At 38.4% G+C, this 57,671-nt stretch carries 69 protein-coding genes and 1 other annotated feature; of the genes, 1 reads left to right on the top strand and 68 read right to left on the bottom strand.

Features of this window, described 5'->3' with window-relative positions:
* Positions 1–164 precede the first annotated feature (164 nt).
* Positions 165–620, top strand: coding sequence for a hypothetical protein (locus CWO92_RS20910; protein WP_101356145.1), 456 nt, complete (start codon positions 165–167; stop codon positions 618–620).
* Positions 621–782: 162 nt separating this feature from the next.
* Here CWO92_RS20910 and CWO92_RS20905 read toward each other — a convergent pair whose 3' ends face one another.
* From CWO92_RS20905 to CWO92_RS20565, 68 genes are all read right to left on the bottom strand, one after another.
* Complete coding sequence (locus CWO92_RS20905; protein ID WP_101356144.1) at positions 783–1,241, bottom strand: hypothetical protein; 459 nt, start codon at positions 1,239–1,241, stop codon at positions 783–785.
* A 108-nt stretch (positions 1,242–1,349) separates the two neighbouring features.
* Positions 1,350–3,287, bottom strand: a complete 1,938-nt coding sequence (locus tag CWO92_RS20900) for an outer membrane protein assembly factor BamB family protein (protein ID WP_101356143.1) — start codon at positions 3,285–3,287, stop codon at positions 1,350–1,352.
* Between the two features lie 339 nt (positions 3,288–3,626).
* Positions 3,627–4,019: a 30S ribosomal protein S9 gene (rpsI, locus tag CWO92_RS20895; protein ID WP_101356142.1), complete on the bottom strand. Its 393-nt coding sequence runs from the start codon at positions 4,017–4,019 to the stop codon at positions 3,627–3,629.
* Between the two features lie 21 nt (positions 4,020–4,040).
* On the bottom strand, positions 4,041–4,478 hold the full coding sequence (rplM, locus tag CWO92_RS20890; protein ID WP_101356141.1) for a 50S ribosomal protein L13: 438 nt from the start codon (positions 4,476–4,478) through the stop codon (positions 4,041–4,043).
* Between the two features lie 508 nt (positions 4,479–4,986).
* On the bottom strand, positions 4,987–5,727 hold the full coding sequence (gene truA, locus CWO92_RS20885; protein WP_101356140.1) for a tRNA pseudouridine(38-40) synthase TruA: 741 nt from the start codon (positions 5,725–5,727) through the stop codon (positions 4,987–4,989).
* Between the two features lie 11 nt (positions 5,728–5,738).
* Complete coding sequence (locus CWO92_RS20880; protein WP_101356139.1) at positions 5,739–6,536, bottom strand: energy-coupling factor transporter transmembrane component T family protein; 798 nt, start codon at positions 6,534–6,536, stop codon at positions 5,739–5,741.
* Entirely contained in the window at positions 6,533–7,402 is an 870-nt protein-coding gene (locus tag CWO92_RS20875) for an energy-coupling factor ABC transporter ATP-binding protein (protein WP_101356138.1), read from the bottom strand. The genes CWO92_RS20880 and CWO92_RS20875 overlap by 4 nt, the downstream gene beginning before the upstream one ends.
* Positions 7,378–8,217 (bottom strand): energy-coupling factor ABC transporter ATP-binding protein, encoded by an 840-nt coding sequence (locus CWO92_RS20870; RefSeq protein WP_101356137.1) that lies wholly within the window; start codon positions 8,215–8,217, stop codon positions 7,378–7,380. Before CWO92_RS20870 ends, CWO92_RS20875 begins: the two co-directional genes overlap by 25 nt.
* A 303-nt stretch (positions 8,218–8,520) precedes the next feature.
* On the bottom strand, positions 8,521–8,883 hold the full coding sequence (gene rplQ, locus CWO92_RS20865; protein WP_101356136.1) for a 50S ribosomal protein L17: 363 nt from the start codon (positions 8,881–8,883) through the stop codon (positions 8,521–8,523).
* A 37-nt stretch (positions 8,884–8,920) separates the two neighbouring features.
* Positions 8,921–9,865 carry a DNA-directed RNA polymerase subunit alpha gene (locus CWO92_RS20860; RefSeq protein WP_101356135.1) on the bottom strand — a complete coding sequence of 315 codons (945 nt, stop codon included), beginning with the start codon at positions 9,863–9,865 and terminating at the stop codon, positions 8,921–8,923.
* Positions 9,866–10,039: 174 nt separating this feature from the next.
* Entirely contained in the window at positions 10,040–10,429 is a 390-nt protein-coding gene (gene rpsK, locus CWO92_RS20855) for a 30S ribosomal protein S11 (protein ID WP_055737822.1), read from the bottom strand.
* Between the two features lie 25 nt (positions 10,430–10,454).
* A complete protein-coding gene (gene rpsM, locus CWO92_RS20850) occupies positions 10,455–10,820 on the bottom strand; it encodes a 30S ribosomal protein S13 (protein ID WP_055737821.1) in 366 nt (121 codons plus the stop codon).
* A 23-nt stretch (positions 10,821–10,843) separates the two neighbouring features.
* Positions 10,844–10,957, bottom strand: coding sequence for a 50S ribosomal protein L36 (rpmJ, locus tag CWO92_RS20845; RefSeq protein WP_000868344.1), 114 nt, complete (start codon positions 10,955–10,957; stop codon positions 10,844–10,846).
* Between the two features lie 39 nt (positions 10,958–10,996).
* Positions 10,997–11,215, bottom strand: coding sequence for a translation initiation factor IF-1 (gene infA, locus CWO92_RS20840; protein WP_055741079.1), 219 nt, complete (start codon positions 11,213–11,215; stop codon positions 10,997–10,999).
* 533 nt (positions 11,216–11,748) lie between these two features.
* Positions 11,749–12,402: an adenylate kinase gene (locus CWO92_RS20835; protein ID WP_101356134.1), complete on the bottom strand. Its 654-nt coding sequence runs from the start codon at positions 12,400–12,402 to the stop codon at positions 11,749–11,751.
* Positions 12,403–12,467: 65 nt separating this feature from the next.
* Positions 12,468–13,760: a preprotein translocase subunit SecY gene (gene secY, locus CWO92_RS20830; RefSeq protein ID WP_101356133.1), complete on the bottom strand. Its 1,293-nt coding sequence runs from the start codon at positions 13,758–13,760 to the stop codon at positions 12,468–12,470.
* Positions 13,760–14,200, bottom strand: a complete 441-nt coding sequence (gene rplO / locus CWO92_RS20825) for a 50S ribosomal protein L15 (RefSeq protein ID WP_101356132.1) — start codon at positions 14,198–14,200, stop codon at positions 13,760–13,762. The genes secY and rplO overlap by 1 nt, the downstream gene beginning before the upstream one ends.
* A 32-nt stretch (positions 14,201–14,232) precedes the next feature.
* Positions 14,233–14,415 carry a 50S ribosomal protein L30 gene (gene rpmD / locus CWO92_RS20820; protein ID WP_101356131.1) on the bottom strand — a complete coding sequence of 61 codons (183 nt, stop codon included), beginning with the start codon at positions 14,413–14,415 and terminating at the stop codon, positions 14,233–14,235.
* Positions 14,416–14,428: 13 nt separating this feature from the next.
* Entirely contained in the window at positions 14,429–14,929 is a 501-nt protein-coding gene (rpsE, locus tag CWO92_RS20815) for a 30S ribosomal protein S5 (protein ID WP_101356130.1), read from the bottom strand.
* A gap of 22 nt (positions 14,930–14,951) precedes the next feature.
* The gene (rplR, locus tag CWO92_RS20810) at positions 14,952–15,314 is read right to left on the bottom strand and encodes a 50S ribosomal protein L18 (RefSeq protein WP_101356129.1); all 363 of its coding nucleotides are present in this window, start codon (positions 15,312–15,314) and stop codon (positions 14,952–14,954) included.
* A gap of 33 nt (positions 15,315–15,347) precedes the next feature.
* Positions 15,348–15,887, bottom strand: a complete 540-nt coding sequence (gene rplF / locus CWO92_RS20805; RefSeq protein WP_101356128.1) for a 50S ribosomal protein L6 — start codon at positions 15,885–15,887, stop codon at positions 15,348–15,350.
* A 28-nt stretch (positions 15,888–15,915) separates the two neighbouring features.
* Entirely contained in the window at positions 15,916–16,314 is a 399-nt protein-coding gene (gene rpsH / locus CWO92_RS20800; RefSeq protein WP_101356127.1) for a 30S ribosomal protein S8, read from the bottom strand.
* Between the two features lie 30 nt (positions 16,315–16,344).
* Positions 16,345–16,530: a type Z 30S ribosomal protein S14 gene (locus CWO92_RS20795; RefSeq protein ID WP_055737812.1), complete on the bottom strand. Its 186-nt coding sequence runs from the start codon at positions 16,528–16,530 to the stop codon at positions 16,345–16,347.
* Positions 16,531–16,555: 25 nt separating this feature from the next.
* Positions 16,556–17,095 carry a 50S ribosomal protein L5 gene (gene rplE / locus CWO92_RS20790; RefSeq protein WP_101356126.1) on the bottom strand — a complete coding sequence of 180 codons (540 nt, stop codon included), beginning with the start codon at positions 17,093–17,095 and terminating at the stop codon, positions 16,556–16,558.
* A gap of 26 nt (positions 17,096–17,121) precedes the next feature.
* The gene (rplX, locus tag CWO92_RS20785) at positions 17,122–17,433 is read right to left on the bottom strand and encodes a 50S ribosomal protein L24 (RefSeq protein ID WP_101356125.1); all 312 of its coding nucleotides are present in this window, start codon (positions 17,431–17,433) and stop codon (positions 17,122–17,124) included.
* Positions 17,434–17,470: 37 nt separating this feature from the next.
* The gene (gene rplN / locus CWO92_RS20780; RefSeq protein WP_055737809.1) at positions 17,471–17,839 is read right to left on the bottom strand and encodes a 50S ribosomal protein L14; all 369 of its coding nucleotides are present in this window, start codon (positions 17,837–17,839) and stop codon (positions 17,471–17,473) included.
* Positions 17,840–17,884: 45 nt separating this feature from the next.
* Positions 17,885–18,148, bottom strand: coding sequence for a 30S ribosomal protein S17 (rpsQ, locus tag CWO92_RS20775; protein ID WP_058005972.1), 264 nt, complete (start codon positions 18,146–18,148; stop codon positions 17,885–17,887).
* An 18-nt stretch (positions 18,149–18,166) separates the two neighbouring features.
* On the bottom strand, positions 18,167–18,370 hold the full coding sequence (rpmC, locus tag CWO92_RS20770) for a 50S ribosomal protein L29 (RefSeq protein WP_003351417.1): 204 nt from the start codon (positions 18,368–18,370) through the stop codon (positions 18,167–18,169).
* Complete coding sequence (gene rplP, locus CWO92_RS20765) at positions 18,360–18,794, bottom strand: 50S ribosomal protein L16 (RefSeq protein WP_101356124.1); 435 nt, start codon at positions 18,792–18,794, stop codon at positions 18,360–18,362. The genes rpmC and rplP overlap by 11 nt, the downstream gene beginning before the upstream one ends.
* A gap of 2 nt (positions 18,795–18,796) precedes the next feature.
* A complete protein-coding gene (rpsC, locus tag CWO92_RS20760) occupies positions 18,797–19,453 on the bottom strand; it encodes a 30S ribosomal protein S3 (protein WP_101356123.1) in 657 nt (218 codons plus the stop codon).
* 3 nt (positions 19,454–19,456) lie between these two features.
* Positions 19,457–19,798, bottom strand: a complete 342-nt coding sequence (rplV, locus tag CWO92_RS20755) for a 50S ribosomal protein L22 (RefSeq protein ID WP_101356122.1) — start codon at positions 19,796–19,798, stop codon at positions 19,457–19,459.
* Between the two features lie 18 nt (positions 19,799–19,816).
* Positions 19,817–20,095: a 30S ribosomal protein S19 gene (gene rpsS / locus CWO92_RS20750; RefSeq protein WP_101356121.1), complete on the bottom strand. Its 279-nt coding sequence runs from the start codon at positions 20,093–20,095 to the stop codon at positions 19,817–19,819.
* Positions 20,096–20,155: 60 nt separating this feature from the next.
* Positions 20,156–20,986, bottom strand: a complete 831-nt coding sequence (rplB, locus tag CWO92_RS20745; RefSeq protein WP_101356120.1) for a 50S ribosomal protein L2 — start codon at positions 20,984–20,986, stop codon at positions 20,156–20,158.
* Positions 20,987–21,021: 35 nt separating this feature from the next.
* Positions 21,022–21,306, bottom strand: coding sequence for a 50S ribosomal protein L23 (gene rplW / locus CWO92_RS20740; RefSeq protein WP_101356119.1), 285 nt, complete (start codon positions 21,304–21,306; stop codon positions 21,022–21,024).
* A complete protein-coding gene (gene rplD / locus CWO92_RS20735; RefSeq protein WP_101356118.1) occupies positions 21,306–21,929 on the bottom strand; it encodes a 50S ribosomal protein L4 in 624 nt (207 codons plus the stop codon). Before rplD ends, rplW begins: the two co-directional genes overlap by 1 nt.
* A 29-nt stretch (positions 21,930–21,958) precedes the next feature.
* Complete coding sequence (gene rplC / locus CWO92_RS20730) at positions 21,959–22,588, bottom strand: 50S ribosomal protein L3 (RefSeq protein WP_101356117.1); 630 nt, start codon at positions 22,586–22,588, stop codon at positions 21,959–21,961.
* Between the two features lie 33 nt (positions 22,589–22,621).
* Complete coding sequence (rpsJ, locus tag CWO92_RS20725) at positions 22,622–22,930, bottom strand: 30S ribosomal protein S10 (protein WP_003354783.1); 309 nt, start codon at positions 22,928–22,930, stop codon at positions 22,622–22,624.
* Positions 22,931–23,315: 385 nt separating this feature from the next.
* Entirely contained in the window at positions 23,316–24,503 is a 1,188-nt protein-coding gene (gene tuf, locus CWO92_RS20715; RefSeq protein WP_101356115.1) for an elongation factor Tu, read from the bottom strand.
* A 130-nt stretch (positions 24,504–24,633) separates the two neighbouring features.
* Positions 24,634–26,712 carry an elongation factor G gene (gene fusA, locus CWO92_RS20710; protein WP_101356114.1) on the bottom strand — a complete coding sequence of 693 codons (2,079 nt, stop codon included), beginning with the start codon at positions 26,710–26,712 and terminating at the stop codon, positions 24,634–24,636.
* Between the two features lie 51 nt (positions 26,713–26,763).
* Positions 26,764–27,234: a 30S ribosomal protein S7 gene (gene rpsG, locus CWO92_RS20705; RefSeq protein WP_101356113.1), complete on the bottom strand. Its 471-nt coding sequence runs from the start codon at positions 27,232–27,234 to the stop codon at positions 26,764–26,766.
* A 42-nt stretch (positions 27,235–27,276) separates the two neighbouring features.
* Complete coding sequence (gene rpsL, locus CWO92_RS20700; RefSeq protein ID WP_055737797.1) at positions 27,277–27,696, bottom strand: 30S ribosomal protein S12; 420 nt, start codon at positions 27,694–27,696, stop codon at positions 27,277–27,279.
* 106 nt (positions 27,697–27,802) lie between these two features.
* A complete protein-coding gene (locus tag CWO92_RS20695; protein WP_101356112.1) occupies positions 27,803–28,051 on the bottom strand; it encodes a 50S ribosomal protein L7ae-like protein in 249 nt (82 codons plus the stop codon).
* Between the two features lie 137 nt (positions 28,052–28,188).
* Entirely contained in the window at positions 28,189–31,785 is a 3,597-nt protein-coding gene (gene rpoC, locus CWO92_RS20690; RefSeq protein ID WP_101356111.1) for a DNA-directed RNA polymerase subunit beta', read from the bottom strand.
* A 243-nt stretch (positions 31,786–32,028) separates the two neighbouring features.
* Positions 32,029–35,589, bottom strand: a complete 3,561-nt coding sequence (gene rpoB, locus CWO92_RS20685) for a DNA-directed RNA polymerase subunit beta (RefSeq protein ID WP_101356110.1) — start codon at positions 35,587–35,589, stop codon at positions 32,029–32,031.
* A gap of 251 nt (positions 35,590–35,840) precedes the next feature.
* Complete coding sequence (locus CWO92_RS20680; protein ID WP_101356109.1) at positions 35,841–36,443, bottom strand: class I SAM-dependent methyltransferase; 603 nt, start codon at positions 36,441–36,443, stop codon at positions 35,841–35,843.
* 156 nt (positions 36,444–36,599) lie between these two features.
* Positions 36,600–36,965 (bottom strand): 50S ribosomal protein L7/L12, encoded by a 366-nt coding sequence (gene rplL, locus CWO92_RS20675; RefSeq protein ID WP_101356108.1) that lies wholly within the window; start codon positions 36,963–36,965, stop codon positions 36,600–36,602.
* A 68-nt stretch (positions 36,966–37,033) separates the two neighbouring features.
* Complete coding sequence (rplJ, locus tag CWO92_RS20670) at positions 37,034–37,534, bottom strand: 50S ribosomal protein L10 (protein WP_101356107.1); 501 nt, start codon at positions 37,532–37,534, stop codon at positions 37,034–37,036.
* Positions 37,535–37,574: 40 nt separating this feature from the next.
* Positions 37,575–37,722: a sequence feature (ribosomal protein L10 leader region), on the bottom strand.
* A gap of 44 nt (positions 37,723–37,766) precedes the next feature.
* Positions 37,767–38,465, bottom strand: a complete 699-nt coding sequence (rplA, locus tag CWO92_RS20665) for a 50S ribosomal protein L1 (RefSeq protein WP_101356106.1) — start codon at positions 38,463–38,465, stop codon at positions 37,767–37,769.
* 119 nt (positions 38,466–38,584) lie between these two features.
* Positions 38,585–39,010: a 50S ribosomal protein L11 gene (gene rplK, locus CWO92_RS20660; RefSeq protein WP_055737789.1), complete on the bottom strand. Its 426-nt coding sequence runs from the start codon at positions 39,008–39,010 to the stop codon at positions 38,585–38,587.
* A gap of 175 nt (positions 39,011–39,185) precedes the next feature.
* Positions 39,186–39,719, bottom strand: coding sequence for a transcription termination/antitermination protein NusG (gene nusG, locus CWO92_RS20655; protein WP_101356104.1), 534 nt, complete (start codon positions 39,717–39,719; stop codon positions 39,186–39,188).
* Between the two features lie 337 nt (positions 39,720–40,056).
* Positions 40,057–40,245: a preprotein translocase subunit SecE gene (gene secE, locus CWO92_RS20650; protein ID WP_101356103.1), complete on the bottom strand. Its 189-nt coding sequence runs from the start codon at positions 40,243–40,245 to the stop codon at positions 40,057–40,059.
* A gap of 38 nt (positions 40,246–40,283) precedes the next feature.
* Entirely contained in the window at positions 40,284–40,430 is a 147-nt protein-coding gene (rpmG, locus tag CWO92_RS20645) for a 50S ribosomal protein L33 (protein ID WP_101356102.1), read from the bottom strand.
* 136 nt (positions 40,431–40,566) lie between these two features.
* Positions 40,567–41,172, bottom strand: coding sequence for an RNA polymerase sporulation sigma factor SigH (sigH, locus tag CWO92_RS20640; protein ID WP_235851646.1), 606 nt, complete (start codon positions 41,170–41,172; stop codon positions 40,567–40,569).
* Between the two features lie 115 nt (positions 41,173–41,287).
* On the bottom strand, positions 41,288–41,797 hold the full coding sequence (locus CWO92_RS20635) for an NYN domain-containing protein (protein ID WP_101356100.1): 510 nt from the start codon (positions 41,795–41,797) through the stop codon (positions 41,288–41,290).
* A 2-nt stretch (positions 41,798–41,799) separates the two neighbouring features.
* Positions 41,800–42,543, bottom strand: a complete 744-nt coding sequence (gene rlmB, locus CWO92_RS20630; protein ID WP_101356099.1) for a 23S rRNA (guanosine(2251)-2'-O)-methyltransferase RlmB — start codon at positions 42,541–42,543, stop codon at positions 41,800–41,802.
* Between the two features lie 25 nt (positions 42,544–42,568).
* Positions 42,569–42,994, bottom strand: a complete 426-nt coding sequence (locus CWO92_RS20625; RefSeq protein WP_133120594.1) for a Mini-ribonuclease 3 — start codon at positions 42,992–42,994, stop codon at positions 42,569–42,571.
* Between the two features lie 2 nt (positions 42,995–42,996).
* Complete coding sequence (gene cysS / locus CWO92_RS20620; protein WP_101356097.1) at positions 42,997–44,394, bottom strand: cysteine--tRNA ligase; 1,398 nt, start codon at positions 44,392–44,394, stop codon at positions 42,997–42,999.
* Positions 44,375–45,046 (bottom strand): serine O-acetyltransferase, encoded by a 672-nt coding sequence (cysE, locus tag CWO92_RS20615; protein ID WP_101356096.1) that lies wholly within the window; start codon positions 45,044–45,046, stop codon positions 44,375–44,377. Before cysE ends, cysS begins: the two co-directional genes overlap by 20 nt.
* Before the next feature lie 636 nt (positions 45,047–45,682).
* The gene (gltX, locus tag CWO92_RS20610; protein ID WP_101356095.1) at positions 45,683–47,140 is read right to left on the bottom strand and encodes a glutamate--tRNA ligase; all 1,458 of its coding nucleotides are present in this window, start codon (positions 47,138–47,140) and stop codon (positions 45,683–45,685) included.
* A gap of 246 nt (positions 47,141–47,386) precedes the next feature.
* A complete protein-coding gene (gene ispF / locus CWO92_RS20605; protein ID WP_101356094.1) occupies positions 47,387–47,866 on the bottom strand; it encodes a 2-C-methyl-D-erythritol 2,4-cyclodiphosphate synthase in 480 nt (159 codons plus the stop codon).
* A gap of 24 nt (positions 47,867–47,890) precedes the next feature.
* Positions 47,891–48,580 (bottom strand): 2-C-methyl-D-erythritol 4-phosphate cytidylyltransferase, encoded by a 690-nt coding sequence (gene ispD, locus CWO92_RS20600; protein ID WP_133120593.1) that lies wholly within the window; start codon positions 48,578–48,580, stop codon positions 47,891–47,893.
* Between the two features lie 22 nt (positions 48,581–48,602).
* Entirely contained in the window at positions 48,603–49,700 is a 1,098-nt protein-coding gene (locus tag CWO92_RS20595; RefSeq protein ID WP_101356092.1) for a PIN/TRAM domain-containing protein, read from the bottom strand.
* Between the two features lie 218 nt (positions 49,701–49,918).
* On the bottom strand, positions 49,919–50,992 hold the full coding sequence (gene disA / locus CWO92_RS20590; RefSeq protein ID WP_101356091.1) for a DNA integrity scanning diadenylate cyclase DisA: 1,074 nt from the start codon (positions 50,990–50,992) through the stop codon (positions 49,919–49,921).
* Positions 50,993–50,996: 4 nt separating this feature from the next.
* Entirely contained in the window at positions 50,997–52,370 is a 1,374-nt protein-coding gene (radA, locus tag CWO92_RS20585; RefSeq protein ID WP_101356090.1) for a DNA repair protein RadA, read from the bottom strand.
* A 238-nt stretch (positions 52,371–52,608) separates the two neighbouring features.
* Positions 52,609–55,047, bottom strand: a complete 2,439-nt coding sequence (gene clpC, locus CWO92_RS20580; RefSeq protein WP_101356089.1) for an ATP-dependent protease ATP-binding subunit ClpC — start codon at positions 55,045–55,047, stop codon at positions 52,609–52,611.
* Between the two features lie 12 nt (positions 55,048–55,059).
* A complete protein-coding gene (gene mcsB, locus CWO92_RS20575; protein WP_101356088.1) occupies positions 55,060–56,133 on the bottom strand; it encodes a protein-arginine kinase McsB in 1,074 nt (357 codons plus the stop codon).
* The gene (gene mcsA / locus CWO92_RS20570; RefSeq protein ID WP_101356087.1) at positions 56,130–56,678 is read right to left on the bottom strand and encodes a protein-arginine kinase activator protein McsA; all 549 of its coding nucleotides are present in this window, start codon (positions 56,676–56,678) and stop codon (positions 56,130–56,132) included. The genes mcsB and mcsA overlap by 4 nt, the downstream gene beginning before the upstream one ends.
* Before the next feature lie 15 nt (positions 56,679–56,693).
* A complete protein-coding gene (locus tag CWO92_RS20565) occupies positions 56,694–57,155 on the bottom strand; it encodes a CtsR family transcriptional regulator (protein WP_101356086.1) in 462 nt (153 codons plus the stop codon).
* Positions 57,156–57,671 lie beyond the last annotated feature (516 nt).

Genomic DNA, 57,671 nt, shown 5'->3' with positions numbered 1-57,671 from the left:
CATTTTTATATAAAAAGTGATAGAGAAGAATATTTCCTACCAATAGTGAAAATCTATAACCAAAGGTTAACATAACGCTAAGACCTTCAAATTTTTGCACAGAGAGTTCCATTTAGTCAGCCGTATGCACACAAACCGTAAACAATAATAGGATGGTGATTTTAGTGAAGATGTACTTAAGGTTAAAGTATTTTTTGCGCGCTTTTGTAATACTTACTTGCCTACTTGTAGGATGGACATTTGCTGATTCCAAGCATTTGAGGGCGGAATCGATTCTTGGATCGTCGGAAGATAAGGGGATTAAACTTACGCTTGATAACTATAAAATTCAACATTATGGCCAAGAAATGATCGTACATTATACTATTCAAACGGCATCAGGTTCTCTAATAAATGATGATAGTTTGGCTCTTATAAAAGATTTGGACTTTTCAATTGGAAGCAGCGTAGTTCGAGGAAAAGATGCATGGCATAAAAAAATTAGCAATCAAAAATACCAAGGCGCCATAAAGGTTGACCTGCCACAATATAGACCTGCCATCTCTAACGTGGTATTCAGTACTGATTCTATTTCTAACCAAAAGGGTATGTGGACAATTAACTTTCAAATACAAAAATAGATACTTTGAAATGACAAAAGCCTTAGACTAGTCTAGGGCTCTTCTTTTTGTTTCTATAAATTTTTCTTAAATCGTAAACGGTAAATAAATACCAGTTCAAAAGATTAATCCCGTACCATTTTAAAAGATGATACGGGACGCTTTAGTCTCTCAACAACTAGCTTAGTATTGTGAGGTCCTAAGAGTAAATTTAACTGTCCATTGACCCTTTTGATTCAATAATCCATGTGTGTGAATAGACATTGTTGAATTATCTGGTCTGTAATGTTGTAGTTGAGCAATAATTGTTCCTTTATACTCGTTATTACTCACTCTCTTGAATGTTTCTTTCTCCTCACGAACTAACGTATGTCCAATCCAAATATGCGGATTTTCAACCAAGCTAGTGGTCCCGGGCTTAATTTGTATATTTGAATTAGAACGTATCGTATAATGCAGCACAATGTTTTGTCCGTGGTTTATGATGGAATAATCATTGATTGTTAACCTAATTCCGTTATCCACGGACGAGCCTAATTGAGATTGTGCATTGATTAAAGTAGGGGAGGCAAATCCAAAGGTCAAGGAAATGAATAAGGCAACACCAATGAATCGCACGGTATATTTCGTTAAATTCCTCATTTTCCACCATCCTCTTTTATTTATATTTTTCGCCACTTTGCAAGATTTTTTTTGAAACAATCTGAGTCCGTGTAAAAAGACCGGACTCGGATTGTTTCGTAAAATGCATCATTTCTTTTTAGAAAGCCAATCTGCTAATGCTTCTGCCTCTTTACCTTTAGCCAAGCCTGCCGGCATGCGGTCGCCACCGTTTAAGATTTGATTCAATATGTCTTGTTTGGACATTGTTTTACCTATGTGTTGAAGATTTGGAGCAGTTGCACCTTGAAGATTATCCCCATGACAAGATACGCAACTTCTTTTGTAAACAGCCATCGGGTCAACTTTAACAACATCTGCTTGCCCTTGTAATTTTGCATTTTTATTAACTGCACCAGGTTTTAACTTACCACCCAGTCCATAAACAACTACCTTCGTACCACCTGTAATCACCGCAACATATTCTTTGCCGTCAACGGTATAAACGGATGGTGCCATTTTGATTTGTTTTCCTCCACTGTCCATGCTCCATAACACTTTATTGTTTTTAATATCAAGAGCATTCACTTTTCCGCCCAATTCTCCATAAAAGGCAAGACCTGTAGCAGTACTTGTGAATCCTCCATACATCGGATCGTCCGTTTTTCTTTGATATACCTTTTTCCCCGTATTCATATCAATTGCTGTAATGGTTCCAGAAACATCAACATCTTTTGGTAAAGGTAGTATTTTTGTACCTGGGAATGTATTATTATCTTTTGCTATCTCTTTTGCATCTTTAGCTGCAACCATTAAATTCGGGCTGTTAATACCCGGAATCAGCACATAGTTGGTATCAGGGTCATAGGTCTGTGGAGCATAGCTTTCTCCACCTGGCGTTCCTGGCCATTGTAGTTTAACTTTACTCTCGTCGCTCGGTACGGAAGAATGTTGGATTTTGACAAATGGTACACCATCATAAATGGTTTTCCCTGTTTTTGCGTCCCATGCATACCACTTTCCATTCTTACCGCCTTCAACCACAACCTTTTGTTTTTTCCCGCCAACCTTTGCATTAAGTATCATCGGTGTTGCAGCAGCGTCATAATCCCAGACATCGTGATCGACTTGGGAGGATGCCCACTTAAACTTTCCTGTTTTACTATCTAAAGCAACAATAGAATCGGTGTACGGATTTTTTCCTTTTCTATCTGCATCATAAAAGTCCGGCGCTGGATTTCCTACAGCAAAATACATCATATCAGTATCTGGATCAAACGACATTGGCGTCCATACAGACCCTCCACCGGTATACTTACCCTTCGCCCAACCCTTTCCTCTTTCAGGAACAGTCCAGAACGGTTCTTTCCATAGTGGCTCAAGGGTATCCGCTTTAAAAGCCCATACGAAACCTCTTGTACCATTATCACCACCGCTGCTTCCAACGTAAATGTTGCCATCATAATACATTGGAGCCGAAGATTCATAGTATCTGTTTTCTAACTTGATGGACGGCTCATGATCCCAGAAATTGACCATTTTTAACAGCTTACCGTTCTTCGCATCAAGTTTGGCTAGCCGATTATCAATCATCAAGACATATACGTTTCCATTTGCCACAGCGACACCTCTGCTTGCCACATTGGATTGCCATGGTAAACTATTGATATGGTCCATTACATTCTTTGGAGGTGTCCATGCCCAAATTTTCTTTCCGCTTGCGGCATCGATTGCAAACACATGATTTTTAGCACTAGTTACGTACATAACCCCGTCATGTACGACAGGAAAGTCCTCCTGTAAGTTAGGGACATCTTTATTCCAATCCAGGATATCCTGCTGCCATACAATCCCCATCTTTTTCACATTATCTTTTGTAATCTCTTTATAGGGCACATGTCGGGTATGTTGAAGGTCATAACCCCAATTTGGAAACCCCGTTTCCTTTGCCTGATTTGCTTGATTTTGGGTTGTTTTCTTGTTTTCTCCCTGGTTATTTGCATTGTTCTTGTTATTATTTGACTGACAGCCAATAATGACCATACTAGCCAGCAAAACTGAACCTGTTGCCTTAAAAAAACGCCTCACGAGAATACCCTCCTTACATTATGAAATATTAGTATTTGATGAATTCTAATGATGTACTTTCCACTTTGTGCCCTATTCCCTCCTTAACAAATCATATTTTTTATAAGAACAATGGTATATTTACCTAAAACCTCTTAATTTATACAAATTGTGAACAACCCCATATCCAATTGTTAGTGGTACGTGTGTACAACGTATAATTTGCCTTGATTGACCATCCCTGTACATGAAAATCCATTTATACTATCAAAGGTTTTTATAGTGTTATTGACAAAAGCATTTTTACGCATAAAAAAAGACCCCCAGCCAAAATGACTGAGAGTCTTTGAAACGTCCATATTAACGTTTTGAGAACTGAGGCGCACGACGAGCACCTTTAAGACCGTATTTCTTACGCTCTTTCATACGTGGGTCACGAGTTAATAGACCTGCTGGTTTTAATGTTGCACGGTAAGCAGGATCTGCTTGTAGTAACGCACGAGCGATACCATGACGGATTGCGCCAGCTTGGCCAGTAAATCCACCGCCGTTAACATTTACTAATACATCATAGCTGCCAAGAGTTTCAGTAGCAACTAGAGGTTGTTTAATTACTTCGATTAATGCTGCAAATGGAATATAGTCTTGTACGTCACGACCGTTAATCACAATGTTGCCGTTACCTGGAACTAAGCGTACACGTGCAACAGAGCTTTTACGACGTCCTGTTCCGATATATTGAACTTGTGCCAAAATAATACCCTCCCTTTGAAATTATCCGCGAAGTTCGTAAGCTTCCGGTTTTTGTGCTTGATGTTGATGTTCTGCACCTGCATAAACATGTAATTTTTTAATCATTTGACGTCCTAGAGAACCTTTTGGAAGCATGCCTTTAATAGCAAGTTCTAGCATTTTCTCAGGATAGTTTGTACGCATTTCGTTTGCTGTACGAGTCTTTAATCCGCCTGCAAATTGAGTATGACGGTAGTAAATTTTGTCAGTTAGTTTTTTACCAGTTAATTCGATTTGAGATGCGTTAATGATAATAACATGATCACCAGTGTCAACATGTGGTGTGAAAGTTGGTTTATGTTTACCGCGTAAAATAGATGCTACTTCACTAGCTAGGCGACCTAAAGTCTTGCCAGCAGCGTCTACAACATACCATTTACGTTCAACTGTATTTGCATTAGCCATATACGTAGTACGCATTCGTTACCCTCCTAAAAATAAAAAATATCCATTCTCTTGTATTTATTTCATCACAATAAGTTTCCGGGGCTTATCGTGGGGTTAAAAACAATACCATAGGTTATAATATCTTTTTCTGACGTCAATGTCAAGACAATGTTACACCTGGATTAGTTGTTTTAATTGAAAAGCGTAAGTGCCTTGATTATCGGCGTACGGATNTTACACCTGGATTAGTTGTTTTAATTGAAAAGCGTAAGTGCCTTGATTATCGGCGTACGGATTTTGTAGTCTACGACTGAGATAAAGGAAACACAGTGAGATAGTTCCCGAGCTGATGTTGACTTATCGTAGGGAGAAGACGGAGAAATCCGCTAGCCGATAGGCACTGAAGCTAGACATCTCGAAAAGCGTAAGTGCCTTGATTTTCGGCGTACGGATGAGTGAAATTGGAAGTGTAATTTCACCTTTGTAGTCTACGACTGAGATAAAGGAAACACAGTAAGGTAGTCCCCTAATAAAATGCACTCTATTCATAGAACACTTTCCACAAATATAATCCTTCTGGACCTGCCGTTTTTCCGGCTAGTTTTCTATTTTTCTGTTCAATTATCATGGGTATTTGTTCTGGTTTTTTTCTACCTCTTCCAACTTCTAATAAGGTCCCCATAATAATTCGCACCATATTATATAAGAATCCATCTCCGACAAATTTAAATATCAGTTCGTCTTTTTCCTGGGTAAAACTGATTTCCTGCAACGTTCTTACCCTGCTCGAAACCGTCGTTTTTGCCGAACAAAAACTTGTGAAATCATGAGTTCCAAGAAAGTATTTCATTGCTTTTTCTATTGCATGAAGATCCAACTTATATGGATAATGATGTGAATAAAAACGTTTAAACGGGTCCTTTACCCTGCTTGTGTATACCCGATACCGATATTCTTTCCCCACTGCCATATGTCTAGCGTGAAAATCATCTTCTACTAGCTCAGCGCTTTTTACCAGAATGTCATCTGGCAATGTCGTATTTAGAACTGTTGGCCATTTTTCAATAGGAATATCTAGTGGTGAATCAAAATGGATGACTTGGCCGATTGCATGAACACCTGCATCTGTCCTTCCCGATCCTTCCACTACAATATGTTGCTGCTTATGAATCCTGCGGAGAGCCTTTTCCAGCTCCCCTTGGACAGTGCGATCCTTCGGTTGAATTTGATACCCGCAGAATCCGGATCCATCATAACAAATAATGCATTTATAACGTGACATAGAGAACCTCGTTATGATCGTAGAATAGTTAGTATTGCTGTAATGAAAACCAATACAATCAAGCTTGACGTATCGGATAAGTGCCATAGTAACAACCGATATTTTGTTCTTCCTTCCCCGCCTCGGTAACCTCTTGCTTCCATCGCAGTTGCTAGCTCCTCTGCACGTTTAAAGGAGCTTACAAAAAGAGGAATTAATAGCGGAACAATTGCTTTAATCCGCTCCTTGAGTGGACCGCTAGAAAAGTCGACCCCTCGGGCCATTTGTGCTTTCATAATTTTATCCGTCTCGTCCATTATTGTAGGAATGAATCGCAAAGATATCGACATCATCAAAGCCAATTCATGTACAGGAAATTTAATTTTCTTTAGTGGATTTAATAATGTTTCTAAACCATCTGTCAATGAAATGGGTGATGTAGTTAACGTTAATAAAGAAGTGACGAATATTAAATTCATAAACCTCAATGAAATAAAAATCCCTTGCTTTACCCCTTCTTCATATATCTTAATAATTCCAAAATGAAAGAGAAGATGACCTTGCTTCGTGAAAAACAAATGCAATACCAATGTAAAGAGCACTAACCAGAGAACTGGCCTTAATCCATTTATAAAAAAACGAAATGGAATTTTCGATATATATATAAGAAGAAAAGTAAAAACGGTTAAGATTGCATAAGTAATGAAATTATTAGCTAAAAAAACAATACAAATAAAAGCAAATACAAATATTAGCTTTGAGCGTGGATCTAGACGGTGAACAATGGAATCTGCCGGTACATATCTCCCGAATATCATTTTCTCCATCATACCCGTACACCTCGCATTTCAACATTCTTTAATACCTCAGTTAATTCTTCAATAGTGAGGCATGTTTTTCCTAATTTCATTTGAAATTTTTCCTCATACAAATATTGAAAACGAACTACATCTGGAACATTTAGTCCTAATGACATTAGCTCTTCAGCTGCAGTGAATATCTCACGAGGCGTTCCTTTTTGCTTTAATTCACCCTGCTGCAAAATAGCAATTTCATCGGCATACATTGCAGCATCCTCCATACTATGTGTTACGAGAATGGTAGTAAGTCCTTTTTCCTTATGCAATCGGTAAAACATATCCATAATTTCTCTCCGACCTCGTGGGTCGAGACCAGCAGTGGGTTCGTCCAAAACGAGAACTTCTGGTTCCATTGCTAAAACGCCAGCAATCGCAACCCTTCTCATTTGTCCGCCTGATAAATCAAATGGTGACTTCGTAAGTACGTCCTCCGGCAAGCCAACTTGTGAAATTAGTTCTCTTGCACGCTTTTTGGCATCTTCCTTAGTAATGCCAAAATTCATCGGACCGAAACAAATATCCTTTTCTACAGTCTCTTCAAAAAGCTGATGTTCCGGAAATTGAAATACGATTCCTACCTTTTGCCTAATTGGGCGAAGTTGTTTTTCTTTTTTTCCAGATATTACGGTTCGATCACCTATTGTGATTTTCCCTGCTGTGGGCTGTAGTAATGCATTGAGATGCTGTAATAAAGTTGATTTGCCTGAACCTGTATGTCCAATTATCGCTAAATATTGCCCTTGTGGTATTTGGAGATTAATATCATGAAGTGCTAGTCTTTCAAATGGTGTACCTGCTTGATATTTGTATTCTACTTGTTCGAGTGTAATGTCCATAATGCATCCACCAATTCTTCTTCTGTCAGATAATATGTTGATAAAGGATAGCCAATTTCTTTCAATGACTTTGTCATTTTAATCGAAAAAGGAATATCCAAGCCCAATTTGACCAACTCTTCATCCATCGCAAATATGTCACTAGGGGTACCTTCTCTGTATACCTTGCCGCCGTTCATGATAATAATACGATCGGCCCTCGCCGCTTCTTCCAAATCATGTGTGATCGAAATTACGGTTAATCCAGTTTCATCTTTCAGTTCCCGAATGGTATTAATAACCTCTAATCTTCCTTTAGGATCTAACATAGAAGTGGCCTCATCTAATATAATTACTTTCGGTTGCAATGCGATAATCCCTGCAATAGCCACTCTTTGCTTTTGTCCCCCGGATAAATGGTGTGGCTCTTGATTCAGAAAGGCAGACATATTGACTTTTTCTAAAGCGTCATGTACCCTTTCAACCATCACTTCTCGAGGTATTCCATTGTTTTCTAAACCAAAAGCCACATCATCTTGAACAGTTGTCCCTACAAATTGATTATCCGGATTCTGAAATACCATTCCGATTCGTTTCCTTACATCCCAAACAGTTTCTTCTGATAAAGAAATACCATCTACATTTACTTCCCCTTTTTCCGGGAAATGAAGTCCGTTTAATAGCTTTGCTAATGTTGATTTTCCGGAACCATTATGACCAACAATTGCAAGCCATTCTCCATCCATCACTTGTAAAGATATATCTTCAAGTGCATATTGCTCCTGGTCTTCATATTTAAAAAATATATTATTTAAAGAGATTACGGATTCTGCCATCCTCTTTCCTCCTCATTCTAAGCTAGTCTAAATTCTAATATCTATCCTCTTTCTCTGCTCATCTAATTGTTCGTTAAAGGAGAATTTACAATATAAATAAAAAAGCCCGCACCCCTCTCCAAGGTTGTGCGCGCCCTTTTGATCATAACTCTTTTTAAAGAGATGGAGAGGGATACAAGGAGCTAGACGGGACATCTAATAAAAGGGCGATGCCCATCATAACACTCTGATAGCTTTAAAGTTAAACAAAAAGGGCATTGAAGCAGTTATGAATAACTGTCCTGCCCTTGATGTAAAAAGATATTAAACTAGTTCAATAATAACTACTGGTGCACCGTCACCGCGACGAGGACCCATTTTCATGATACGAGTGTATCCGCCTTGGCGTTCTTGATAACGAGTAGCAATATCACCAAATAACTTTTGAACTGCATCTTGGTTTGTTTCAGCATCTGCGATTTCATGACGAATGTAAGCAGCAGCTTGACGACGTGCGTGTAAATCACCACGTTTACCAAGAGTAATCATCTTTTCAACAACTGAACGTAATTCTTTCGCACGAGCTTCAGTTGTTTCGATGCGTTCGTTGATGATTAAGTCAGTTGCTAAATCGCGAAGTAATGCTTTACGTTGGGCACTTGTACGTCCTAACTTTCTGTAAGGCATGAAGTTTCCCTCCCTTGTTGAATTTTTACTTTTCTAATCAATCGTCTTTTCTTAAGCCTAAACCAAGCTCTTCTAACTTAGCTTTTACTTCTTCTAAAGACTTACGACCTAAGTTACGAACCTTCATCATATCCTCTTCAGTCTTGTTAGCCAATTCCTGAACAGTATTGATACCGGCACGTTTTAAACAGTTATAGGAACGAACGGAAAGATCTAATTCTTCAATGGTCATTTCAAGAACTTTTTCTTTCTGATCCTCTTCTTTTTCAACCATGATCTCAGCATTTTGAGCCTCATCCGTTAATCCGACAAAGATATTTAAATGCTCATTTAAAATCTTTGCACCAAGAGAAATGGCTTCTTTTGGTCCAATGCTGCCATCAGTCCAAACATCGAGTGAGAGCTTGTCATAGTTGGACAATTGTCCGACACGTGTATTTTCCACTTGGTAGTTTACACGTTGAACAGGAGTGTAGATAGAGTCAATAGGAATAACTCCAATAGGATGATCCTCACGTTTATTAAGATCAGCTGGTGTATAACCGCGACCTCTTGTAGCAGACATACGCATACGGAAATGAGCATTCTTTCCTAAAGTAGCAATATATAAATCTGGGTTTAAGATTTCTACATCACTATCATGTGTAATATCCGCAGCCGTTACGACTCCTTCTCCCTGTACATCAATTTCAAGCGTCTTCTCTTCGTCAGAGTATATTTTCAAAGCTAGTTTCTTAAGATTTAGGATAATAGATGTAACATCTTCTACGACGCCTTCAATTGTTGAGAACTCATGCATTACCCCATCTATTTGAATAGACGTGACAGCGGCACCTGGGAGTGAGGATAATAGGATACGACGTAAGGAGTTACCCAAAGTTGTACCATATCCACGCTCAAGCGGTTCTACGACGAACTTTCCATAAGATGCATCATCGTTGACCTCAACCGTTTCAATTTTTGGTTTTTCAATTTCTATCATTCAAATTTACCCTCCTTCAAAACGTCGAAACCCCGGTAAGAATTTTATTCTAAAACCCGAAATTCCCCATGTATACATTCCCGTTTGTGCACAACAACTGGATTAATCTAATCTGTTTTTAAAACATATCATATCCCATTATAGACAGGGATACAAAATCTCATACAGAAAAAATTAAACACGACGGCGTTTTGGTGGGCGGCATCCATTATGTGGAACTGGTGTAACGTCTTTAATAGCTGTTACTTCTAGACCTGCAGCTTGAAGTGCACGAATTGCAGCTTCACGTCCAGCGCCAGGGCCTTTAACAGTTACTTCAAGAGTTTTCATACCGTGTTCCATAGAAGCTTTTGCAGCAGTTTCAGCTGCCATTTGTGCTGCGAATGGAGTAGATTTACGAGAACCTTTAAATCCAAGCGCACCTGCACTTGACCAAGCAAGAGCATTACCATGTGGATCTGTGATTGTTACGATTGTATTATTAAATGTAGAACGAATGTGTGCAACACCTGATTCGATATTCTTTTTCACACGACGTTTACGAGTATTAGTTTTGCGTGCCATTCTATTAAGAAACCTCCTTTGCTAATTATTTCTTTTTACCTGCTACAGTTTTACGAGGACCTTTACGAGTACGAGCATTGTTCTTCGTATTTTGACCGCGAACTGGTAAGCCACGACGATGGCGTAAACCACGGTAAGAACCAATTTCCATTAAACGTTTAATGTTTAAAGAAACTTCACGGCGAAGGTCACCTTCTACCTTAAGTTTATCAATAATATCGCGAATTTTGTTTAACTCTTCTTCTGTTAAATCACGAACGCGAGTATCCTCAGATACACCTGCTTCAGCTAAAACCTTTTGAGCAGTTGGTTTACCAATACCATAGACATAAGTTAATGAAATCACTACACGCTTATCACGTGGAATGTCAACACCTGCAATACGTGCCATTGAAAAAGCGCACCTCCTTCAAATTATCCTTGTTTTTGTTTATGTTTAGGGTTTTCACAAATAACCATGACTTTACCTCTTCTACGAATAACTTTACATTTTTCGCAGATTGGCTTTACTGATGGTCTGACTTTCATTTGTCTTTACCTCCTTAACAGTACGGAGTGCATTTCATATTATTTATAACGATACGTAATTCTTCCGCGTGTCAAATCATATGGAGAAAGCTCAACCGTAACTTTATCTCCTGGTAAAATACGAATAAAATGCATTCTGATCTTACCGGAAACATGTGCTAATACGGTATGGCCGTTCTCTAATTCTACCTTAAACATTGCATTTGGCAAAGTTTCACTTACAGTTCCTTCAACCTCGATAACATCGTCTTTCGCCACCGAACCAGTCTCCCTTCTATCTAACATTTGGGACCACATTTAATACCTCTTTTACAAAAGTAACGAGGTATTGGTGTGTCTTCATGTAATTCTTGACCAATCCTATGTTCGGCATACTTGCCAACAGAGAAAAGCCCTTTGCTACGACAATTAATGAATCGCATGAGAGATGTTCGAAAGACGCTCACCAGGCTTTCATTCTTGTAAGCCATGATTAGTGATTTCTCAAGTCACCTCTAATAGCTTCCCGGTTTCTATGTCAATTGTACCTAAAGGATAGGTCCATAAAGAATCACCATGACAGCCATTATAAATTAACATCGCTAAAGATGATAGATGCTTCCATCTTAGGAACGATCATTTGAAATGTTGAGAACAAATTTCTTTGTTCATTTAAGCACATATGCACCCACGCATTCCATTATAACGTTTATAAGAAGGAATTGCATCAATCCGCATAAGAAATTTTTCAGCAATTACATCCAATTTAGTATTGTAATTCCTGTTTCTTTATAATTTATTAGCTTAAAAGATTATTTTACTAATCCTTGAAGTAAATTTTCAATATCAGCAAAAACTTTATTTATTTCCTGCTGACCATTTATACTACGCAAGTATCCTTTTTGCTCATAAAAATCAAGTAGGGGCTGAGTTTGTTTAATGTTAACCTCTAAACGGTTTTGAACGGTTTCTTCATTATCATCAGCTCTTTGATATAATTCTCCGCCACAGCGATCACATTCGCCTGGCTTTGCAGGAGGATTAAAGACAAGATGATAAGTGGCACCACAATTCTTGCAAATACGGCGTCCTGTTAAACGTTCCATTAAAATTTCCTTGTCTACCTGAATGTTTATACAATAATCAATTTGCATATTTAAATCAGAAAGAATTGCTTCTAAGCTTTCCGCTTGTGGCACCGTTCTAGGAAATCCATCAAGTAAGAAACCTGCTTCACAATCCTTTTTGCTTAAACGTTCACGAACAATGCCGATAGTTACTTCATCTGGAACAAGTTCACCTTTATCCATAAAGGACTTGGCTTTTAAACCGAGTTCCGTGCCTTCTTTAATAGCAGCGCGGAACATATCTCCAGTAGAGATATGCGGAATATGATACTTATCCACGATTCTTTCAGCCTGTGTTCCTTTTCCGGCACCGGGAAGACCCATTAGCACTAAATTCACTAGTACTTCCCCCTTAAGACTTAATCCATGTTTTAGGAACAAGCTCTTGCTCCTAAAACACAGTATTACTTAATAAAACCTTTATAATGACGCTTTACAAGCTGTGATTCTAATTGTTTCATCGTATCAAGTGCCACACCGATCATAACAAGTAAACTTGTTCCACCGATTTGAACAGCTGGCGGTAACCCTGCGAACGTAGTAAAGATAACCGGTAAAATCGATACAACCGCTAGGAATATAGATCCCACAAATGTTAAGCGGTATAGTACCCTCGTAAGATACTCTTGCGTATTTTTACCAGGGCGAATTCCCGGAATATACCCACCTTGTTTCTTCAAGTTATCAGCCATTTGCTCTGGATTCACTTGAACAAATGCATAGAAATAAGTAAAAGCTATAATTAATGCAACATAGATTATAGCACCCAGCGGTTTCGTATAATCAAATACCCATTGTATCGTATCCGTTACATTGTTGGAACCAAAAAATGATGCAATGGTTCTTGGTGCCACGATAAACGATACCGCAAAGATAACTGGAATAACCCCTGCTGCATTTACTTTTAAAGGTAAATGTGTCGTTTGTCCTCCAACAGGATTACGACCAGAAAGACGTTGTGCATATTGAATCGGAATCTTTCTTAGTGCCTGTTGGACAAAAATTACTCCGACTACAATAGCAATCACAACAAGAATTAGTATTAATAAGATAACAATCTTTAAAAACAACTGTTGGCCAGCATTTTTAAATTGTTGATCATATATTTGACTAATCATATTTGGTACTCTGGCAACAATACCTGCAGCAATCAGAATGGAAATACCATTACCAACGCCATTAGCTGTGATTTGTTCACCCAACCACATTAAAAATCCAGTTCCGGCTGTCAAAACAACAGCAATGATTAGGTAGGTTCCCCAGCTCGGATTCATAATTAATTGTCCCTGAGTTAAGGAGTTGAATCCATAAGCCATACCAATACCTTCTATAAAAGCAAGGACAATTGTGAAGTAACGTGTAAATTGAGCCAATTTACGACGTCCCACTTCACCTTGTTTAGACCATTCCGTAAACTTCGGAATAACGTCCATTTGTAATAATTGTACGATGATGGAAGCAGTGATATATGGCATAATTCCCATTGCAAACAAAGAGAATTTATAAAGAGCTCCACCGCCAAAAGTATTTAGGATATTAAAGAATCCATTTTGATCATTCGCTTCCAATGCAGCCGCATTTACAAATGGAACAGGTATATAAGCTCCAATTCTAAAAACGACTAACATTAAAAGTGTAAAGAAAACTTTACGTCTAATATCTTTCACACGCATAAAATTGGAGATTGTCGAGAACATTAAATCACCTCGGTAGTTCCGCCAGCAGCTTCAATTGCTTCTTTAGCAGCAGAGGAGAATTTGTGAGCTTTTACAGATAACTTTTTCTCAAGCTTACCATTTGCAAGAATTTTAATTCCTGCCTTCTCTTTGCTTACAACTCCTGTTTCGATAAGAAGAGCCGGTGTAATTTCAGTACCGTCTTCAAAGCGATTTAATGCATCTAGATTTACAACAGCATAATCTTTTCGGTTGATATTAGTGAAACCGCGTTTTGGTAAACGACGGAATAATGGTGTTTGACCACCTTCAAAACCAAGACGAACACCGCCGCCTGAACGAGCGTTTTGACCTTTATGTCCTTTACCAGCAGTCTTACCATTACCGGAACCAATACCACGTCCAACTCGATTACGCTCTTTGCGTGAACCTTCTGCAGGTTGTAATTCATGAAGTTTCATTGTCGGCACCTCCTTATATAAAGAAATTTACATTACTGTTCTTTTACTGTTACAAGATGAGCAACTTTTGTGATCATACCACGAATAGCTGCATTATCTTCATGCTCAACAGTTTGATTTACTTTACGCAAACCAAGAGCTTTAACTGTTTCACGTTGATCCTGAGGACGACCGATCAAGCTACGAGTGAGGGTAATTGCTAATTTGTTTGCCATTATAATTCCCTCCTTATCCTAACAGTTCTTCTACTGATTTATTACGTAATTTTGCAACATCTTCCGCACGCTTCAATTGTTTAATACCCTCAATTGTCGCACGAATCATATTGATAGGTGTATTGGAACCAAGAGATTTAGATGTAATATCAGCTACACCAGCTAACTCAAGTACCGCACGAACTGGACCACCAGCAATTACACCGGTACCTGGTGAACCTGGCTTCATAAGAATGGAACCAGCGCCAAAGCGACCGATTACTTCGTGTGGAATTGTTGTACCAACCATAGGTACTTCAACTAAGTTTTTCTTAGCGTCTTCAACTGCCTTACGAATTGCATCAGGTACCTCTTGTGCTTTACCAGTTCCAAAACCAACATGGCCGTTTCTATCTCCTACAACGACTAGTGCAGAGAAACGGAAGCGACGTCCACCTTTAACAACTTTCGCAACACGGTTAACAGTAACAACGCGTTCTTCTAATTCAAGTTTGTTAGGATCAATGTTACGCATCTATTTGTCCCTCCTTTTTCTATTAAAATTCTAGTCCGTTTTCACGAGCTGCATCAGCAAGAGCTTTAATACGTCCGTGATAGAGGTATCCACCACGATCGAATACTACACTTGTAACGCCTTTTTCTACTGCACGCTTTGCAATTAGCTCGCCAACTTTTTTAGCAGCCTCTACATTGCTTGTTGATTCTAATCCTAGATCTTTATCAAGTGTTGACGCACTTGCTAAAGTAACACCTTGAATATCATCAATCAATTGTGCATAGATATTTTTATTTGAACGATATACGTTTAATCGAGGACGTGCCGTAGTACCACTTAATTTAGCGCGAACACGGGCATGTCTTTTTTTACGTACCTGATTTTTATCTGGCTTAGTGATCATCTGTGGTCACTCCTTTCTTACTGTCAAGCAGCATTATTTACCTGTCTTACCTTCTTTTCTACGTACATATTCGCCTTCGTAACGAATACCTTTACCTTTGTACGGTTCTGGCGGACGAACGTCACGAATATTAGCAGCTAAAGCACCGACGCGTTCTTTGCTAGTACCTTTTACAATAACCTTTGTATTAGAAGGCACTTCGATTTCAAGACCACTTTCAGGTTCAAATTCAACAGGATGAGAATAACCAACGTTTAAAACAAGTTTCTTACCTTGCTTTTGTGCACGGTATCCAACACCGACTAATTCTAATGATTTTTCAAAGCCTTTAGAAACACCTTCAACCATGTTTGCAAGCAAAGCACGTGTTGTACCATGTAAAGTTCGGTGTGTTTTTGACTCTGAAGGACGAGTAACATTGATTACATTCTCTTCAACGTTAATTGTGATTTCAGGACTAAAGCTGCGAGAAAGTTCGCCTTTAGGACCCTTTACAGTTACATTGTTATTTCCATCTACTGTAATTGTTACACCAGATGGAATCTCAATAGGTTTTTTACCTACACGGGACATTCTATTGCACCTCCGTTCATTTCAAGTATTACCAAACGTAAGCTAGTACTTCTCCACCAACTTGTTTGTTACGAGCTTCTTTATCTGTTAAGACACCTTGAGAAGTAGATACGATAGCTATTCCAAGGCCGTTAAGAACTTTTGGAACCTCATCAGCTTTTGCATATACACGTAAACCAGGCTTGCTGATACGTTTAATGCCAGTGATTACACGCTCATTGTTAGTGCCGTACTTTAAGAAAATACGGATGATTCCTTGTTTGTTGTCTTCGATATATTCAACATCACGAACAAAACCTTCGCGCTTTAGAATTTCAGCAACTTCTTTTTTGATTTTAGAAGCAGGAACTTCTAATTTTTCGTGACGTACCATATTTGCATTTCGAATACGAGTAAGCAAATCTGCGATTGGATCTGTCATTACCATAAGATTTTACCTCCTTCCCAATTTCGGGTTTTACCAGCTAGCTTTTTTGACACCAGGAATTTGACCCTTGTATGCGAGTTCACGGAAACAAATACGGCATAGTTTGAATTTGCGAATTACTGAATGTGGACGGCCACAACGTTCGCAACGTGTATAAGCTTGCACTTCAAACTTAGGTGTGCGCTTTTGTTTCACGATCATAGATTTTTTAGCCACGTTTTCGCCTCCCTTTTTTTAGCGATTACTTTTGAAATGGCATTCCGAATAGAGTTAATAACTCACGAGCTTCTTCGTCTGTGTTTGCAGTTGTTACGATAACAATGTCCATACCGCGAACTTTGCTTACTTTATCGTAATCAATCTCAGGGAAGATTAGCTGTTCTCTAACACCAAGTGTATAGTTTCCACGGCCATCAAATGACTTCTTGGAAATACCACGGAAGTCACGAACACGTGGAAGTGAAACTGAAATTAATTTATCAAGGAATTCATACATACGTTCTCCGCGAAGGGTTACTTTACAACCAATAGGCATACCTTCACGAAGACGGAATCCCGCGATAGAATTCTTTGCTCTTGTGATTACTGGTTTTTGACCAGTGATTAATGTTAATTCTTCAACGGCATTGTCAAGTACCTTTGCGTTTTGAACAGCATCACCAACACCCATGTTGATAACAATCTTTTCAATTTTAGGTACTTGCATTACTGATTTATAGTTAAATTTGCTTGTTAAAGCAGGAGTCAATTCTTTTTCGTATTTTTCCTTTAGGCGGTTCATGTAGTGTACCTCCCTTCATCTAAGAACTATTTATCTAAAACTTCACCAGATTTTTTCGCTACACGTACTTTTTTGCCATTTACATCTTGATAACCTACACGAGTAGGTTCGTTTGATTTAGGATCTAGTAACATTACGTTTGATACGTGAATAGGTGCTTCTTGGCTAATGATTCCACCTTGTGGGTTAACTTGTGAAGGTTTTGAATGTTTCTTAATAATGTTAACACCTTCTACAATCACACGGTCTTTTTTAGGAAATGCAGCAAGGATTACACCTGTTTTTCCTTTATCTTTACCTGTAATAACCATTACTTTGTCGCCTTTTTTTACATGCATCTTAATCGCACCTCCTTGATTAATAAATCTAATTATATTAAAGAACTTCTGGAGCTAAGGATACGATTTTCATGAAATTATTGTTACGTAGTTCACGAGCAACAGGTCCAAAGATACGAGTTCCACGAGGACTCTTATCATCACGGATAATTACACATGCGTTTTCATCGAAACGAATGTATGAACCATCTGGACGGCGCATACCGCTTTTCGTACGAACAACAACAGCTTTAACGACATCGCCTTTTTTAACAACGCCTCCTGGTGTTGCTTGTTTTACTGTACAAACGATAACATCACCAATATTAGCTGTTTTACGGCCAGAACCACCTAGAACTTTAATCGTTAAAACTTCTCTAGCACCAGAGTTGTCAGCAACTTTCAAACGAGTTTCTTGTTGAATCATATTGTTTACCTCCCTTCGGAATAAACATGAATCCGATACTTTGTATTAGATAATAACAGCTTTTTCAACGACTTCCACAAGACGGAAACGTTTTGTCGCAGATAATGGACGAGTTTCCATAATGCGAACGATATCGCCGATCTTTGCTTCATTTTGCTCATCATGAGCTTTAAACTTTTTAGAGTACTTCACGCGTTTGCCGTAAAGTGAGTGTTTTTTATAAGTTTCTACAAGTACAGTTATTGTTTTGTCCATTTTATCAGAAACAACACGTCCTGTGTAAACTTTTCGTTGGTTACGTTCACTCATTGTGCAAACCTCCTCTCATTATCGATTGTTAACACCGATCTCTCTTTCACGGATCACGGTTTTCATGCGAGCAATCGCTTTGCGTACTTCACGGATGCGAGCAGTATTTTCAAGTTGCCCTGTAGCTAATTGGAACCTGAGGTTAAATAACTCTTCTTTTAGAGATTTTACTTTTTGTTCTATTTCTGCAGTGGTAAGGTCACGAATTTCATTAGCTTTCATTTGATTCACCACCAATTTCTTCTCGTTTTACGAACTTACATTTAACCGGTAATTTATGCATAGCAAGACGTAATGCTTCACGAGCAACCTCTTCAGATACACCTGCAATTTCAAACATAATTTTACCTGGTTTTACAACTGCTACCCAGCCTTCTGGAGCACCTTTACCGGAACCCATACGAACTTCTAGTGGTTTTGCAGTATATGGTTTGTGAGGGAAGATTTTAATCCAAACTTTACCTCCACGTTTCATATAACGAGTCATCGCGATACGAGCAGCTTCAATTTGACGGTTTGTAATCCAAGAAGCCTCAAGAGCTTGTAAACCATATTCACCAAATGCTACTTCAGTACCACCTTTTGCACGACCACGCATTTTTCCACGATGTTCGCGGCGATATTTAACGCGTTTAGGTAATAACATGATTATTTTCCTCCTTCCTCAGTCTTTTTCTTCGCAGGAAGAACCTCTCCACGATAAATCCATACTTTTACGCCAAGTTTACCGTAAGTTGTGTCTGCTTCTGCATGTGCATAATCGATATCTGCACGTAGAGTATGAAGTGGAACAGTTCCTTCGCTATAGCCTTCTGTACGAGCCATATCAGCTCCGCCTAGACGACCTGAAACTTGTGTTTTAATTCCTTTTGCACCAGCGCGCATTGCACGTTGAATTGCTTGTTTTTGTGCACGACGGAAAGATACACGATTTTCTAATTGACGAGCAATATTTTCAGCTACTAATTTAGCATCAATATCAGCTTTCTTAATTTCAACAATATTAATGTGAACGCGTTTGCCAGTTAGTTCATTTAGAGCTTTACGAAGTGCTTCTACTTCAGTACCGCCTTTACCAATGACCATACCTGGTTTCGCAGTGCGGATAGTAATGTTAATACGATTTGCAGCACGTTCAATTTCAACACCAGAAACTGATGCATCGCTTAAACGTTTGGAAATGTATTCACGAACTTTAATGTCCTCATGCAGAAGGTCAGCGTAGTCCTTTTCCGCGTACCATTTAGATTCCCAGTCACGAATAACTCCGATACGTAAACCTATTGGATGTACTTTTTGTCCCACGAATTATCCCTCCTTCTTTTCTGATACTACGATAGTAATGTGGCTAGTACGTTTGTTAATTTGGCTTGCACGACCCATAGCACGAGGACGGAAACGTTTTAGTGTCGGTCCTTCATTTACATATGCTTCAGTAACTACAAGATTATTAACGTCCAAATCATAGTTATGCTCTGCATTAGCAATAGCAGATTTTAATACTTTTTCAACGATCGGTGAAGCTGCTTTTGGAGTAAACTTCAAAATAGCAATCGCTTCGCCTGCTTGCTTTCCTCGAATTAGATCAACAACTAGGCGTGCCTTACGAGGAGCAATACGAACTGTTCTTGCAACAGCTTTAGCTTGCATCGGGATGCCCTCCTCTCATTAGCGTCTTGTTTTCTTATCGTCACCAGCGTGACCTTTATAAGTACGAGTTGGTGCAAATTCACCAAGCTTATGACCTACCATATCTTCTGTAACATATACAGGTACATGTTTACGACCATCATATACCGCGATAGTATGACCGATAAATGCTGGGAAGATTGTAGAACGACGAGACCAAGTTTTGATCACTTGTTTTTTGTCTGATTCATTAAGCTTTTCCACTTTAACCATCAAATGTTCATCAACAAAAGGTCCTTTTTTCAAGCTACGACCCATGCTCGAACCTCCCTTCGTGATTGCGCTACGGCCCCATTTTTGAACCGTAGTTCAATCGCGTTATTTTTTGCGACGACGCACAATAAATTTATCAGATTTATTCTTTTTCTTACGAGTTTTGTAACCAAGAGTCGGTTTACCCCAAGGTGACATAGGTGATTTACGTCCGATAGGCGCACGACCTTCACCACCACCGTGTGGGTGATCATTAGGGTTCATTACAGATCCACGAACAGTTGGGCGCTTGCCTAACCAACGAGAACGACCTGCTTTACCGATATTGATTAATTCGTGTTGTTCGTTACCAACTTGACCGATAGATGCACGGCAAGTAGCAAGAATCATACGAACTTCACCAGAAGTTAAACGTACAAGTACGTATTTTCCTTCTTTACCAAGTACTTGTGCAGAAGTACCTGCAGAACGTACTAATTGTCCACCTTTACCAGGTTTTAACTCAATGTTATGAACAACAGTACCTACTGGAATATTAGCTAACGGAAGTGCATTACCTACTTTGATATCTGCATCTGGTCCAGATACTACTTCCATACCCACTTTTAAGTTTTTAGGAGCTAAGATATAACGCTTTTCTCCATCAACATAATTAATTAGTGCGATATTTGATGAACGGTTTGGATCATACTCAATTGTAGCAACGCGTCCTGGTATACCATCTTTATCACGTTTAAAGTCGATAATACGGTATTGACGCTTATGACCGCCACCTTGATGACGAACTGTTAACTTACCTTGGTTGTTACGGCCGCCCTTGCTATTTAAAGGCGCAAGTAATGATTTTTCCGGTTTATCAGTTGTGATTTCCGCGAAATCAGATACTGTCATGCCGCGACGTCCATTAGAGGTCGGTTTATATTTTTTGATCGCCATGTTTTTCCCTCCTCTTCTATTCTTTCAAATCAAAATTATACTTCAAAAAACTCGATTTCTTTGCTGTCAGGAGTTAATGTAACAATTGCTTTACGGCGCTTGTTTGTATATCCTGCGTGTTTACCCATACGTTTGAACTTGCCTTTATAGTTCATCACATTCACTTTTGCTACTTTCACACCAAAGATTTCTTCTACAGCATCTTTCACTTGTGTTTTGTTAGCACGCACATCTACTTCAAATGTATACTTTTTGTCAGCCATAACATCAGTAGATTGTTCTGTGATGACGGGGCGCTTAATGATATCACGTGAATCCATTAACCAAGCACCTCCTCTACTTTTTCGACTGCAGCTTTCGTGATAATTAATTTATCATGAGAAACTACATCTAAAACATTAATACCATTTGCTTCTACAACTGTAATTCCAGGGATATTACGAGCTGATAAAGCAACATTCACATCAGAACCATCTGTTACAATTAATGCTTTGTTAGAAACAGAAAGGTTTTTAAGAACTGCTGCAAATTCTTTTGTTTTTGGAGCATCAAAAGATAGCGATTCTAATACAACAATATTAGATTCTTTTACTTTTGAAGAAAGTGCAGATTTAATTGCTAAACGACGTACTTTCTTTGGTAATTTGTAGCTATAGCTACGCGGAACTGGACCAAATACTGTACCGCCTCCACGCCATTGTGGTGAACGAATAGATCCTTGACGAGCACGTCCAGTACCTTTTTGACGCCATGGCTTTTTACCACCACCGCTAACTTCTGAACGGTTTTTCACTTTGTGAGTACCTTGACGTAAAGATGCTCTTTGCATAATAATTGCGTCGAACAATACGTTTTCGTTTGGTTCAATACCAAATACAGAATCATTAAGTTCAACTTCTCCAACTTGTGATCCAGCTTGGTTGAATAGAGCTACTTTCGGCATTCCTGTTTCCTCCTTTCCTTCGTGTTAAATTATTTTGCTTTAATCGCTGTTTTGACTTTAAGCAATGCTTTTTTAGGACCAGGAACATTACCCTTAACTAGGATAAGATTACGTTCTACATCAACTTTAACAACTTGTAAGTTTTGAATGGTGATTTGCTCTCCGCCAGTGCGTCCAGGCAATGCTTTTTGTTTGAATACACGGTTTGGAGCAACAGGACCCATAGATCCAGGGCGACGATGGTAACGAGAACCGTGAGCCATTGGTCCACGAGATTGTCCGTGGCGCTTGATAACACCTTGGAAACCTTTCCCTTTAGAGATTCCAGTTACATCTACGATGTCACCTTCTGCAAAAATATCAACTTTGACTTCTTGGCCAATTTCATACTCTTCTAAGTTAACAACGTCAAATTCACGAACGAAGCGCTTAGGAGCAGTATTGGCCTTTGTTACATGACCTTTTTCTGGTTTGTTAGCAAGCTTTTCACGTTTATCTTCAAAACCAAGCTGAATAGCGCCGTATCCATCTGTATCAACAGTTTTCTTTTGAAGAACAACGTTTGGTGTTGCCTGAATTACTGTTACAGGAATAAGATCACCGTTCTCAGCAAATACTTGCGTCATACCGATTTTTCTTCCTAAGATTCCTTTGGTCATGAGTCACACCTCCTGTTTTTCATAAGCTATTTATTATAGTTTGATTTCGATGTCTACACCAGACGGTAAATCTAAACGCATTAATGAATCTACTGTTTGTGGAGTTGGATTCACAATATCGATTAGACGTTTATGCGTACGCATTTCAAATTGTTCACGAGAATCTTTATACTTGTGAACCGCACGAAGAATTGTGTATACAGATTTTTCTGTTGGTAACGGAATCGGACCAGATACAGCTGCACCAGATCTTTTTGCCGTTTCTACAATTTTCTCTGCAGATTGATCAAGGATTCTGTGATCATATGCTTTTAAACGAATACGAATTTTTTGTTTTGCCATTACTTTCCCTCCTTTTTCGCCTATTTTAAATAGACATTCTCCATGGAAATTTCCCCCACACTCGCCATGGCAAAGCGGCCGGGTGTGTCGGCAACCTTCCACTTCATCGCAGTCAAAGACCAACATTGTCTATTATACATAAAACACATATAATATGCAACACTAAGTGCGATATTTATTAGGTCTTTTGCACTTTTTTTATTATACATAGTTTCTATTGCAGGTTCAAGGTCTTTAGACTAACGTAGAATTTTCAATTTATTAAATTACTTTTAATATAATCGATTACTATATTGAAGAATCAATATAGTTGGATTGTAGGAGAAGTTTAAAGAACAATAAAAAAAGCAGACGATCGTCACCGTCTGCTTTTTCTATCATAGCATTACTTGCTGATAGATGTTACAACACCTGAACCAACAGTACGTCCACCTTCACGAATTGAGAAACGAGTTCCTTCTTCGATCGCGATTGGAGAAATTAATTGTACACTCATTTCAGTGTTATCGCCAGGCATTACCATTTCAGTACCTTCTGGAAGGTTAACGATTCCAGTTACGTCAGTTGTACGGAAATAGAATTGTGGACGATAGTTTGAGAAGAATGGAGTATGACGTCCACCTTCTTCTTTAGACAAAACGTAAACTTCTGCTTTGAATTCTGTATGTGGAGTGATTGTTCCTGGTTTTGCAAGAACTTGACCACGTTGTACTTCTTCACGAGCGATACCACGAAGAAGTGCACCAATGTTATCTCCAGCTTCAGCATAATCAAGAAGCTTACGGAACATTTCAACACCTGTTACAGTAGTTGATTTTGGTTCTTCAGAAAGACCGATGATTTCAATAACGTCTCCAACTTTAACTTGACCACGTTCAACACGGCCTGTAGCAACAGTACCACGACCAGTGATAGAGAATACATCTTCAACTGGCATCATGAATGGTTTGTCAGTGTCACGTTCTGGAGTTGGAATGTATTCATCAACTGCAGCCATTAATTCAACGATTTTTTCTTCCCAAGCTGGATCTCCCTCAAGAGCTTTAAGAGCAGAACCTTTGATAACTGGTACATCATCACCAGGGAAGTCATATTCAGATAGAAGGTCACGAACTTCCATTTCAACTAGTTCAAGAAGTTCTTCGTCATCTACCATATCACATTTGTTTAAGAATACTACTAGGTAAGGTACACCTACGTTACGAGATAATAGAATGTGCTCACGAGTTTGTGGCATTGGACCATCAGCAGCAGATACTACTAGGATACCACCGTCCATTTGAGCAGCACCAGTGATCATGTTTTTAACATAGTCAGCATGTCCTGGGCAGTCAACGTGTGCATAGTGACGAGTATCAGTTTCATATTCTACGTGTGCAGTATTGATTGTGATACCACGCTCACGCTCTTCAGGAGCACCGTCAATTTGATCATAAGCACGTGCTTCTGCTTTACCTTGCTTTGCAAGAACAGCTGTGATTGCAGCAGTTAATGTAGTTTTACCATGGTCAACGTGACCAATTGTACCGATATTAGCATGAGTTTTGGAACGGTCGAATTTAGCTTTAGCCATTAGAAAATCCTCCTCAATTTTGATATTTTAATTTTAATAAGTATATATGGTGCTTAAAAGATGTGTACATCATCTTTTAAGCAGTCATAGCATATAATGTATTTATACTTTATTAAAGGTAATAAATCAATTATTCACCTTTATTTTTTTTGATAATTTCTTCAGAAATGGACTTAGGAACTTCTTCATAATGATCAAAGTGCATAGAGAATACTCCACGACCTTGTGTACTAGAACGAAGTGATGTCGCATAACCGAACATTTCAGATAGTGGAACCATCGCACGAACTACTTGTGCATTTCCGCGAGCTTCCATACCTTCAACACGTCCACGACGTGCTGTAATTTGACCCATGATATCACCTAAATACTCTTCAGGGATAACAACCTCAACCTTCATCACTGGTTCAAGGATAACTGGGTTACATTTAGAAGCAGCGTTCTTAAGCGCAAGTGATGCAGCAATTTTGAACGCCATTTCACTTGAATCGACATCATGGTAAGAACCATCATATAGTTTTGCTTTAATATCAACTAAAGGATATCCAGCAAGAACGCCTCGTTCAAGTGCATCTTCAAGTCCTGCTTGAACCGCTGGGATGTATTCACGCGGAACCACACCACCGACGATAGCATTTTCGAACTCAAAGCCTTTTCCTTCTTCGTTTGGTGAGAATTCAATCCAAACGTGTCCGTATTGTCCACGACCACCAGATTGACGAGCAAATTTACCTTCAACCTGTGCAGATGAACGGAATGTTTCACGGTAAGAAACTTGCGGAGCACCAACATTTGCTTCTACTTTGAATTCACGCTTCATACGGTCAACGATGATATCTAAGTGAAGCTCACCCATACCTGCAATAATGGTTTGTCCAGTTTCTTGGTCAGTATGTGCGCGGAATGTCGGATCTTCCTCTTGAAGTTTTTGTAAAGCTGTTGTCATTTTATCTTGATCAGCTTTAGATTTAGGTTCTACAGATAATTCAATAACTGGTTCTGGGAATTCCATTGATTCTAAGATTACAAGGTTCTTTTCATCACATAGAGTATCACCAGTTGTTGTATCTTTCAAACCTACTGCTGCTGCGATATCACCTGCGTAAACTTCAGAAATTTCAGCACGGTGGTTCGCATGCATTTGTAGGATACGTCCTACACGTTCACGTTTACCCTTAGTAGAGTTTGTTACATATGAACCTGATTGTAACGTACCTGAGTAAACGCGGAAGAAAGTTAACTTACCAACGTAAGGGTCGGTCATAACTTTAAACGCTAGTGCAGCAAATGGTTCATCATCACTTGAATGCTTTTCAATCACTTCATCTGAATCAGGCGCAGTACCTTTAATTGCAGGTACATCTAATGGAGATGGTAAGTAATCGATAACCGCATCAAGCATTAATTGAACACCTTTGTTTTTAAAAGCAGATCCACAGATAACTGGATAGAATTCAACATTAACGGTACCTTTACGAATAGCAGCTTTCAATTCATCAACAGTGATTTCTTCACCGCCAAGGTATTTTTCCATTAATTCTTCATCAAGCTCAGCTACTGCTTCTACTAATTTTTCATGATATTCTTCAGCCTGATCTTTATATTCAGCAGGAATTTCAACCTCTTCGATTTCAGTTCCTAAATCATTACCATACATAATTGCTTTCATTTCAACAAGGTCGATAATACCTTCGAATTGATCTTCAGCACCGATTGGTAATTGAATTGCATGAGCATTTGCTTGTAAACGATCATGTAATGTTTTCACTGAATATAAGAAGTCAGCACCGATTTTATCCATCTTGTTTACGAATACTACACGTGGTACTCCGTATGTTGTAGCTTGACGCCAAACTGTTTCAGTTTGAGGCTCAACGCCTGATTGCGCATCAAGAACCGCTACTGCACCGTCAAGTACACGAAGAGAACGTTCAACTTCAACAGTGAAATCCACGTGTCCTGGAGTATCGATGATATTAACGCGGTGACCCTTCCATTGTGCAGTTGTTGCAGCGGAAGTGATCGTGATACCACGTTCTTGTTCTTGCTCCATCCAGTCCATTTGAGATGCACCTTCATGTGTTTCACCGATTTTATGAATCTTACCAGTGTAATAAAGGACACGCTCAGTTGTTGTTGTTTTACCAGCATCGATGTGTGCCATGATACCGATATTACGAGTGTTTTCTAGAGAGAACTCTCTTGCCATGTGGTTTTCACCTTCCTTTGTACGAATATTTTTTTTAAACTGAAGGTTTTATTACCAACGATAGTGAGCAAACGCTTTGTTCGCTTCAGCCATCTTATGAGTATCTTCACGCTTCTTAACAGATGCACCAGTATTATTAGCTGCATCTAAGATTTCGTTAGCAAGACGCTCTTCCATCGTCTTTTCTCCGCGAAGACGAGCGTAGTTTACTAACCAGCGAAGACCTAATGTTGTACGGCGTTCAGGTCTAACCTCTACTGGTACTTGGTAGTTAGCACCACCAACACGGCGAGCTCGCACTTCAAGTACTGGCATAATGTTCTTAAGTGCTTGATCGAATACTTCGATAGGCTCTTTACCTGTACGTTCACGAATTAAATCAAAAGCATTATATAGGATAGTTTGAGATTTACCTCTCTTACCATCTACCATCATCTTGTTGATTAAACGTGTAACTAGTTTTGAATTATAAATAGGATCTGGTAAAACATCTCTCTTTGCTACTGGACCTTTACGTGGCATTATGTTTTCCTCCTTTCAAAAGGGTTTTATCGTTTTGTGTTATTATTTTTTCTCTTTTGGTTTCTTAGTACCGTATTTTGAACGGCCTTGCATACGCTTATCAACACCTGCAGTGTCTAATGCACCACGAACAATGTGATAACGTACCCCTGGTAAGTCCTTAACACGTCCACCGCGAATTAAAACAACGCTGTGTTCTTGTAAGTTATGACCAATACCTGGGATATATGCAGTTACCTCGATACCGTTTGTCAAACGAACACGAGCATATTTACGCAATGCAGAGTTCGGTTTTTTTGGTGTCATTGTACCAACACGAGTACATACCCCACGTTTTTGAGGTGATGATAAATCTGTGTTTACTTTCTTAAAGCTGTTGTAGCCTTTGTTTAGTGCTGGTGATTTTGACTTTTCAATTTTAGACTTACGAGGTTTGCGCACTAATTGATTAATAGTAGGCATTTTATGTTTCCTCCCTTCACGATTTTTATAAGCCCACACATCCAGGTGGTTCATTTTAAAGCAAAAACAAAGTTTTTGCAGCTTCATCTATCTGCAAAAACAGTTTTTAATAGATAATGGCAACAGCCGCAGCACCGACATCAATACCACATCTTTTACCAAGCTTTTTCATAGAATCAACTTGAGTAACGGGTATTTTACAGTCCTCTGCAACTTGAATGACCTTTCTTATAACAGAAGGATCAGCATCCTCTGCTACAATCAGTTCATCTACCTTGCCGGATTTCAGCGCCTTTACTGCTTGCTTTGTTCCTATTACGACACTCTTTGCCTGTAATACTTTTTCATAAGACATCTTCATATCCTCCAAAGCATCAGGTAGTATTTGATAGGAGCACCTTGAATATAGTACCATTTTCATTTTTTAATGTCAACACAAAATATAATTCTTTCTTAAGCAGATTATTGCCGGCCAATTGGCCGGCAATGATATTACTGCTCTACTAATACATTTTCTTCATCTTCTACAATTTCTGCATTTGCTTTTCGGTAGCGTTGCATACCAGTTCCAGCTGGAACTAGTTTACCGATAATAACATTCTCCTTCAAGCCAAGTAACTCATCACGTTTACCCTTAATGGCTGCATCCGTTAAGACACGTGTTGTCTCTTGGAAGGATGCTGCAGATAAGAAGGAATCCGTTTCAAGCGATGCTTTCGTAATACCTAGTAGTACAGGTCTACCGGTTGCTGGCATTCTTCCTTCTAGCAATGCCTGTTCGTTAGCATCTGTAAATTGGTGAATGTCAAGTAGTGAACCTGGCAATACATCTGTCTCACCTGCATCAACTACTCGTATCTTACGAAGCATTTGTCTAACCATAACTTCGATATGCTTATCACCAATTTCTACACCTTGCATACGATAAACCTTTTGTACTTCACGAAGTAGGTATTCTTGTACAGAATTAACATCACGAACTTTTAATAATTCTTTAGGATCGATAGAACCCTCTGTTAATTCTTGCCCTCTTTCCACTCTTGAGTTAACAGTAACCTTTAATCGTGAAGTATAAGGAGCATTATATGTTCTTGTCTCTACTTCACCTTGAATGGTAATTTCGTGCTGACGATCTCTTCCTTCGCTAATAGAAACAACTACACCGTCAATTTCAGAAATAATAGATTGACCTTTTGGATTACGCGCTTCAAATAGCTCTTGGATACGAGGTAAACCTTGTGTGATATCGTCTCCCGCAACTCCACCGGTATGGAAAGTACGCATTGTTAACTGTGTACCTGGTTCACCGATAGATTGGGCAGCAATGATACCAACTGCCTCACCAACTTCAACCTCTTGGCCAGTAGCAAGATTTCGACCATAACATTTTTTACAAACACCGTGACGTGTATTACATGTAAATGCAGAACGAATCCATACTTGTTCGATACCAGTATTAGCAATTTCCTTCGCCAAGTCTTCTGTAATAAGTCCATTTTCAGGAACCATTACTTCACCAGTTTCAGGATGCTTAATCGCCTTTCTAGCATAACGACCAATTAGTCGTTCTTCTAGACTTTCTATTACTTCTGTGCCTTCTTTTAATGCTCCAACAAGTAATCCTCTATCAGTACCGCAATCATCTTCGCGAACAATAACATCTTGAGCAACATCAACAAGACGACGAGTTAAGTAACCTGAGTCCGCTGTCTTCAAGGCAGTATCAGCAAGACCTTTACGAGCACCGTGCGTAGAAATAAAGTATTCCAATACAGTTAAACCTTCACGGAAACTTGATTTAATTGGCAACTCAATGATACGTCCAGCCGGGTTGGCCATCAATCCACGCATACCTGCAAGCTGAGTAAAGTTAGATGCGTTACCACGGGCACCGGAATCACTCATCATGAAGATAGGGTTTCGCGGATCTAATGATGCCATTAGTTTTCCTTGAATAGTATCTTTGGCACTGGACCATATAGAAATAACACGATCGTAACGTTCGTCCTCTGTGATTAAACCACGTCTGAACTGTTTCATAACGTTATCTACTTTTGTCTGTGCCTCAGCAAGAATTTGTTCCTTTTCTCGTAAAACTACGATATCGGCAACCCCAACAGTAATACCTGCTTTTGTGGAGAATTTAAATCCTAAGTCTTTCATGCGATCAAGCATTTTAGAAGTTTCCGTAATTTGGAATTTCTTGAAGACCTCAGCAATAATATTTCCTAAGAATTTCTTAATAAATGGTTTAATAATCGGTTGATTCTTAATGAATTCTTTTACATCAACATCCGTATCAATAAAATACTTCTCTGGAGTTTTTTCCTCTAGATTTGTTTTTGTTGGCTCATTCATATAAGGGAATGATTCAGGTAAAATCTCATTAAAAATCATTTTTCCAACAGTAGTAACAAGTAACTTTTTACGTTGTTCATCCGTAAATGTTTCATTATTTATTGAACCAGCACGGACAGCTACTCTTGTATGCAAATGAACGTAACCGTTTTGGTAAGCAAGAAGCGCTTCGTTAATATCATTAAATACAGTACCTTCACCAATTGCACCTTCACGCTCTAGAGTTAAGTAATAGTTACCTAATACCATGTCCTGAGAAGGAGTAACAACTGGTTTACCATCCTTAGGATTTAGGATGTTTTGAGCAGCAAGCATTAACAAGCGTGCTTCTGCTTGTGCTTCTGCAGATAACGGAACGTGAACCGCCATTTGGTCACCGTCAAAGTCAGCGTTATACGCTGTACATACTAGAGGATGAAGACGAATAGCTCTACCTTCAACTAAAGTCGGTTCAAACGCTTGAATTCCTAATCTATGCAAAGTAGGGGCGCGGTTTAGAAGAACTGGGTGTTCCTTAATCACTTCTTCTAATACATCCCAAACTTCAGGTGACAGACGTTCAATTTTTCTTTTTGCACTCTTAATATTATGTGCAAGTCCTCTCTCAACTAGTTCTTTCATAACAAACGGCTTGAATAACTCAATCGCCATTTCTTTAGGAAGACCACATTGATACATTTTTAAATATGGACCAACAACGATAACGGAACGTCCTGAATAGTCTACACGTTTACCTAGTAAGTTTTGACGGAATCGCCCTTGTTTACCTTTCAACATGTGAGATAGTGATTTCAACGGACGATTACCAGGGCCTGTTACTGGACGACCACGGCGTCCGTTATCAATAAGTGCATCCACCGCTTCTTGCAGCATACGTTTCTCATTTTGCACAATGATGCTTGGAGCTCCAAGATCTAATAAACGTTTTAAACGATTATTACGGTTAATTACACGACGATATAAATCATTCAAATCAGATGTAGCAAAACGGCCACCTTCTAATTGAACCATCGGACGTAATTCTGGTGGTATTACAGGAAGAACATCTAAAATCATCCAATCAGGTGAATTGCCGGAATGACGGAATGCTTCTAGTACTTCCAAGCGTTTAATTGCACGAGTACGACGTTGTCCTTGAGCAGTCTTTAATTCCTCTTTAAGCATATCTACTTCTTTATTCACATCGATATCCTGAAGAAGTTTTTTGATTGCCTCTGCACCCATCGCTGCTTGGAACTTATTGCCGTATTTCTCACGATATGCACGGTATTCTTTTTCAGAAAGAAGTTGTTTCTTTTCTAATGCAGTATCTCCGGTTTCCGTTACGACATAGGAGGCAAAGTAAATCACTTCTTCTAATGCACGTGGGGACATATCCAATACAAGTCCCATACGGCTTGGGATACCTTTAAAATACCAAATATGTGATACAGGCGCAGCAAGTTCAATATGGCCCATCCGTTCACGGCGAACCTTCGCTCTTGTTACTTCAACACCACAACGATCACATACTACACCTTTGTATCTTACACGCTTATATTTACCGCAATGACATTCCCAGTCCTTTTGAGGGCCAAAAATCCGTTCACAAAATAAACCATCTTTTTCTGGTTTAAGTGTACGGTAATTAATAGTTTCTGGTTTTTTTACTTCTCCATAAGACCATGAACGAATTTTGTCTGGTGAAGCAAGACCAATTTTCATATACTCAAAATTGTTTACATCTATCAAGGGGTCTACCTCCCTTTCAGTCTATAGGTTCTACCCTTAAATAAAGGCCAGAAATCAGAAATCAGCCATCTGTTAGATATCGATTTCTGGTTTCCAGCTAATGGACCATGTCTAGTTCCAGTGCCAATCGGCTGTGGATTCCTCTGTCTCCCCGCCCTACGGAAAGGTCAACATCAGATAAAATTAAACTTCAATTTTTACTCATCCATACGCCGATGGGCATGGCACTTTCATCTTTCTTATTTATTCTTTCGATGCGACGATTTCAATTTCTTCATCTTTTGATTCTGGAGCGATGTTTAGAGTATCTGCTTGATTATTGTCATCTTCATCTTCCAAATCACGCATTTCAATTTCTTCATCATCACTTGATAGAATTTTCACATCTAAACCTAAACTTTGTAGTTCTTTAATGAGTACTTTAAATGATTCTGGTACACCTGGTTCTGGTACGTTTTCACCTTTCACAATAGCTTCGTAGGTTTTAACACGTCCCACCACATCATCCGATTTAACAGTTAGGATCTCTTGAAGTGTATATGCAGCACCATATGCCTCAAGTGCCCATACCTCCATTTCACCAAATCGTTGTCCACCGAATTGTGCTTTACCACCAAGTGGTTGTTGTGTTACTAATGAGTATGGTCCAGTTGAACGAGCATGTAGCTTATCGTCAACCATATGGGCCAATTTAATCATATACATGATTCCTACAGAAACGCGATTATCAAACGGTTCCCCAGTACGACCATCATAAAGGATGGTTTTCGCATCACTTGCCATACCTGCTTCTTCAATAGTTGCCCATACATCTTCCTCACGAGCACCATCGAATACAGGTGTAGCTACATGAATACCTAATTTTCTCGCTGCCATACCAAGGTGCAACTCGAGAACTTGCCCGATATTCATACGGGAAGGTACCCCAAGTGGATTTAACATGATATCAACAGGTGTTCCATCAGGTAAGAATGGCATATCTTCCTCAGGAAGAATCCTGGAAATAACCCCTTTATTACCGTGGCGACCCGCCATTTTATCTCCTTGGTGGATCTTACGTTTTTGAACAATATACACACGAACCAGTTGGTTTACTCCTGGTGGTAATTCATCGCCATCTTCACGATTAAATACTTTAACATCCAGGACGATTCCGCCGCCGCCGTGTGGTACTCGCAGAGAAGTATCTCTAACTTCACGTGCTTTTTCACCAAAGATTGCATGTAATAGACGTTCCTCCGCAGTTAACTCTGTTACACCTTTAGGAGTTACCTTACCTACAAGAAGGTCACCATCTTTTACTTCAGCTCCAACTCGAATAATTCCACGCTCATCTAAATTACGGAGAGCATCTTCCCCAACATTCGGAATGTCGCGTGTCATTTCTTCCGGTCCAAGCTTCGTATCACGAGCCTCTGATTCATACTCCTCAATATGAATGGAAGTATATACATCATCTTTCACAAGTCTTTCACTCATGATAATCGCGTCTTCGTAGTTATAACCGTCCCAAGTCATGAAAGCAACGAGAACATTACGGCCTAGCGCTAATTCTGCCTTTTCCATCGAAGGACCATCAGCAAGCACTTCACCTTTTGTTACACGATCACCAACACTTACAATTGGACGTTGATTATAGCAAGTTCCTTGGTTGGAACGAATAAACTTTTGTAACTTGTATTTATCAAGGTCACCTTTTACTTCTTGACCATCAATATCTTTCACACGTCGTACCCAAATAGATCGAGCTTCAACATGTTCCACAATTCCATCATATTTACAAATAACAGCTGCACCAGAGTCTTTAGCTGATACATACTCCATACCTGTTCCAACAATTGGCGCTTCCGGTTGCATTAGAGGAACAGCTTGACGTTGCATGTTCGCTCCCATAAGAGCACGGTTAGAGTCATCATTTTCCAAGAACGGAATACATGCTGTCGCGGCAGAGACTACTTGTTTTGGAGAAACATCCATATAGTCGATTCGATCACGCTTAACAGCAGTGTTTTCTCCTCTGAAACGGGCGATAACTTCTTCATCAGCAAATGATCCATCTTCAGCAATTCTCGCATTTGCTTGAGCAACAACATAGTTATCTTCTTCATCAGCTGTTAAATAATCAATATGGTCGGTTAACTTACCTGTTTCAGGATCAACACGGCGATAAGGTGTTTCGATAAAACCAAAGCGGTTCACCTTTGCATATGTTGATAATGAGTTAATCAGACCAATGTTCGGACCTTCCGGTGTTTCAATCGGACACATACGACCGTAATGGGAGTAGTGAACATCACGAACTTCCATTCCAGCACGTTCACGAGTCAAACCACCTGGTCCTAATGCAGAAAGTCTTCGTTTATGCGTTAATTCTGCAAGAGGATTGGTTTGATCCATGAATTGAGATAACTGTGAACTTCCGAAAAACTCTTTAATTGCCGCAATAACCGGACGAATATTAATTAGTTGCTGAGGAGTGATTGTGTTAATATCCTGAATGGACATTCTTTCACGAACAACACGTTCCATACGCGATAAACCAATACGGAATTGGTTTTGGAGTAATTCCCCAACCGAACGTAATCGTCTATTACCTAAATGATCAATGTCATCTGTATCTCCAACCCCATGAAGAAGGTTAAAGAAATAACTAATAGAAGAAATAATATCTGCAGGAGTAATATTCTTCACTGCCTCTTCTACATTAGCGTTACCTATAACATTTATTACTTTTTCTCCATCATCAATTGGCGCATAAATCTTAATAGACTGAAGAACAACATCTTCTTCTACTACTCCGCCAACTTGAGAATACACTTTAAATCCTGTGCCATTTTCTAAATTAGGCAAAATCTTATCAAGTGTTCTGCGGTCAAGAATTGTTCCCTCTTCTGCGATAACCTCCCCAGTTTCAGGATCAGCTAACGTTTGTGCTAATTTTTGACCAAATAGACGGTTTTTCAAATGAAGCTTTTTGTTAATCTTATAACGACCAACATTAGCTAAATCATAACGCTTAGGATCAAAAAAGCGGGAAACTAGCAGACTTTTTGCATTTTCTACCGTAGGCGGTTCACCCGGACGGAGACGCTCATAGATTTCAAGTAAAGCTTTTTCCGTACTTTCGGTATTGTCTTTCTCCAATGTATTGCGAAGGTACTCATTATCACCTAATAAATCAATGATTTCTTGATCGGAGCCGAAACCTAGTGCACGTAACAGTACAGTAACAGGCAATTTTCTTGTACGATCGATACGAACATATACTACATCCTTCGCATCTGTTTCATACTCAAGCCAAGCTCCACGGTTTGGAATTACTGTTGCAGTAAAACCTTGTTTACCGTTTTTGTCCATTTTCCCACTGAAGTATACACTTGGAGAACGGACCAATTGTGATACAATGACGCGCTCTGCTCCATTAATAATGAATGTCCCAGTTTCTGTCATTAGTGGGAAATCACCCATAAACACATCTTGATCTTTCACTTCACCAGTTTCCTTATTTACAAGGCGTACTTTTACACGAAGAGATGCTGAATAGGTTACATCACGCTCTTTCGATTCATCGACAGAGTACTTTGGCTCACCGAGACTATAATCGATAAATTCCAGAGATAGATTCCCGGCGAAATCCTCAATTGGTGAAATATCTTGAAACATTTCTCTCAAACCTTCATCTAAGAACCATTGATAAGATGCAGTTTGAATTTCAATAAGATTTGGTAACTCTAGAACTTCACTAATACGCGCGTAACTTCTACGCTGCCGGTGACGTCCATACTGAACTAGTTGACCTGTCAACTGATTCACCCCTCAAATCATGCGTTTTGGTTGGCATCTATTAAAGTCTTATCATAGGTCAACCACCCCATCATAAGACAAAAAGAAAAAGGGTTTTTCCATTAAAAACCGCAATTTTCACATGACGAACTATTATTTTATAAGTATTTTCCATAACTGCCATAAATTATACTTGACATTTTGAATTTAGGGCGGTTTATAAAAAATATGATATTGGCATTTTATAATATTACCATAGCCCTACAACGGTGTCAACCTTTTTTTGCTTTTAAAATATAGTACCCTTTATCTTTACATACAACTTCTATTTCATCAAATATTTCGCTCATTTTTTCCTTTGCTGAGGGGGCTCCCTGCTTTTTCTGAATTACCACCCATAACTCACCTTGTGGCAATAAATAATCATAACTTTTAGTTAGAATATCGTGTACAACTTTCTTACCCGCACGTATCGGAGGGTTGGTTACAACTGCCGAAAATTTTTCATTCGAAATATTTTCAAAGCGGTCGCTTTCATATATCTTTACATTAGAAATATGATTAAACGAAGCATTTTCCTTCGCAAGCTCTAATGCTCTATCATTGACATCTACCATATGGACGATGCAGTCAGGTTCAGACTTTGCTATAGATAGCCCAACCGGTCCATATCCGCATCCCACATCAAGAATCGGACCATCTATTTCAGGTACAGTAAAACTTTCGATTAATAACCTTGATCCAAAGTCTATTTCATTTTTAGAAAATACACCTTGATCCGTTTTAAATCGAAAAGAGTTTCCCCGAAGAGTGTAATTAAAAAATAACGGTTTGCTTTCTACACCCGGATTTCGAGAATAATAGTGTTCCGTCATTATATCACCCCTTTTTAGTAAGCATAATCACCTTTACATCTACTAGCTGATACGCTACTTGTACTAGACAATCTTTATTTTGAAACTTGAAGCATTCTTTAAAGAATAGACAAAAAAAGCTCGCTTTAAACAGCGAGCTTTTTCCAATCTTGATGATTACTTAACTTCAACGCCAGCTCCAACTTCTTCAAGTTTAGCTTTGATTTCTTCAGCTTCTTCTTTAGATACGCCTTCTTTAAGTGGTTTTGGAGCGCCATCCACAACTTCTTTCGCTTCTTTAAGGCCAAGACCTGTAATTTCACGAACAACTTTAATAACTTTAATTTTTTGATCTCCAGCGCTAGCAAGGATTACATCAAATTCAGATTTTTCTTCAGCAGCACCGCCTGCAGCAGCTCCACCAACAACTGCAACAGGAGCAGCAGCTGTTACACCAAATTCTTCTTCAATAGCTTTTACAAGATCATTTAATTCAAGAACTGTCATACCTTTGACAGCTTCAATGATTTGTTCTTTAGTCATTTTAATATCCTCCTAAGAATTTAAATAGTAATTTATTCGTTAATTGTTAGTTATTTTCCTATCGCTAATTAAGCGCCTTGTTCTTCTTTTTGATCTGCAACTGCCTTAGTAGCAAGAGCAAGGTTGCGGATTGGAGCTTGAAGAACGCTAAGCAACATAGAAAGTAAACCTTCGCGAGATGGTAGTTCCGCAAGAGCTTTGATTTCTTCAACTGTTGCAGTATTACCCTCAATAACACCTGCTTTAATTTCAAGAGCTTCGTGTGTTTTAGCGAAGTCATTTAAAATTTTCGCTGGCGCTACTACATCTTCAGTACTGAATGCAATCGCATTTGGACCTACTAATGCCTCATTAAGACCAGAAATTTCCGCAGCTTCAGCAGCACGGCGGGATAATGAATTTTTGTAAACTTTAAATTCAACACCTGCTTCACGAAGTTGTTTACGAAGTTCTGTTACTTCCGCAACATTTAAACCACGATAATCAACAACTACTGTAGAAACACTAGTTTTGAATTTGTCTGCAATCTCTTGTACAACTACTTTCTTTTGTTCGATTGCGTTGCTCATCTTTACACCTCCTATAGATTTACTAGATGAACACATTTATACCGCAAAAATAAAACCTCCATTTCAAATTGACATGGAGGTTTTATGCTTAATAGCTGATATGCAGCTATTTATATATATCGCATTACCTCGGCAGGAAATTAAGCTTTATCAGCACCTGCTGTCTTTGGTACAAATGTTATTCTATTAACAACGTTTTAAATAATATCAAACATTCCTATCAAAGTCAATATTATTTTACGTTAAATGAAGATGGATCAACTTTCACTCCAGGTCCCATAGTTGAAGTAACCGAAACGCTCTTCATATAAGTACCCTTAGCTGCAGCTGGTTTAGCTTTAACAAGTGTTTCAAAAACAGTTGTAAAGTTTTCTGCTAATTTATTTGTATCAAATGAAACCTTTCCAACTGGAACATGGATAATACCAGCTTTATCTAAACGATATTCCACTTTACCAGCTTTGATTTCATTAATCGCTTTAGTTACATCAAAAGTTACTGTACCAGTTTTAGGGTTTGGCATTAAGCCTTTAGGTCCAAGCACACGACCTAATTTACCAACTTCACCCATCATATCTGGAGTTGCAACGATAACATCAAATTCAAACCAACCTTGGTTGATTTTGTTAATATAATCAGTATCGCCAACATAATCTGCGCCAGCAGCTTCTGCTTCTTTTGCTTTTTCGCCTTTTGCAAATACTAATACACGTTGAGTTTTACCTGTACCATTTGGAAGTACAACAGCTCCACGGATTTGTTGATCTGCTTTCTTTGGATCTAATCCAAGACGAAAAGCAACTTCAACTGTAGCGTCAAATTTTGCATAACTAGTTTTTTTCACAAGTTCAACCGCTTCGTTAACATCATAAAGTTTTGAACGGTCTACTAATTTTAAAGCTTCAACATACTTTTTACCTTTTTTAGCCATTCTATTTTTCCTCCTCGAATGTGGTTTTAACGGAATAACCTCCCACGAATAAAGGTTGCGAGTGAATACTCATCATCGCAACCCCGTCGGACAAAAAAACCAATTGTTGTTTACATGGATTAATCTTCGATTGTGATACCCATGCTGCGTGCAGTACCTTCAACCATTCGCATAGCCGCTTCAACGCTAGCTGCGTTTAAGTCAGGCATTTTTGTTTCAGCGATTTCACGTACCTTGTCACGCTTAACAGTTGCTACCTTTTTACGGTTAGGCTCACCTGAACCTGACTCGATACCAGCTGCTTTTTTAAGTAAAACTGCAGCAGGTGGGGTTTTTGTAATGAATGTAAATGAACGGTCTTCAAATACCGTAATCTCAACAGGGATAATTAAACCAGCTTGATCAGCTGTACGAGCATTAAACTCCTTACAGAATCCCATGATATTAACACCGGCTTGACCAAGTGCAGGACCGACTGGTGGAGCAGGGTTCGCTTTTCCAGCAGGGATTTGTAATTTGACAATTTTAATTACTTTTTTAGCCACGAGACACACCTCCTTAAGTCCGTGATGTGGTAATAGGGGTTTTCCCCTCCCACTCATCATATAAAATCTTTAATTTTATTAAAGATATTCTTTATTGTTCAGTTTTCTCAGTGAGAATAAATACTGACCTAAAGAATATTACCATTTATCAAGAAATATTTCAAGTTGTTTAAGTTTATATTTTATCAATTTGTGTAAAAACAAGATCGACTGGTGTTTCTCGGCCAAACATGTTTACACTTACTTTAACGCGACCTTTATCACGGTCAATTTCCTCAATTTTACCAGTGAAATTAGCAAACGGTCCTTCTTTTACCGTAACGGTTTCGCCAACTTCAAAGTTAATATCCACTCGTCTTTCATCCATACCCATATGTTTCAGTATTACACTTACTTCATCAGGTAATAGCGGAGTCGGTTTAGAACCGGATCCTGCAGATCCAACAAACCCTGTTACTCCTGGGGTATTTCGAACTACATACCAGGAATCATCCGTCATTACGAGTTCTACCAGAACATATCCTGGAAAAACTTTTCTTTTTACTACTTTCTTTTTGCCGTTTTTAATATCAGTTTCTTCTTCTTCTGGTACCACTACTCTAAAAATTTTATCTTGCATACCCATTGATTCAACGCGCTTTTCTAGATTTGCTTTTACTTTATTTTCATAACCCGAATACGTATGAACAACATACCAATTCTTTTCCATTATCAAGGACTTTTGTCCGTCCCTCCCTAATTAATTAACTGTTTGATTTAGCTTTTAGCTGCTTTGTTCAGTTCCAGTGCCTATCGACTAGCTGATTTCTTATCTCTAATCCTTACGATAAGTCACATCAATCCTCGCCGTGTTTCCTTTTTTCACCGCGAAGACTACGAAGGTGAAATTATAGTTAAAATTCCACTCATCCGTTCGCCGATGAACTAAGCCCGTCCGCTTTTCTTTCCAAATGAAAAAACCCGTTAAACGGGCTGAAGAACAATAAATGATTATTTTCCATTATACCATGTATGATGGTAAGTTATTCAAGCGAAAGTTTTTATTTCTATTGATTTAAGCTAAGAATCCATTTTACGAGATTAGAAACGCCAAAATCGACAATAACAAAAAACACTGTTAAGAACACTACGGTACCTATAACAGTCGCTGTATAACTGATAAGTTCCTTGCGTTTAGGCCAGCTGACCTTTCTCATCTCTGAAGAAACATTACTAAAAAACTTTGCAATTGACATCCTTTGTACCTCCAACAAAAACCAAGATAAATGATTTACTACTTCGTTTCACGATGAACCGTATGTGCATTACAATGTCTACAAAACTTCTTAAGCTCTAGTCTTTCCGTTTGTGTTTGTTTATGATCAGCTGTGTAATTGCGCGAACCACATTTTTCACATGCTAAAGCAACTTTCCTTTGCATATTTACACCTGCAATCTATATTAAAAGCTATTGATTTCTATTAAAATTTAAAGTTTTACAAAAAGTATATTCTAAATATACCATTCTTTTTATGAAATTAACACGTCAATCCGCACTTGTCAATAAAAGGAATTGCTCAGACACTGAATTCCCGAACCTCCAAATAACGTTCTAGTTTTCTCTTAACCCTTTGCAATGCATTATCAATAGATTTGACATGACGGTTTAATTCCTCGGATATTTCCTGATAAGATTGTCCATCCAAATACAAAGCAAGCACCTTTCTTTCTAAGTCACTAAGGAGTTCTGTTATCTTCCCCTCGATGTTATCGTACTTTTCCCGATTGATAATCAGCTCTTCAGGATTAAGAATTTTAGCACCGGTGATGACATCCATTAATGTACGGTCCGATTCTTCGTCATAAATTGGCTTATCAAGAGAAACATATGAATTAAGCGGGATATGCTTCTGCCGGGTGGCGGTTTTAATTGCAGTAATAATTTGGCGGGTAATACATAATTCAGCAAATGCCTTAAAGGAGGTAAGCTTGTCCTCTTTATAGTCGCGAATTGCCTTATAAAGGCCAATCATTCCTTCTTGAATAATGTCTTCTTTATCCGCACCTATTAAAAAATAAGAACGCGCCTTTGCTCTTACAAAATTGCGATATTTATGGATGAGATAATCTAACGCTTCACTTTCCCCATTATGAACAGATTCAATCAATTGCTCGTCTTCCATAATTTCATACTTTTCGTTATGCTTGACCTCGATATTAAGGTTCACACGAATCCCCCCGAACGCGAAAGCAATAGATAGAAATATTATACATTACTGAAAATTCAAGCGTCAACATTCATTCCTTACCACGCCGCAATTTTTCGAAATATTCCGCTACCTCCTTACTAAGCGGAATCCTTGATATAGGCCTTTCGTCTTGGATTTCCTTCACATTTTTCGTGATATTATGCCCATTCATTTCTACTTCTGTTAACAACTCTCTTGCAGAAATACGTAAAGCTCCCTGTCCAAAGATTGCCCATTGTTCCGTATAGTCAGAGGTTGCTACATGAATTTGTGTCTTTTTATTATTTAGTTGTATCGCCATTTTCTCAATTCTTTCATCCGCAGATTCATTTTCCTTTGTATAAATGACTTCCACGTTATAATGACGATACTTTTTTTGAATTCCCTTCACTTCATAGGCATCGAAAACAATGATTACTTTGTAACCAGTAAATCCTTGATATTCTGCCATTATTTCAATTAGGCGGTCTCTCGCGGCACTAAGATTTGTCTTCTTCAGCTTCCTCAGCTCTGGCCAGGCGCCAATGATGTTATATCCATCAACAAGCAATATATCCATTATTATTCACCAATAGGATAACGTTGTCGATAAACCTCATAAATTAATAAACTCGCTGCTACAGAAGCGTTTAACGATGTCACATGGCCAATCATAGGTAAATGAATAAGAAAATCGCAGCTTTCTCTAATTAATCTACTCATTCCTTTCCCTTCACTGCCTATGACCAATGCTAGCGGAAGAGAACCGTCCATTTTTCGGTAATCTTGACTTCCCTTTGCATCCGTTCCAAAGACCCATATACCACGTTCCTTTAATTCCGAAATGGTTCTTGCCAAATTTGTCACCCTTGCAACAGGAACATGTTCAATTGCTCCAGTTGATGCTTTTGCCACTGCTCCTGTCAAACCAACTGCTCTTCTCTTTGGAATAATAATTCCGTGGACACCTGCTGCATCGGCTGTTCTTAATATTGATCCTAAATTATGCGGATCTTCCAGTTCATCCAAGATTAAAAAGAAGGGTGTTTCCTTTCTTTGTTCAGCCCTTTTAAATAAATCATCTATATCGGCATATTGGTAGGCTGCTACTTGTGCGACAACACCTTGATGGTTTTCACTTACCATTTGATCGATTTTTTGCTTCGGAACATACTGAACCAAAACTCTTGCTTCTTTTGCTAATTGAATAACCTGTTGCATTTGTCCTTTTTGCGAACCCTCAGCTATCCAAATTTTATTGATTTCCCTATCAGACTTTAATGCTTCAATAACCGGGTTTTTTCCGCTTATATAATCTTGAGCCATTCGTACAACCTCCTATCCTTTATTATTATTTTCCCGTTTCATGCTGTTCCTCTGAAATGGTAATGGCCAAATCCACAATAGATCTTAACCTTGATTGATTATTTGTTAAGTATAAATATCCAATTAATGCTTCGAAAGCAGTACTATGTCGATAAGTTAGTACATCTGTATTTTTAGGTACAGTTCCGGATTTAGCATTTCTTCCTCTTCTAACAATCACTTGCTCTGCCTCTGTCAACAGTTCCTTCTCCAGAAGTTCATGTAAAATAGCAGCCTGAGCTTTCGCGGAAACAAATTTGGTTGCTGTGCGGTGAAGCTGATTAGGCTTTGTTTTTCCTAAAAGAAGCAGATGGTGACGCACGTGTACCTCGTATATAGCGTCACCCATATAAGCAAGTGCTAGGCTATTAATTCCGTTTACATCGAGTCTATTAGTATTTGTTTCGGACATTATTATCCTCTTCTCCATCTAATACCTTGTGGTGTATCCTCTAGAATAATATTCATTTCTTTTAAGCGGTCACGTATTTCATCCGCTAATGCGAAATTCCGCTCTTTTCTGGCGGTGTTACGCTTTTCAATTAATTCCTCAATTTCTTCATCAAGCAATTCCTCATTTTCTAATTTTAACCCTAAAACTGAGAAAAGATTTTCAAACTGCTTCATAAATGCTTCGATGACCTCATTTGAGGTATTTTTTTCACGCAAATAATAATTTGCTTGTTTGGACAGATCAAAAAGCACTGCAATTCCATTAGCTGTATTAAAATCATCGTCCATTTCGTTTATAAACGCTTGATGAAGATCTTCAAGTTTTTTCAGCCATTCTTGATCATCATGAGTTAAATTTGCGCTTACCTGTTTACGGTGCTTAAGGTTTTGATAGGATGTTTTCAATCTCTCTAATCCTGCGCCGGCATTTTCCAATAGTTCCTCGCTATAATTAATTGGATTACGGTAATGCACCGATAACATGAAAAACCTTAGCACCTGCGGATCATGATGTTGAATTATGTCATGTACAAGAACAAAGTTCCCCAGTGATTTTGACATTTTTTCATTATCAATATTAATATAACCGTTATGCATCCAATATCTCGCAAATGTTTTTCCCGTTAGTGCTTCCGATTGAGCAATTTCATTTTCATGGTGTGGAAACGTTAAGTCTTGACCACCTGCATGAATATCAATTGTATCCCCTAGATATTTTCTTGCCATCGCGGAGCACTCAATATGCCAGCCAGGTCTTCCTTTGCCCCATGGGCTTTCCCAGTATATTTCTCCTTCTTTAGCAGCTTTCCAAAGAGCAAAATCCAAGGCATCATCCTTTTTCTCTCCTACTTCTATCCGTGCACCAGACTTCAAATCATCAATAGACTGATGGGACAACTTCCCATATCCAGGGAAACTGCGAGTTCTATAGTAAACGTCCCCAGCCGATTCGTACGCAAAGCCCTTCTCTATCAGCGTTTCAATGAATTCAATGATAATGTCCATATTTTCCGTTACTCTAGGATGAACATCTGCACTATTGCATCCTAATGCAGATACATCTTCAAAGTATGCGTTAATAAAACGATCGGCAATTGTAGGAACGTCTTCCCCAAGTTGATTCGCTGCTTTTATTAATTTATCATCGACATCTGTAAAATTAGAAACAAAATTCACATCAAAGCCACGATATTCTAGATAGCGGCGCACGGTGTCAAATACGATTGCAGGACGGGCGTTCCCAATATGAATATAGTTGTAAACAGTCGGCCCGCACACATACATTTTGACTTTTCCTGCTTCTAATGGGATAAATTCTTCTTTTTTTCTTGTTAATGTATTATAAATTTGAATCGGCATGTTCTTTATGAACCCCTTTCTGTTTTAATTCTTCCAATTCTTCCTGTAATCGTCTCATTTTTTCTTCAATAGCCGTACATCGGTCGGCTACGGGATCTGGTAAATCACTATGGTTTAAGTCCTTCTTCACTTTTACTCCGTCACGAATAACTACTCTTCCCGGAATACCTACAACAGTAGAGTTTGGCGGCACATCCTTCAAGACCACCGAACCAGCACCTATTTTGGCGTTTTCACCAACAGTGATAGAACCAAGAACTTTTGCGCCTGTTGCAATCAATGCATTATCCTCAATGGTCGGATGTCTTTTTCCTTTTTCTTTTCCCGTTCCTCCCAATGTTACTCCTTGATAAACCGTAACATTATCACCAATCTCGCAGGTTTCCCCGATCACTACTCCCATTCCATGATCGATGAAAAAGCGTCTGCCTATTTTAGCTCCGGGATGAATTTCAATGCCGGTAAAAAAACGGCTTATTTGTGATATTGCTCTGGCAATGAAAAAGAATTTCCGCTTATAAAAACTATGGGCTAGGCGATGTGCCCAAATGGCATGCAGCCCAGAATAGGTTAAGATCACTTCGAGATACGTGCGTGCTGCCGGATCCTGCTCAAAAACGACCTCGATATCTTCCTTTATCCGTTTAAACATTCCCTTCGCTCCTTACTATCAATTGCGTGAGCACCTTGCTCATCGGTATGAATGAGTGAAATTCGAAGTTTACTTTTATCGAGTGCAAATTCGATGTCCAACTTTCACCTTCATTGTCTTCGACAGAGATAAAGGAAACCGCGCTGAGGTAGCTCACAAGCAAGTGAAATTGGCATTTCCAATTTCAGCTGATGTTGATTTATCCGCTAGCCGATAGGCCCTGAAGCTAGACGTGGACAACTTTTTTATCCCCGGGTATTAATTTAAAAACAAACAAAAAAGCGCCTCTGTATAGACAGAGACGCTTCACACGCGGTTCCACTCTGTTTGAACACAGCCAATTCACTATGTTCCAACTTTCCCTTTTAACGGCAGGTTTCCGCTTATCCCTACTTGCAGAACGTTCGGAACAAGGCTCAGAGGTGCATTTCAAAAAACGAGAGGCCTAAACCACTTTCAGCCGGTGATGGTTCTCTCTTAAAGACAATGCTCAAGGCGTAGCTTGAACAAGTCCTTTGTAAGCAATCGCTTTTTTACTTCTCCTCATCAACACTTTAGTATATATAATCCATGTAATTAATCACAGAGTTCATGAATAGATATTTAATCTTACTATATAATATTTTGAGCAAAATGTTAATCTAAAATACTTTGAATTCGATCAATAATTTTTTGCTTTCCAAGTAGCTGAATTGCCTTAGGTAAATCCGGTCCATGGACTTGCCCACTCACTGCAGCACGAATTGGCATAAATAATTTTTTACCCTTATGCCCTGTTGATTTTTGAACAGCTTTAATGGCTTTATTAATATATTCCGCCTCAAATACTTCCAATGCATTGATTTCCGCTAAGAAAGCACGTAAGACTTCTGGTACCTGCTCTTCAGCTAAAATGGCTTTCGCCTCTTCTTCATAAGTAATATCATCTTTAAAGAACAGCTCAGAAAGCCCCACAATTTCTGCGCCATAACTCATTTGATCTTGATATAAAGCTACTAAGTTACGGACCCAAGTGTTTTCTTCTTCTGTTAATTTGCTTGGTACTCGACCCGCATTCACTAAATGAGGTAAGGATAGCTCTACCGCTTTATCTAGATCCACTTTTTTCATATATTGATTGTTCATCCAAGCAAGCTTCTGCTTATCAAATAATGCTGGTGACTTAGATAGACGATCCGCATCAAAAAGCTTGATAAATTCTTCTTTGGAATAAATTTCTTCTTCCCCTTGTGGAGACCATCCCAATAATGCAATAAAGTTAAATAAAGCTTCCGGTAAATAACCCAATTCTTCATATTGTTCAATAAATTGAATAATGCTTTCATCACGTTTACTTAACTTCTTACGGCTTTCATTTACGATAAGGGTCATATGACCAAAGATAGGTGGTTCCCATCCAAAAGCTTCATAAATCATCAATTGCTTAGGAGTATTTGAAATATGATCATCTCCACGCAATACATGAGAGATTTCCATCAAATAATCATCAATCGCAACAGCAAAATTATAAGTTGGAATTCCATCCTTCTTGATAATAACAAAATCTCCAATTCCATCTGATTCAAAAGATACTTCATCTTTCACCATATCATGAAATGCATACACTTTTCCTTTTGGAACTAAGAAACGAATGCTCGGCTTTCTGCCTTCCTTTTCAAGACGTTCTTGATCCTCTTTTGTAAGATGGCGGCACTTTCCTGAATACTGTGGAGTTTCACCGCGAGCAAGCTGCGCTTCTCGCTCCGCTTCAAGCTCCTCCTCTGTACAATAACACTTGTAGGCTTGTCCATTCTCAAGAAGCTGATTATAGTATTTTTGATAAATATGATTTCGTTCAGATTGACGATAAGGACCGTATTTGCCTTCCTTATCAACACTTTCATCCCAATCCATTCCAAGCCATTTTAAATATTTCAACTGGCTTTGTTCGCCGCCCTCAATGTTACGCTTAGTATCCGTATCTTCTATACGAATAATAAAGGAACCTCCTTTATTGCGGGCGTATAAATAATTGAAAAGTGCGGTTCTTGCATTCCCTATATGTAAATGTCCTGTTGGACTCGGTGCATACCGTACCCTTATATCCTTTGACATTTTAAAAGTCCTCCTCAGTTTGTCTAAAGACGGTTTTCGAATATATATTGACACTTAGTTATAAATCCTAATATTAAATCTAGTGTCAGGGGCATCTTTTCTCAATAGCCTGTTCCATTTCAAACATACTAAAAAGATGTTTATAAGTACTTGGCTACATAAGAAACATCTTATAAGAAAAGAGCCCTATAAGAAACTATTAATCCTGTACTATTTTACCACTGTCGCTCTTTGAAAAAAAGCGCACTATTTTACTTCTTGTAAAAGAACTACCGCCTGAGATGCGATCCCTTCTCCACGGCCTGTAAAGCCCAGTTTTTCAGTTGTTGTAGCCTTCACATTCACCTGTGTTATGTCGCCTTCCAGCAGCTCGGCAATCCTTTCTCGCATTTGCCCAATATAAGGGGCCATTTTCGGTTTTTGGGCAATGATGGTACAATCAATATTTCCCAAACAATATCCCTTTTCCTTTACTAAATTCCAAACATGCGATAATAATTTAGCAGAATCTGCATCTTTAAAGGCAGGATCAGTGTCAGGAAAATGCTTGCCGATATCGCCCTCTCCAATTGCACCTAAACATGCATCTGCAACTGTATGTAACAACACATCCGCATCTGAATGCCCAAGCAGTCCCTTTTCATATGGAATATGAATCCCACCAATAATCAAGGGGCGCCCCTCGGTCAACTGATGAACATCGTAACCTTGTCCAATTCGAAACATAATTTCGCTCCTTTTCCCGCTTCATTACTTATTTATTGCTCTATGTTTTAAAATTGCCTCAGCTATATAGAGATCTTCTGGAGTTGTTAATTTAATATTATCATAATCAGCCGTCACTATTTGGACAGGAATCTGAAGCCTTTCCACAAGTGAAGCTTCATCTGTACCCAGGAAATTTTCCTGCATTGCTTGATGATGAGCCTCCAGCAAAAGAGAAAAGCGAAAAGCTTGTGGGGTTTGTACCTGCCACAAGCTTGTACGCTCAATCGTCTCCATTACTTGGAAATCTTGAACTTTTTTAATGGTATCCTTAACTGGGACTGCTGCAATTGCCGCTCCTTTTTCGTGAGCAACTTCAACTAGTTGATGAATGACTTCATGCCGGATAAACGGCCTAGCGCCATCATGAACTAAAATAATGCTGCAGTCCTTTGTAACTTGCAAACCATTAAACACGCTATATTGTCTTTCCGTACCGCCAAAAACAATCTGGATTTTTTTGGTGGTACGGTGGGTTTTTAATATTTTTTTAAAGAAGGACTCATCATCAGGTTGAATAACTAAAATAATTCCGCTACATTTTTCATCTTCAAGAAAAACTTTTAGTGTATGGGAAATAATTGGCTTGCCATTTAAGTGAAGAAACAATTTATTCTTTCCTGCTCCCATACGCTTTCCTTGACCAGCAGCTGGAATAATTACCTGATATTCCATTATCTTATACCCCTATCACCTTTTATAATGCTTTCTCTAACATTTTGGGCTTGGCAAATATCATTCTGCCGGCAGATGTTTGAAGTACGCTTGTTACCAAAACATCAATCCGTTTTCCGATATAGTTTCTACCCTCTTCCACAACAATCATCGTACCATCATCTAGATAGGCAATGCCTTGATGGTGTTCTTTTCCGTCTTTAATTAGTTGAACATTTAACTCTTCCCCAGGCAATACAACTGGTTTAACAGCATTCGCTAAATCATTAATGTTTAACACTTGTACATTTTGCAGCTCACAAACCTTATTTAAATTAAAGTCATTAGTGACCACAATACCATTTGTCAATTTTGCCAGTTTGATTAGCTTACTGTCCACTTCCTGTATATCCTCAAAGTCACCTTCGTAGATTTGCACTTCAATTGGAAGCTCTTTTTGTATACGGTTCAGTATATCTAAACCTCTTCTACCTCGATTTCGTTTTAATGCATCGGAAGAATCGGCAATATGCTGAAGCTCCATTAAAACAAATTGAGGAATAACAATGACGCCATCCAAAAATCCTGTTTGGCAAATATCCGCAATTCTACCATCAATAATGACACTTGTATCCAATAGTTTCAATGTTTTTGTATTCTTTTTATCTTCCTCTAATTCGATATTCGCTTTCTTTTTGCTAGAACGTGAAGAAATAGTAAAGAGATTCATCAATTCTTCCCGCTTCTTAAAGCCAATCTGAAAACCTAGATACCCAAGTAATAGAGTTAAAAGAATCGGTACAACCGTATTCACGATCGGAATTTTCATATTATTGAACGGTATCCCTGCCAAATACGCAACTAATAAACCAGAAATTAACCCCAGGCTTCCCGAAATAATTTCCGTAATAGAAGCCTTCACAACAGAATCCTCAAACCATTTAACAAACCCAACAACATAATCAACAGACCAAAAAGTAATAAGATAAAATATAATAGCACCTAAAATTGCAGTAACATAAGAATTATTAAGAAAAATAATATCGTGTAAATTAAATAGTTTAAATAATTCAGGTAATAGAAAAATACCAAGCGTTCCTCCTATAATGAGAAAGCATGCTTGCACAAGTCTTTTTAACATTTTTTCACCTCCTTTATTCATTATAAACAATTTCGTAAGTTTAAAACGTAATATTGATGAATATTTTCATTTTGTAACGATATGGTCAAATTATTGTTATATCGATTTATAAATTTGTACATTTGTAATATTTATCTCCTCATCAATATAGTGTATTGGGCATTGATACTTTTTTCTTCATCTATGTGGATTTCCGAATCCATCATCATAAGAAACCCTTATAACTGGCGGTCTGCAAAGATTTGTTCCCTAATCAGCTGCAATCCGTCCTTAATTTTTCGTGCTCTGACCTCACCAATTCCATCTACTTCGTCTAATTCATCTACCGTAGCGCGCAGGATATTAGGAAGGGTTGAAAAAGTACCTATTAAATTTTCTAAAATGATCATTGGAAGTCTTGGAATTTTGCTCAATACACGATATCCTCTTGGGCAAACTGTTTCATCCGGATGAATAAAGTTGTTATACCCCAATAATTTCATCATGACATTATCGTCTAGAACATCGGTACTCACCATATCTTGGAATCTTAAAAGAATATCAATAGGTTTTACTTTTTGATCATGTGCATAGTCTCTTATAATCAGCATTGCTTCTTCTTCAATATCTGTCATAAGCTCCTTCATCTGCAAACGAACTAAACGGCCTTCCGTCCCTAATTCATTTAAATAGGTTATCAATTCTTTTTTAATCCTTATAACCATCTCTAAGCGGTGAAGTACTTGTAATAAATCACTGTACGTTACAAGTTCTTCAAATTCCAAAACAGATAAATTTGCTATGCTTTGATCTAAAACAACTTTGTATTTTTCTAATGTTTGAATAGCCTGATTGGCCTTTGTTAAAATAACTCCAATATCCTTTAACGCATAACGAAAGCTGCCTTGATATAGCGTGATAACATTTCTTCTTTGCGAAATTGCGATAACAAGTGATTTTGTCTGTTTTGCTACCCTTTCAGCGGTTCGATGCCTCATCCCAGTTTCAGAGGAAGTAATCGATGGATCAGGTGCTAATTGAGCATTCGCAATTAATATTTTACTTCCTGTTTCATTTAGTATAATTGCCCCATCCATTTTGGCTAGTTCATATAAGTAACTTGGACTGAAGTTGCAATTGATGGTAAAACCACCATCTACCAAAGCCTTCATCCGATCGTTATAGCCAAGAACAATTAATCCGCCCGTATTAGCACGCAATACATTATCAATACCTTCTCTAATCGGTGTTCCCGGTGCGATTAACTGCAAAATCTCTGACATTGATTTTTGCCCTGGCTTTCTTTCTTCCATCCATTCATCCTCCTAGTGCATGCTTTAAAGCTTCTTTGACTGTCGAGACACCAATTACTTGAATGTTACTTGGAACTTTCCAGCCTCCTAGATTATTATTCGGAATAATTACCCGATTAAAACCTAATTTAGCAGCCTCTTGAACTCGCTGTTCTATTCTGGATACCCTTCTTACTTCACCAGTTAACCCTATTTCCCCAATAACAATATCATCGGCATTCGTAGGTATATCGCGGAAGCTTGATGCAATACTAACTGCAATAGCCAAATCTATCGCTGGTTCATCAATTTTCACTCCACCTGCAACTTTCAAATAGGCATCCTGATTTTGCAAAAGCATACCAACTCTTTTTTCTAGAACTGCCATAATCAAATTTACTCTGTTATAATCTATCCCCGATGCCATTCTACGAGGGGTAGGAAACATGGTTGGTGAAACAAGTGCCTGTATTTCTACTAGAATTGGACGGGTACCTTCCATGGAAGCCACAACAGTGGAACCAGAAGCTCCCTTTGAACGTTCCTCTAAAAATATCTCAGAAGGGTTTTCCACTTCTTCGAGGCCCAATTCTTTCATTTCAAATATTGCCATCTCGTTTGTTGAGCCAAATCTGTTTTTCACCGCACGTAAAATTCGATAAGAATGGTGTCTTTCCCCTTCGAAATATAGTACGGTATCCACCATATGTTCTAATAGCCGCGGTCCAGCAATATTACCTTCCTTTGTAACATGCCCTACAATAAAAATAGCAATTTCATTTGTTTTTGCTATTCTCATTAATTCTGCTGTACATTCGCGAACCTGAGAAACACTTCCCGGTGCAGATGTTACTTCGGGGTGGAAAATTGTTTGGATAGAATCAATAATGACAAAATTGGGGTTGATATCTTGAATGGTTTGTTGAATAACCTCAAGATTTGTTTCAGAAAAAACATATAGTTCACTTGAAGTAATCTGGAGACGATCCGCTCGTAGTTTCGTTTGTTTTACAGACTCTTCTCCAGAAATATATAAAACTTTGTGTTGGTGAGTGGAAAGCTGAGATGATACTTGAAGAAGAAGTGTTGATTTACCAATCCCGGGGTCTCCCCCAATTAAGACTAAGGATCCGGGTACTACCCCTCCACCTAGCACTCTATTTAATTCCACTAAATCTGTTTCTACTCTTGCTTCTTGTTCCGATTGAATTGTGTTTATTGGTGCAGCCTTTGCCACCGTTCCTGGAGCAGTATGTAAAAAGGCCCCTTTAGGCTTACTAACGACAGCAACTTCCTCCGTCATTTGATTCCATTCATTACAACCCGGACATCTTCCCATCCATTTAGGCGATTCGTATCCACATGATTGGCAAATAAATTTTGTTGTTTTCTTTGCCATTTTTTACTTCCTTTCTATATATCTATGCATTCTTAAAATAGTGATGACCGTTTTAAGGAAAACACAGATTCCTGTCGCTTTTAAAAGCTTTCTTAACTTCGTTCTTAATAAAACAGTATTTATTTATGAAGAGAGGTTGCTCACTTTTAAATACATATCTTATTAAAAGCAAGCAACCTAATTTACTTATTATAGACGCGTTAACTGTCCAAATGGTTTCATTTATTTATAAAACTTATTACGACAATGTTCCTGTCATTTCGGAGGAGTTTACGACAAATTTGCCGTCTTTTACATCAATCACAACATGTTGACCTTCTAAAATGACACCTTTTAATAATTCCTCTGACAAGCGGTCTTCTATATATTTTTGAATCGCCCGGCGAAGCGGTCTAGCACCATATTCCGGATCATATCCTTCTTGGGCTATCTTTTCCTTAGCACCTTCGGAAATTTCCAATTCAATTTTTTGTTCTTTTAAGCGTTTCACTAACTCTTCAGACATGAGCGTAACAATTTGCTTCAATTGATCTTTTTCTAAAGCATGGAAGACAATGGTTTCATCCACACGGTTTAAAAACTCCGGACGAAACGCTTTTTTAAGCTCATCCATTACCTTGCCCTTCATATCCTTATAGTCTTGATTACTATCTTGGATATTGAAACCGACAAATTTATTTCGTTTCAATGCTTCTGCCCCTACGTTAGACGTCATAATAACAACTGTATTGCGAAAATCTACTGTACGTCCCTTAGAATCCGTTAGTCGTCCATCTTCTAATACCTGAAGAAGTATATTGAACACATCCGGATGAGCTTTTTCAATCTCATCTAGCAAAATAACGGAATAAGGTTTTCTACGCACCTTTTCTGTTAATTGTCCGCCTTCTTCAAATCCTACATATCCTGGAGGTGAACCTACAAGTCTAGAAGTAGAATGCTTTTCCATGTATTCCGACATATCAATGCGAATCATTGCATCCTCGTCTCCAAACATTGCCTCAGCAAGAGCTCTGGCTAATTCCGTTTTACCGACACCAGTTGGCCCTAAGAAAATAAATGAACCGATTGGACGTTTTGGATCTTTCAATCCAGCACGTGCACGTCGAACTGCCTTAGAAATAGCTTTAACTGCCTCTTCCTGACCAATTACCCGAGAATGTAATATTTCTTCGAGATTCAACAATCTTTCTGATTCTGTCTGTGCCAACTTGGATACCGGAATTCTAGTCCAATTAGATACAACATTTGCTATATCTTCTACTGTAACTTCGCTGTTTTCTTGACCTTGCTTTTCTTTCCAAGATTTCTTTGTTTCTTCAAGTTTTTCCCGCAAACGTTGTTCGGAATCACGGAGAGATGCAGCTTTTTCGAATTCCTGGCTCTGCACTGCAGCATCCTTTTCCTTTTTAATTTCTTCCAGCTTTGCTTCTAATTCTTTTAAACTTGGAGGAGTAGTATAAGATCTTAATCGAACCTTTGAACCTGCTTCATCAATCAAATCAATCGCTTTATCAGGTAAGAATCGATCCGATATATAACGATCTGATAATTTTACAGCTGCTTCAATAGCCTCATCTGTGATAGATACACGATGATGTGCCTCATAGCGGTCACGAAGACCTTTTAAAATTAAAATAGATTCTTCTATGGAAGGCTCATCCACTTGAATTGGCTGGAATCTTCTTTCCAAAGCAGCGTCTTTTTCAATATATTTTCGGTATTCATCTAACGTTGTTGCACCTATACATTGAAGTTCTCCACGAGCTAAAGATGGTTTCAAGATGTTAGATGCATCAATTGCTCCTTCCGCACCTCCAGCACCAATTAATGTATGGAGCTCATCAATAAATAGAATGATATTTCCAGCTTGGCGAATTTCATCCATTACTTTTTTCAATCGATCTTCAAATTCACCGCGATACTTTGTTCCTGCTACAACTGTTCCCATGTCTAATGTCATAACACGCTTATCACGTAAAGTTTCCGGAACCTCGTTGTTAACAATTTGTTGAGCTAGCCCTTCTGCAATCGCTGTTTTACCAACTCCCGGCTCTCCAATAAGAACAGGATTATTTTTGGTTCTGCGACTTAACACCTCGATGACACGTTGAATTTCTTTGCTACGGCCAATGACTGGGTCAAGCGTCTCTTCCCGAGCGATTGCAGTTAAATCACGAGCAAGACTATCTAGTGTAGGTGTATTCGCGCTAGAAGGTGAGCCACTTTGGCTGCCTGTTTCATTGCTTCCAAGAAGCTGTAAGACTTGTTGACGCGCTTTGTTTAGACTAACCCCTAAATTATTTAAAACCCTAGCTGCTACACCTTCTCCTTCACGAATTAAACCAAGCAATATATGTTCTGTTCCAACATATGAATGTCCTAATTTACGTGCTTCATCCATGGACAATTCAATTACTTTTTTTGCACGTGGAGTATAATGAATGGTTTGCCCAGAATCTTGTCCCTTACCAATCAAGTTTTCTACTTCTGTTTGAATTTTTTCTGCACTTAGTCCGAGCCCATAAAGCGCTTTTGCTGCAATTCCTTCTCCCTCTTGAACTAAACCAAGCAGTATATGCTCTGTACCAATATTATTGTGGCGTAAGCGAATCGCTTCTTCTTGTGATAATGCAAGAACTTTTTGTGCTCTTTCAGTAAATCGTCCAAACATCATAAGGATCTCCTCCTAACCATTATTCACTTCTTCAAGTTTTAAACGTTCTCTAATTAGTGAAGCTCTTCTAATATCCCGTTCATGTGGGCGAAGAGGTCCTCCGGCATATTGTTGTAGAAAGCCTGGCTGTGTTACTATCATTAATTCATTTAAAATACTTTTTGATACGCTTTTGATATATCCAGTATCAATGCCAAGTCGTACATCGGAAAGACATCTTGCTGCTTCTTTTGATTCTATAATACGGCTATTTGCTAAGACACCATATGAGCGGTACACTCTATCTTCTAATTCTATGTTAGAGGTTTTAATCAATGCTTCTCTTGCTGACCTTTCTTGTGCAATTATTTGATGGACTACACTTGTAAGATCCGCAACAATATCCCCTTCCGTTTTACCTAATGTCATTTGATTAGATATTTGGAATATATTCCCGAGAGCTTCGCTACCTTCTCCATATATTCCTCTCACCACTAATCCCAGCTGGTTAATGGCAGGTATTATACGATTCATTTGCTGAGTTAAAATAAGTCCTGGTAGATGAACCATAACGGATGCCCTTAATCCAGTACCGACATTGGTTGGACAGCTGGTTAGATAACCAAATTTTTCATTAAAAGCATAATGTATATTCTCCTCAATTAAATCATCTATTACATTTGCCTTTTCTAATGCATCCTTTAATTGAAGTCCTGGAAAGAGGCATTGAATACGAATATGATCTTCTTCATTTATCATGATGCTTACATCTTCATCTTCCGTTAAAATAACTGCCCCATGTGAAGATTCATCTGCAAGATTTGGGCTTATTAAATGTTTTTCAACTAGAACCCTTTTTTGTAAAGGTTGTAAGTCATCCATTTTTAATAAATCAATATAACTATGGTCTTTTTTTATTTTGTTAAAAATCTCTGTTACTTCTGTAATAATTTCCTTTGCCTGTTCAGGACTAGATATAGTTGGAAAATAATGATTTTTAAAGTTACGGGCCAATCGAATTCGAGAGCTTAAAACAATATCAGAATCCGGTCCATCCTGACTCATCCATGAACTGATTGCATTACTTAAAAATTTATCCAGAGTCATTCGGCCTCCCCTCCTTTTGATAGAAGTTGAGCCTCTAACAAACGAATTTGATCACGTATTTCTGCGGCTTTTTCAAATTCCTCATTTTGAACAGCAACTTGCAGGTCTGATCTAAATTGTTGGATTTGTTTTTTTAGTTGAATGGAACCCCCAATTCTTTTAGGGATTTTACCGTGGTGCTCATAATTCCCACTGTGCAATCTTTTTAAAATAGGAGATAATTGTTCTTTAAAAGTTTCATAACAATGCGAACAACCAAACTTACCTACATTTAAAAACTGATTAAACGTCATCTTACAATTTTCACACTGTAAAATACCGTTCCTAGGGAGTGTTTCTTGCTTCGTTTGTTGAAAAATTGGATCGTAGTTAAATAATCCTGCTAATAAGTTATTAATTGAAAAACCTGGCTCTCCATCAAACATGAACATTTCACCTTTTTCCTGTGCACATTTTTCGCAATAGTGAAGTTCTGTTTTCTCCCCATTTAAAATCTTGGTAAAGTGTAGAGTCGCCGGGCGTTCCTGACATTCTTGACAAATCATGCCTTACACCTCTCACTATTTGTATTTCAATGTCACTAACATCGCCTTTAGCATTCTGGCCCTCAGTTCATCTCTTTCCGGTAGATCAATATATAAAACTGAACGATCCATCACACATAGCATAATTTTTGCTTCTCTTTCGGATATTACCCCTTCTTCCACTAATCTAATGACCACATCTGTTGCATTTGACTGGGAGATGCGATTTTTGATAAGTAGAATAAGCTGGTCAATCAAATGTGCCTGATCATGACTTTTTACCTTCATGATTCGAATATATCCGCCGCCGCCTCTTTTACTTTCTACAACATACCCTTTTTCTATTGTAAAGCGTGTATTTATTACATAATTTATTTGAGATGGAACACACTGAAATTTATCTGCAATTTCACTTCTTTTTATTTCTACAATTTCACTGCCATTCATTTCTAATACTTTCTTTAAGTAGTTTTCTATGATGTCAGATATATTTTTCATCAAGTCCACCTCCTTATCCCGACTTGACTTTGACTATATTTGACATTAATTATACATGATTATTTTAAAAGTGCAAGGGTTTCAGCTCTGCATATGTAGGCGGCTATAACAGACTTTACGGTATATTTTATGTAGAATGACAATATTGGTTAACTAGTACAGGATATTTCTAATATCAGTTTCACCAAAGAATTCTTAAAATAAAACAATGGAAAGTACGAAGATAATAATTCTTTATGCATACTAGTTCCACTATAAAAGTTTTCACTAAATATAGCGCCGCAAATTTTTTGTTGATTTAAAGAAGAATCAAGTAAATTTATTCAACTATTGAGCGAAACATCGTGTGCATTTTGTTAATCTCTTTCCCAATCTTGCGATACCTTGACATAATTTCACGTTTTTTACTTTACTCTCACGAAAATAGTAGCTAATCCACGAATTTAGCGTGTAACCCAAGGACTTTAAATCTAATATTTCCATGAAAAAAAGCCACAGATCGAAATCTGTGACTTT

It is taken from the genome of Heyndrickxia camelliae (assembly GCF_002844575.1).
Taxonomy (GTDB): Bacteria; Bacillota; Bacilli; order Bacillales; family Bacillaceae_C; genus Margalitia; species Margalitia camelliae.
Note: the sequence above shows the minus strand (reverse complement) of the source record. Positions and strands in the feature narration are given on the sequence as shown.

Excerpts from the sequence above, each read along its gene's own strand:
- rplF (WP_101356128.1), bottom strand. The coding sequence starts at position 15,887 with ATGTCCCGTGTAGGTAAAAAACCTATTGAGATTCCATCTGGTGTAACA.
- CWO92_RS20875 (WP_101356138.1), bottom strand. The coding sequence starts at position 7,402 with ATGGACATTACACTCGAACAAGTAGAATACAAATATCAAGCAGGTACA.
- rpsS (WP_101356121.1), bottom strand. The coding sequence starts at position 20,095 with ATGGGTCGTAGCTTGAAAAAAGGACCTTTTGTTGATGAACATTTGATG.
- secE (WP_101356103.1), bottom strand. The coding sequence starts at position 40,245 with ATGTCAATTGCAAAGTTTTTTAGTAATGTTTCTTCAGAGATGAGAAAG.
- rplN (WP_055737809.1), bottom strand. The coding sequence starts at position 17,839 with ATGATTCAACAAGAAACTCGTTTGAAAGTTGCTGACAACTCTGGTGCT.
- CWO92_RS20565 (WP_101356086.1), bottom strand. The coding sequence starts at position 57,155 with ATGAAAAATATATCTGACATCATAGAAAACTACTTAAAGAAAGTATTA.
- rpsJ (WP_003354783.1), bottom strand. The coding sequence starts at position 22,930 with ATGGCAAAACAAAAAATTCGTATTCGTTTAAAAGCATATGATCACAGA.
- tuf (WP_101356115.1), bottom strand. The coding sequence starts at position 24,503 with ATGGCTAAAGCTAAATTCGACCGTTCCAAAACTCATGCTAATATCGGT.
- CWO92_RS20695 (WP_101356112.1), bottom strand. The coding sequence starts at position 28,051 with ATGTCTTATGAAAAAGTATTACAGGCAAAGAGTGTCGTAATAGGAACA.
- sigH (WP_235851646.1), bottom strand. The coding sequence starts at position 41,172 with ATGGAAGACGAGCAATTGATTGAATCTGTTCATAATGGGGAAAGTGAA.
- rpsM (WP_055737821.1), bottom strand. The coding sequence starts at position 10,820 with ATGGCACGTATTGCAGGTGTTGACATTCCACGTGATAAGCGTGTAGTG.
- rplD (WP_101356118.1), bottom strand. The coding sequence starts at position 21,929 with ATGCCGAAAGTAGCTCTATTCAACCAAGCTGGATCACAAGTTGGAGAA.
- CWO92_RS20625 (WP_133120594.1), bottom strand. The coding sequence starts at position 42,994 with ATGTCCGAAACAAATACTAATAGACTCGATGTAAACGGAATTAATAGC.
- cysS (WP_101356097.1), bottom strand. The coding sequence starts at position 44,394 with ATGCCGATTCAAATTTATAATACATTAACAAGAAAAAAAGAAGAATTT.
- rplQ (WP_101356136.1), bottom strand. The coding sequence starts at position 8,883 with ATGCCTTACAGAAAGTTAGGACGTACAAGTGCCCAACGTAAAGCATTA.
- rplP (WP_101356124.1), bottom strand. The coding sequence starts at position 18,794 with ATGTTATTACCTAAACGCGTTAAATATCGCCGCGAACATCGTGGAAAA.
- rpsK (WP_055737822.1), bottom strand. The coding sequence starts at position 10,429 with ATGGCACGCAAAACTAATACTCGTAAACGTCGTGTGAAAAAGAATATC.
- ispF (WP_101356094.1), bottom strand. The coding sequence starts at position 47,866 with ATGTTTCGAATTGGACAAGGTTACGATGTTCATCAGTTGACCGAGGGG.
- rplA (WP_101356106.1), bottom strand. The coding sequence starts at position 38,465 with ATGGCTAAAAAAGGTAAAAAGTATGTTGAAGCTTTAAAATTAGTAGAC.
- rpmC (WP_003351417.1), bottom strand. The coding sequence starts at position 18,370 with ATGAAAGCTAATGAAATTCGTGACCTTACCACTGCAGAAATAGAACAA.
- rplW (WP_101356119.1), bottom strand. The coding sequence starts at position 21,306 with ATGGATTCACGTGATATCATTAAGCGCCCCGTCATCACAGAACAATCT.
- rplR (WP_101356129.1), bottom strand. The coding sequence starts at position 15,314 with ATGATCACTAAGCCAGATAAAAATCAGGTACGTAAAAAAAGACATGCC.
- CWO92_RS20860 (WP_101356135.1), bottom strand. The coding sequence starts at position 9,865 with ATGATAGAAATTGAAAAACCAAAAATTGAAACGGTTGAGGTCAACGAT.
- clpC (WP_101356089.1), bottom strand. The coding sequence starts at position 55,047 with ATGATGTTTGGACGATTTACTGAAAGAGCACAAAAAGTTCTTGCATTA.
- rplJ (WP_101356107.1), bottom strand. The coding sequence starts at position 37,534 with ATGAGCAACGCAATCGAACAAAAGAAAGTAGTTGTACAAGAGATTGCA.
- CWO92_RS20635 (WP_101356100.1), bottom strand. The coding sequence starts at position 41,797 with ATGGATATATTGCTTGTTGATGGATATAACATCATTGGCGCCTGGCCA.
- rpsG (WP_101356113.1), bottom strand. The coding sequence starts at position 27,234 with ATGCCACGTAAAGGTCCAGTAGCAAAGAGAGATGTTTTACCAGATCCT.
- disA (WP_101356091.1), bottom strand. The coding sequence starts at position 50,992 with ATGGAAGAAAGAAAGCCAGGGCAAAAATCAATGTCAGAGATTTTGCAG.
- rlmB (WP_101356099.1), bottom strand. The coding sequence starts at position 42,543 with ATGGCTCAAGATTATATAAGCGGAAAAAACCCGGTTATTGAAGCATTA.
- rplC (WP_101356117.1), bottom strand. The coding sequence starts at position 22,588 with ATGACCAAAGGAATCTTAGGAAGAAAAATCGGTATGACGCAAGTATTT.
- CWO92_RS20595 (WP_101356092.1), bottom strand. The coding sequence starts at position 49,700 with ATGTTAAAAAGACTTGTGCAAGCATGCTTTCTCATTATAGGAGGAACG.
- rplE (WP_101356126.1), bottom strand. The coding sequence starts at position 17,095 with ATGAACCGCCTAAAGGAAAAATACGAAAAAGAATTGACTCCTGCTTTA.
- rplM (WP_101356141.1), bottom strand. The coding sequence starts at position 4,478 with ATGCGTACTACGTATATGGCTAATGCAAATACAGTTGAACGTAAATGG.
- mcsB (WP_101356088.1), bottom strand. The coding sequence starts at position 56,133 with ATGACTCTGGATAAATTTTTAAGTAATGCAATCAGTTCATGGATGAGT.
- rplX (WP_101356125.1), bottom strand. The coding sequence starts at position 17,433 with ATGCATGTAAAAAAAGGCGACAAAGTAATGGTTATTACAGGTAAAGAT.
- ispD (WP_133120593.1), bottom strand. The coding sequence starts at position 48,580 with ATGGAATATCAGGTAATTATTCCAGCTGCTGGTCAAGGAAAGCGTATG.
- rpmD (WP_101356131.1), bottom strand. The coding sequence starts at position 14,415 with ATGGCAAACAAATTAGCAATTACCCTCACTCGTAGCTTGATCGGTCGT.
- rpsL (WP_055737797.1), bottom strand. The coding sequence starts at position 27,696 with ATGCCTACTATTAATCAATTAGTGCGCAAACCTCGTAAGTCTAAAATT.
- truA (WP_101356140.1), bottom strand. The coding sequence starts at position 5,727 with ATGTCACGTTATAAATGCATTATTTGTTATGATGGATCCGGATTCTGC.
- secY (WP_101356133.1), bottom strand. The coding sequence starts at position 13,760 with ATGTTCTCGACAATCTCCAATTTTATGCGTGTGAAAGATATTAGACGT.
- radA (WP_101356090.1), bottom strand. The coding sequence starts at position 52,370 with ATGGCAAAGAAAACAACAAAATTTATTTGCCAATCATGTGGATACGAA.
- rpsH (WP_101356127.1), bottom strand. The coding sequence starts at position 16,314 with ATGGTAATGACAGATCCAATCGCAGATTTGCTTACTCGTATTCGAAAT.
- nusG (WP_101356104.1), bottom strand. The coding sequence starts at position 39,719 with ATGGAAAAGAATTGGTATGTTGTTCATACGTATTCGGGTTATGAAAAT.
- rpsQ (WP_058005972.1), bottom strand. The coding sequence starts at position 18,148 with ATGAGTGAACGTAACCAACGAAAAGTTTACACAGGACGTGTTGTTTCT.
- rplO (WP_101356132.1), bottom strand. The coding sequence starts at position 14,200 with ATGAAACTTCATGAATTACAACCTGCAGAAGGTTCACGCAAAGAGCGT.
- rpsE (WP_101356130.1), bottom strand. The coding sequence starts at position 14,929 with ATGCGTAACATTGATCCTAACAAACTTGAATTAGAAGAACGCGTTGTT.
- mcsA (WP_101356087.1), bottom strand. The coding sequence starts at position 56,678 with ATGATTTGTCAAGAATGTCAGGAACGCCCGGCGACTCTACACTTTACC.
- CWO92_RS20870 (WP_101356137.1), bottom strand. The coding sequence starts at position 8,217 with ATGGCAGAATCCGTAATCTCTTTAAATAATATATTTTTTAAATATGAA.
- cysE (WP_101356096.1), bottom strand. The coding sequence starts at position 45,046 with ATGTTTAAACGGATAAAGGAAGATATCGAGGTCGTTTTTGAGCAGGAT.
- fusA (WP_101356114.1), bottom strand. The coding sequence starts at position 26,712 with ATGGCAAGAGAGTTCTCTCTAGAAAACACTCGTAATATCGGTATCATG.
- rplL (WP_101356108.1), bottom strand. The coding sequence starts at position 36,965 with ATGACTAAAGAACAAATCATTGAAGCTGTCAAAGGTATGACAGTTCTT.
- rplB (WP_101356120.1), bottom strand. The coding sequence starts at position 20,986 with ATGGCGATCAAAAAATATAAACCGACCTCTAATGGACGTCGCGGCATG.
- CWO92_RS20880 (WP_101356139.1), bottom strand. The coding sequence starts at position 6,536 with ATGATGGAGAAAATGATATTCGGGAGATATGTACCGGCAGATTCCATT.
- rplV (WP_101356122.1), bottom strand. The coding sequence starts at position 19,798 with ATGCAAGCTAAAGCTGTTGCAAGAACAGTTCGTATTGCTCCTCGTAAG.
- rpmJ (WP_000868344.1), bottom strand. The coding sequence starts at position 10,957 with ATGAAAGTCAGACCATCAGTAAAGCCAATCTGCGAAAAATGTAAAGTT.
- CWO92_RS20680 (WP_101356109.1), bottom strand. The coding sequence starts at position 36,443 with ATGACGGAACACTATTATTCTCGAAATCCGGGTGTAGAAAGCAAACCG.
- gltX (WP_101356095.1), bottom strand. The coding sequence starts at position 47,140 with ATGTCAAAGGATATAAGGGTACGGTATGCACCGAGTCCAACAGGACAT.
- rpmG (WP_101356102.1), bottom strand. The coding sequence starts at position 40,430 with ATGCAAAGGAAAGTTGCTTTAGCATGTGAAAAATGTGGTTCGCGCAAT.
- CWO92_RS20905 (WP_101356144.1), bottom strand. The coding sequence starts at position 1,241 with ATGAGGAATTTAACGAAATATACCGTGCGATTCATTGGTGTTGCCTTA.